Raw genomic sequence first — 57,671 nt, 5'->3', positions numbered from 1 at the left:
CACGCTGACCCCCGAGTGCGGCGATCTGCACGTGGCCATAAGCGGCGGTCACCACGATGATGTCAGGTTTCATGTTCTACTCCATGGCAGGGTTCTGCCCATAACGAATAGAAAAACCCTAAATGGAACCGGTTCCAAAGCAAAGGAGCAAACTGTGAAATTATGATCGTGCTCACGAAGCGAGCACGTAAACGGAAGGTTAAATCTGAAATTCAGCCCAGAGGCTGGCTTGAGCCGCGAACAATCAGTTCACCAGAGAAGACCTGCTCGCCAACCGGCACATCACTGCCCTCAATACGGGCAATCAGGCGTTCCAGTGCACTGAAGCCAATCTGCCAGGTGGGTTGTTTCAGCGTGGTGATACCGACACCGGCCAGCGCCGCCCACTCCAGTTCATCAAAACCGAGCAGGCCGATATCGCGACCCCAGTGCAGATTGAGTCGTTGTAACGATCGCGCCACCTGCAGCGTCAGCGCCCCGTTGGCGACCATCACCGCGCAGCGTTTGCCGGTATGACGCTGATGGAAGGCCAGCAACGCCTGGTCCAGAGCATCGGGCTGATGCAGCCCCACTTCAGTATTCTCATGCTCAACCTGAGGATGCGTTGCCAGCAGCTGGCGGAAAGCCTGCAGACGCTCGCGGCGAGTGTTGACGCTGCCCAGCGGCTCACTCAGAAACAGCAGTGCGTTATAGCCATTGTCGACCAGATGGCGCGTGGCTGTTTCAGCCGCTTCGGCGTTATTCAGTCCCACTACATCGCAGGGAAAATCGGGGATTTTTCGGTCAATCAGCACCATTGGCAGCAGGGATTGTTGCAGATGATTCAGCACCTCTTCACGCATACCGACCGCGTTAACCACGATGCCTTCTACCTGATAGCTGCTAAGCAGTTGCAGATAGTGCTGCTCCAGATCCACTTCATTATTGGTGTTACACATCAGCAGGGTAAAACCCTGCTCGCGGCAGGCGGCTTCAATACCGCTCATCACATCGACGGAATAGGGATTGGTGATATCGGCAATAATCAGCCCGATCAGGCGGGTACGTCCGCGCTTCAGGCCGCGCGCCATCTGGCTTGGACGATAGCTGAGATCGGCAATCGCCTGCTCAATCCGCGCTTTTAAACCGTCAGAAAGCAGATGCAGCTCGCCATTGAGATAGCGTGAAACGCTGGTTTTGCCCGTTCGTGCCGCGTGAGCAACATCGCTGATGGTGGCACGAGGCGGCCTGATTTTCATGAGATATCCTGCGAAATGAGAAACCAGGCAGAGACTAGCACAAGCAAAGCTCACCGCAAAAAGTGCTATACCGGTAATTGCAGCCAGGGTTGCCAAAGGGTCTGTAACGTTTCCGGTGGTGCGCCATTGATCAGCTGGATGACCATTTCAGCCACCTGCTCTCCGGCCTGGTGCGGTGTTGCCTGGCGAATAGCGACAATGGGATGATCGAGAATCGCATCACGCGGCAATCCCTCCCAGCCTGCCAGCAGAATGGCACGCTCACCTGCTGACCGTCCTGCCTGATGCAGTGCCAGAGCGGCGCCTTCAGCCAGCACAGCGCAGTCGGTGATAATCACTTCCGGTACCGCCGCCTCTGCCAGCCACTGCCTGGTTTGCTGATAGCCGGCACGGCGAGACGGCGACACAGCCGCCATCGCATAAGGTGCGACATCGCCCAGCGCGGTCAGATATCCCTGACGACGCTCACGCACCTGCGTGCTGTGTTCGTTGCTACCGAGCCAGGCTATCCGCTGCCGTCCCTGCGCCAGCGACCAGCTCACCGCCATCTGCGAACCCGCGAAGTGATCCACATCAAACCAGGCATAAGTGGGTGGCAGATCGCTGCGGCCCAGCGCCAGAAAGCGAAAATTAGCCTGAAGCAGCGCATGAAGTCGGCTGTCATCGGGCGTAGTGTGACCGACGATAAGGGCATCCACGGCCCCACTGCGCAACAGATGTGTCAGTGTCGACTGACTCTGCTGCTTATCCATCAGTAACAGCAGATTAATGTCATCACAGGCAAGGTGATGATCCAGCGACAGCAGCATGTCGCTAAAGTCGCTGCCACTCAGAGAAGATGCACTGATCGGGTAGATAAGACCCACCGCGTTAGCGCGACCGGTTTTCAGACGCCGCGCCGCTGCATTGGGTCGGTAGCCGCGCCGCTGCGCTTCCTCTTCGATACGCTTACGCGTTTCGTGAGCAACGTCCTGATAACCATTAAGGGCACGACTGACCGTCGTCACGGAAAGGCCTAAAACCGTAGCGATGGCTTTAAGAGACATGAGGAAATATTCTCTGATCAATTTTTGATCAGGCTACCATAAAGCGTCTGCTGGCTCTATTCGCCGAAACATTACTGGTTCTTTTAGCGGAAGGCTTTACAGAAAAAAGACGCCCCCAGGTCGGGGGCGCGCGCGATTATTACAGTGGGCTGAGCGTGATCTCAACACGACGGTTTTGTGCTTTGCCTGCTTCGGTGCTGTTGGTGGCAACCGGATTATCCGGGCCTGCACCCTGCGTACGCAGGCGATCGCTGGCAACACCCTGCACGATCAACGCGCTGGCAACACTTTCAGCACGCTGTTGAGACAGGCGCATGTTCAGTGCACGGCTGCCAGTGCTGTCGGTGTAACCTACGACGTTTACCGCTGTTTTCGGATACTCTTTCAGCACCATTGAAACACCGGTCAGGGTATTTGCACCGGCCGGTTTCAGATTGCTGCTATTAGAGTCGAAGGTGACATTATTTGGCATATTCAGAACGATGTTATCGCCATTACGGGTCACGCTGACACCCGTGCCGCGCATTTTGTCGCGCAGTTTCGCTTCCTGTACATCCATGTAGTAGCCCACGCCACCGCCCAGTGCAGCACCGCCAGCGGCACCAATCAGTGCGCCTTTACGACGATCTTTTTTCGACGAGGAGAGCACGCCGACACCGGCACCCACGAGTGCGCCCAGGCCCGCGCCCACGCCTGACTTACCCGCCTGAGATTCGCCGGTGTAAGGATTGGTCGTACACCCTGGCAGGGCCAGGCTGCCGCTTAATAACAAAGTGATGGCGATTAATTTTTTCTGCATTTTTGTTCCCTTACATTCGACACACAGGGGAAAACCTTTCCCATAAGTGGCACGATTATGCCGCCTGATGCCAGGGAATGTAGTGCGGAAAAATCCTGATTTAACGGGAATCACGTCTTTTGATTGTCAGGATGACAAAAACAGTTGCTCTGATGATCGTTTATCAGCCCACAGGCCTGCATAAAGGAGTAGCAAATTGTGGGGCCGATGAATTTAAAACCACGCTGTTTTAACGCCTTAGAGAGCGCAATGGCGTGCTCTGACGTCGTGGGTGCCTGGCTGTAATCAGGATAATCGTGAACGATTTGCACGTTATCGACAAATTGCCAGACGAAGTGGCTGAAATCCTCGCCTTTCGTCTCCATTTCAAGATAAGCACGCGCGTTAGCGATAATGGCCGCGATTTTACCCGCGTGGCGGATAATACCGCTGTTGAGCATCAGCGCGTCAATATCTGTGGAATCCATCAATGCTATGGCCTGCGGATCAAACTGGTGAAAGGCCGCCCGATAGTTTTCCCGCTTTTTCAGCACGGTGATCCAGGATAATCCCGCCTGCTGCCCTTCCAGACAAAGCATCTCAAACAGCGCGCGCTTGTCTCTTTGCACCACACCCCATTCACGGTCGTGATAGGCCAGATAGAGGGGATCCTGCGTTACCCAACCACATCGTTGCATCACTTTTTTCCTTTAATGACGTGAAAATTCTGGCGGTCCGCTTGATCTTAGAATTTATCGGTTGATAGTTAAACAACCACCGGTTAAATAACAGAGACGGGCCGAAAATTTAATTAAGACGCCGGATAATAACTTCAGTTTTGCCCGGAGAAGCGATGGTGCCGAGAAGCGGTTGGAAAGGTCTGCGGACCTGCTGTGCTGTATGCCTGTTACTCTTAACGCAACCGACTTTTGCCCGCGGTGGCACCTCTGCGCCTCAACATCCCGTCTTCTCTCCCGACTACGACACGATCCTGGCGGAGAAGATCGCCCTGAACCCACTCGCCTTCAGCGATGAAAGCCGCGCCCTGTTTGAAGCCGCCATTAACTCGCCTACCGCATCCCCCATTGCCCTGCACAGTGAAACCGGCAGCGTAGGCACTACGCCGCTGGGAAAACGCTATCGGGCGGGCGTTGACCTGCCTATTGCCCCGTCACTCACCACCGGACCCGTGGCGCAGTATGCGGTCGATCCGCAGCAGATGAACTGTCTGCAATGCGATTACAGCGATCAGCAGAGCCGTGAGCAGAGCGCCAGCGTCGGCTGGCGCATTGATTCGAAACAGGGATGGATATCGCCCTGGGCGCAGCTGAGTTATCACTATCTGATGGCCGATACATCGCAGAATCCCCGGCGCGAGGCAACCAACGGCTCTGATCAATCCGATGGCATTGATGTGAGCATCGGTGCACAAATGCCACTCAACGCGAATCTGGCGGCTTTTGCTGCGTTTTCACAAAGTGAGGCGCTGAATAATCAGGAGCAGCAACTTTATACCTTTGGATTCAGTGCCAGCTTCTAGCGGGGCATAAAATGAGAAAGGGAATCGGGCGTTTAAAATATAATGAGTCCGCTAATCATTATACCGGTAACCTTATGCGCAACGATTTGACAATTATTGGCCGCGAAATAGCGGTTTTCCTTCTGGCAGCTCTGGTTCTCGCGTTGACTATCGTCCCTGTCTACATTGATGTGGCCTGGATGAACGACGCGCTCCACGAAACCTCTTTTACTGAAACCACCCAGGAATGCATGCTGGCGATGATCGCCGCACTGTTCTTTATTGCGGCTCGCCGTCGTCCCGCTCAGCGCGGGGCGCTGACCTTAGTGGCGGGCTTTTACAGCTGCATGCTCATCCGCGAACTCGACTTTGTTTTTGATACTTTTCAGCACGGCAGCTGGGTCTGGTTTGCTCTGGCCGTTACGGCGGGTTCGCTGGCTGTCGCGCTGCGGACGCCAAAAAAAACCGTGCATGCGCTGGCGAATCTGCTGCTGCATCGCAGCTGGCCGGTGATGGCCTCTGGCTTCTTAGTGGTGCTGGTCTTCTCCCGCCTGTTTGGTGTGCATGCGCTGTGGCAGCATCTGATGCTGGGAGATTACAACCGCGTGGTGAAAAACATGGCCGAAGAGGGTACCGAGCTTCTGGGATACAGCCTCTGCTGGCTCGCCTCAGTGCGCTATTTGTGGCAGACCCGTCCGGCTGCTGCGGGTGTCCGGGTACAAATCACCGAATCTGCACCGGCCCGCCACGCGACCTCCACGGTCACCTCACACTGATCCGCAGCGTTGCTTTTTAAGCGATCCGCACCCTTAAAACAGGTACAATAAACACTTCTGCGTCGGTGATGGGTTCCCGACGCAAGGTGTTCGTTAACCTCAGGTCTTTTCATGTCAGCTAAAATCTTAACTTCAACGCTTATTGGCCTGGATGCCTTCCGACAGGATCCGCTGACTGCCCTGCAGCAGGCGGAAAAGGGCACGCTGGCGGTGTTAGATAACTATGCGCCGGTGATGTACGCCATCACACCGACGCGTCTGGCTGAGCTGCTGGCGCTGGAAACCGCCGCCCGGCAGCCAAATGATGTGGCGCTGGATGACAGCCTGTATGACGACGCGCCCGCCGCGATTCATACGCCGGCAGGCAAGTTCGCCATGTATCAGGGCTGGCAGCCGGACGCCGACTTTACCCGTCAGGCCGCCATCTGGGGCGTGGCGCTGAGTGAACCGGTGACGCCCAGCGAGCTGGCGGCCTTTGTGGCCTACTGGCAGGCCGAAGGCCGGATGTTCCATCATGTGCAGTGGCAACAAAAGCTGGCGCGCAGCATTCAGATGAACCGCGCCGCAAACGGCGGGCAACCGAAGCGTGATATTACGCAGTTGCCTGATCCTGACCGTACCATTCCCGATGGTTTCCGAGGTGAATGATGAAAACGCCCAACGATCTCTTTAACCGTCTGAAAAGAATGATGCCTGAGGGCACCCGGCCGAAATTTGCCAATGGTGAAGAGCTGCTGGCGTGGAATCAGGAGCAGGGTCGCCTGCGTTCAGAGGCGATTGTGCGTGAAAACCGCGCAATGAAAATGCAGCGCGTGATGGGCCGATCCGGTATTCGTGAGCTGCACATGAACTGCTCATTTGATAATTACCGGGTAGAGAACGAGGGACAGCGCAAAGCGCTGGAGCTGGCACGTCAGTACGCTGCCGAATTTGATGGCAGCATCGCCAGCTTTGTCTTTTCAGGACGTCCCGGCACCGGTAAGAACCATCTGGCTGCCGCGATTGGCAATGACCTGATTCTGCGCGGTAAAAGCGTGCTGATCGTGACGGTGGCCGATCTGATGTCGAGTATGAAGGGCACCTTCAGCGGCAGTAGCGGCATTACCGAAGAACGGCTGATTCAGGATCTCAGCAGCGTTGATCTGCTGGTGATTGATGAAATTGGTATGCAGAGCGAATCGCGCTACGAAAAAGTGATCATCAACCAGATAGTTGATCGCCGTTCTTCGTCGAAACGACCGACCGGCATGTTATCTAACCTCGACCATGCAGGTATGAATGCACTGCTGGGTGAACGCGTCATGGATCGTATGCGGCTCGGTAACAGCCTGTGGGTGCGTTTCGACTGGGAAAGCTATCGCAGTCGGGTGCGCGGCGACGAATATTAATCAGTGACCCGGCTGTGCCGGGTCACTGCGTTAATCGGGCCTGATGTTCCGCATCCTTGCCATTCACCACCCTTGCTTTGTCTTTCTCCCCTACCCGGCGCAGACAACGGTGCTGCACCCGCAGTCTCGCCCGCTCCGCCGGTACCACAGAACACCCGTGTTAATCCGGCAATCCGATCATCATCACGATCTCCGCCACCGTCGATTGGGTTGTGTGAAACAGCACGCAAAGTGTGGGATGAAGAATCCGCATGGGCTGATACACTCAATTGTTACTCCTCTGTTGAGTGAACCCGTGATGAAAACGAATGGCAAAGGCCCTGCACTACTGAGACTGAATAACCAGAAACGGGTGATGAGTCAGCTGCGTAAGCTGCGCGTGACGTCGCGTCAGGATCTGGCGGAGGTGCTGACACTCAGCAAAAATACCGTCTCATTAATCATTGATGACCTGCTTGAACAAGGCCTGATCGAAGAGCTGGGCCCGGTCAGCGTGGCGGCCGCCGGACGGCCTAAAATCGGGATTACCCTCAGGCCAGAAAAACTTAAGAGCGCAGGCATTATGGTGGAACGCAACGTGGTCCACTGGCGGGTCTGCGACTATTTTTCCCAGGTACTGGCTGAAGCGACACTACGTACTGATACCAGTAATCCGACCCGCCTGCTGGCTGAGCTGGCCATGCTGTGCCGTGAACTGACTGAGCACTATCCCGATTTGCTCGGCATTGGCCTGGGCTTTCCCGGCATCGTTGATCCGCGACGCGGCTGGATGCACATTTCATTGCCGCTTGAATGGCAGGATGTTGACCTGCTGAGCGCGCTACGCAAGCACGTTCGTCTGCCGATTCGCATTATGAACAATGTTAAAGCCGCCGCGCTGCTGGCTGTTGATCAGCGTGGATTATCGGTGGAGAGCAGCCATTTTTATCTGCGTATTTCAGAGGGGATTGGCGGCGCACTGGTACAGCATGGCGAAGTCTTTACCGGCCACAGCTGGACGGCGGGCGAGGCCGGCCATCTGGTTGTCCAGCCCGAAGGGCCGCGTTGCAGTTGTGGTCGTCGGGGTTGCCTTGAAGCGCTGGTCAGTCAGCCTGCGATTAAACAACAGCTGGCACAGCGTCAGCCCGGGCTGAGCTGGCAGAACCGCGACAGCGCGCCACGCGTGGTGGATGAGGTGATGGCGCTGGCGGGTGGCTATCTGGGTGCGGCACTGAGTCAGATTATGCTGCTGCTCAATCCCGCCACAATCATCATTGATTGTCCGTGGAACGCCAGTGAGCGCTTCTGTAAGGCGGTACGCGATACCGCACACGGTAACGCGCTGGCTTTTACCGCCGCGCATACTCAGCTGCACTTCCCGGAGAACCGGATTGACCCGGCTAACGGGCTGGCACTGGCGGTGCTGGAGGAGAGTGAGCAGCGGATGTTTTAGTGCCCCGGTCCGTGCTTTTTTACCCGATATCCATTCCCGCCAGACTCACCCTTTCCTGCTACAACACATTCTCCCCAAAATGCTGGCGATACTCTTTTGGAGTGGTGTCGTAGCTTTTGCGGAACACTGAATAGAAGTATTGCAGCGAAGGGTAACCGCACATCTGGGAGATCTCATTGATGTTAAGCGATGAAGAAGCCAGCAGTTCGCGCGCTTTTTCCAGTTTTTCGCGATGAATCATGGCATGAATGGTGTCGCCGGTCTCATCACGAAAGCGTTTTTCCAGATTAGATCGCGACAGCCCGACCGCATCCAGCACCTGTTCCACCTTAATGCCCTTACAGGCGTTAAAGCGGATGTAGTGCATTGCCTGAATCACCGCCGGATCGCGCAGTGAGCGGAAGTCGGTTGAGCGCCTTGCGATGACTTTCACCGGCGGCACCAGAATGCGCTGAAGGGGCAGAGGCTGATTATCCAGCAACCGGTGCAGCAGTTTGGCCGCCTGATAACCCATCTGCCGTGAACCCTGCGCCACGGACGAGAGCGCGACGCGTGACAGATAGCGGGTCAGCTCCTCATTATCAATCCCGATCACCGTTAACTTTTCCGGTACAGGTATTTTCAGGTGTTCACAGGCTTGCAGCAGATGTCGCGCCCGGGAGTCAGTCACGGCGATAATGCCGGTTTGCGGCGGCAGTGTCTGCAGCCAGTCGGCGAGCCGGTTCTGCGCGTGCTGCCAGTTTTCCGGCGCGGTCTCCATGCCCTGATAGACCACGCCCTGGTAACGCTCACGCCCAACCAGCTGACGAAATGCCTGTTCCCGCTCCTGCGCCCAGCGCTTGCCACTGGAGGCCGGTAAACCATAAAAGGCAAAGCGGTTGATGCCCTTCTCTTTCAGATGCAGAAAAGCTTTCTCCACCAGCGCGGCGTTGTCAGTGGCGATGTAATGCACCGGAGGATAATCTTCCTGGCGATGATAAGAGCCACCCACGCCGACAATGGGGACAGAGACATTCGACAGCAGAGCTTCGATAGAGCGATCGTCGTAATCGGCGATCACCCCATCACCCAGCCACTCACGGATGTTGTCGATGCGGCAGCGAAAATCTTCTTCGATGAAGATATCCCAGTCTGTCTGCGACGCCTGTAAATACTCACCGACGCCCTCAACCACCTGACGGTCATACACTTTATTGGCGTTAAACAACAGCGTAATGCGATAACGTTTATCATGCATGATGGCGCGTTCCCTTAAATCCTTAGCGCATTGCATAACACGGCTGAAAGGGGCAAAAAAATTGTTTGCGCCACAATGTGATCGCCCGCGCGATTACACCCGACGCCGCGTTGCGGTATCCATCCACACCGCCAGCAGCAGAATCGCGCCTTTGACGATGTACTGCCAGAAAGTCGGCACATCCATCATGCTCATGCCGTTATCCAGCGAGGCCATGATAAAGGCCCCCATGACCGCGCCCGCAACCGACCCCACGCCGCCCGCCAGGCTGGTGCCGCCAATGACGCAGGCGGCAATCGCGTCGAGTTCCGCAATATTACCCGCCGATGGTGAGCCTGCACCCAGCCGCGAGCTGAGGATCAGCCCGGCAATCGCCACCATCACACCGTTGATGGCAAACACCGCCAGCTTGGTGCGCGCCACGTTAATGCCAGAGAGGCGGGCTGCATCTATGTTGCCGCCGATAGCGTAGATACGACGGCCGAATGCGGTGCGGGTTGCCATAAACATGCCCGCCAGCAGCAGCACAGCCAGCAACAACACCGGCGTAGGTACGCCACGATAATCATTGAGTAACCAGATGGCACCCAGCACTAAGATAGCCGTGATCGCCTGACGCCCCACGGTGCCGCTTGCTGCGCCCTGTGGCAGGCCGAGTTGCTGACGACGCAGCCGCAGCCGCCATTGCCAGAGTGTAAACAGCGCCAGACCTGCAACACCAAAGCCGAAACCGACACCGCCCGGCAGATAACTCTGTCCAATCTGCGACATGCCCGGTGTAATCGGCGCAACGGTGGTGCCATCGGTAATGCCGACCAGAATACCGCGGAACGCCAGCATCCCCGCCAGTGTCACAATAAACGACGGCACTTTGCGATACGCCACCCACCAGCCATTCCAGGTGCCGAGCAGCAGTCCCATCACCAGTGTGACCACGATGGTCAGCGGCAGCGGCCAGCCGAGCCAGACGTCAAAGATTGCCGCCGCGCCGCCCAGCAGACCCATCATAGAACCCACTGACAGGTCGATCTCCGCCGAGATAATCACGAACACCATGCCGACCGCCAGAATGCCGGTGATAGCGGTCTGTCGCAGCAGGTTGGAGACGTTACGCGCACTGAGCCACGAGCCGTCGGTAGTCCAGGTAAAGAACAGCGCAATCAGCACAATCGCGCCCAGCATCACCAGAACCTGCAGGTTGGGCAGCGTGAACCTGCCCGGTGACGGTTTGCCCGGCGTACCTGAGAGGCGGCTTTGGGTACTTTCACTTTTAAGCATAATGTTCACTCCGCAGGGCAGCTTCCATCACCTGCTCCTGAGTCAGATTATCGTTAATCAAATCGGCTTTGATCTGCCCTTCATGCATCACCAGAACCCGATCGCTCAGGCCCAGTACTTCCGGCAGCTCAGAGGAAATCACAATCACCGCGATACCCTGCTGAACCAGCGCATTGATCAGCAGGTAGATCTCCTGACGGGCACCCACATCAATGCCGCGTGTCGGTTCATCCAGGATCAGGATTTTTGGATTGAGCAGCAGGCACTTCGCCAGAATCGCTTTCTGCTGGTTGCCGCCGCTTAAACGGCCAATCGGCAGTTCCGATGAGGAGGTTTTTACGCGCAGCCGACTGATCGCGTCGTTGATCGCTTGCTGCTCCTGCGCTTCATCCAGCGTCGAGAGTCGGTGACTGAACTGATCCAGTGCCGCCAGGGTAATATTTTTGCCCACCGCCATCAGCGGCACGATGCCATCCTTTTTGCGATCTTCCGGCACCATCGCAATGCCGTGCGCAATCGCGGCACGGCAATCAGTGATGTTGACCTGTTTGTCGTTGATCCAGATATCACCCTGCCAGCGCCCAGGCCAGACACCAAACAGGCACTGCACCGTTTCAGTCCTGCCTGCGCCGACCAGCCCCGCAATGCCAAGGATTTCACCGCGTCTGAGTGTGAACGAGACGTTGTTGACGCGGCGGATGTGGCGGTTAACCGGATGCCAGGCGGTGAGATTGTCCACTTTGAGTATCACATCGCCAATCTGATGCGGCGCATGGGGATAGAGCGCGGTCAGCTCGCGTCCGACCATCATGGTGATGATGTCATCTTCGCTCAGGCCTGCCGCAGGACGGGTGGCAATATGCTGGCCGTCACGGATTACGCAGATGGTGTCGGAGATCGCCTTGACCTCGTTCAGCTTGTGCGAGATATAGATGCAGGCGATACCGTGTTCACGCAGATTACGAATGATGCTCAGCAGCACATCCGTCTCCTGCTCCGTCAGAGAAGAGGTCGGCTCATCCAGAATCAGCAGCCGGACCTGTTTGTTAAGGGCGCGGGCAATCTCCACCAGCTGCTGCTGACCCAGGCCTAACTCGCCCACGCGGGTTGCAGGCGAGACGTTCAGCCCGACCCGCGCCAGCAGTTGCTGGCAGCGCAGGGTCATGGTTTCATCATCCACCATGCCGAAACGACTCAGTTCGGCGCCGAGGAAGATGTTCTCCATCACCGTCAGTTGCCGCACCAGCGCCAGCTCCTGATGGATAATCACAATGCCTTTACGTTCGGTATCGCGAATGGTCTGTGCCTGAATGTCGTCGCCAGAGAAGTGAATCTGTCCCTCAAAATCGCCGTGCGGATAGAGTCCGCACAGGATTTTCATCAGCGTCGATTTGCCCGATCCATTCTCACCGCACAACGACATCACTTCACCCGCCTCAAGTTGCAGGCTGACATCATTCAGCGCCTTAACAGCACCGAAACGTTTGGTGATGTTTTTCATTTCCAGCAGCATCGACTGTTCTCCCTCACGCTATGCGCGGTCAGAGTTCGCTCTGTTTGTGGAAACCGTCTTTCACCACGGTGCTTTCGATATTGTCTTTGTTAACCGGAATCGGCTTCAGCAGCCGTGACGGCACATCTTTCAGGCCATTGTTCAGCGTGCTGTTGCTGGCGGGTGTTTTGCCCTCACCCAGTTCGACGGCTATTTTCGCCGCTTCGGTGGCCAGCTCCGTGATCGGTTTGTAAACCGTCATGGTCTGCGTACCCGCTTTGATACGTTTAATCGCGGCCAGATCGGCATCCTGTCCGGAGATCGCCACTTTTCCGGCCAGCCCCTGCGCGCTAAGGGCCTGAATGGCACCGCCTGCGGTGGCATCATTTGAGGCAACGACCGCATCAATGTGGTTACTGTTGGCGGTCAGGGCATTTTCCATAATTTTCAGGGCGTTTTCCGGCAGCCAGGCATCGACCCACTGATCGCCGACAATTTTAATGCTGCCGTTATCAATATAAGGTTTTAACACTTTCATCTGTCCGGCACGGAACAGGCGGGCGTTATTATCCACTGGCGAACCGCCCATTAAAAAATAGTTGCCCTTAGGCACCTGTTTCACAATGCTTTCGGCCTGCAACTCGCCCACTTTTTCATTATCGAAAGAGATATAAAAATCGATATCGGCATTATTTATCATTCGGTCATAGGCCAGCACTTTAATGCCTTCCCGTTTCGCTTCAGCGACAACGTTACTCAATACCTGACCGTTGTAGGGAATAATCACCAGCACATCGACACCGCGATTGATCATATTTTCAATCTGCGACATCTGTGTCTCTTCGTTGCCGTTGGCTGACTGAACAAACACCTTAGCACCCAGCGTTTCCGCCTGTTTAACGAAAATATTGCGGTCTTTCTGCCAGCGCTCAAGGCGCAAATCGTCAATCGCCATGCCGATCTTCACTTCTTTTGCCACGCTGGTCTGGCTGAACAGCGCCAGCGCCGCGCAGGCGGCGAGCAGTGCATGTTTCATCTTCATTGTGATCATCCTGTAGGTTGAGGCTATTGTCGTTTCAGGCCTATAAACCAGGCGGATGAATTGTTGCCCTTCTTCTCCGGTTACAGCAATTACTGATTTTTATCCGGCTATTACGTTTTTTGGTTTATTTCATTTTTTATGAGCGCGATCGAGGTTTCATCTTTTTAAGACAAGAGAGTGAACAGGTTAAATCATCCCGTTAATAACATTATTTTGCGAGACAGCGCACAAATAATAATTATCTGATGCCCGTTATGAAATATCGTAATTGAGCTGAAGCCACAGCCCCTATTGAATATTGCTTCAACGCAGACCATTCGGGTACTGATGCTAAGGAGCACACCATGCACGCTTATTTCGATCAGATCGATCGGGTTCGTTATGAAGGCACCCAGTCGACGCATCCTCTTGCTTTCCGCCACTACAATCCCGATGAGGTCATCCTCGGCAAGACCATGGCGGAGCATCTGCGCTTTGCTGCCTGTTACTGGCACACCTTCTGCTGGAATGGTGCAGATATGTTTGGCGTGGGGGCTTTTGATCGCCCATGGCAGAAAAGCGGGGATGCGCTGCAGCAGGCAAAACTAAAGGCGGATGTGGCCTTTGAGTTTTTCCATAAACTGAATGTGCCGTGGTACTGCTTCCATGACGTTGATGTCTCACCTGAAGGTGATTCGCTGCACAGCTACAAAGAAAACTTTGCCGCTATGACCGATAAACTGCTGGAGAAACAGCAGGAGACTGGCGTGAAACTGTTGTGGGGCACGGCCAACTGCTTTACCCATCCGCGATACGGGGCTGGCGCTGCCACTAATCCCGATCCGGAAGTCTTTGCCTGGGCCGCGACGCAGGTCTGCAGTGCTATGCAGGCGACCAAAACCCTGGGCGGCGAAAACTATGTGTTGTGGGGCGGACGGGAAGGCTACGAAACGCTGCTGAATACCGATCTGCGCCAGGAGCGCGAGCAGATTGGCCGCTTTATGCAGATGGTGGTCGAACACAAACATAAAATTGGCTTCCAGGGCACGCTGCTGATTGAACCGAAACCGCAGGAGCCGACTAAGCATCAGTATGATTATGATGTCGCGACGGTGTATGGCTTCCTGAAACAGTTCGGCCTGGAGAAAGAGATCAAGGTTAACGTGGAGGCCAACCACGCCACGCTGGCGGGCCACTCTTTCCATCATGAAATCGCTACCGCTATTGCGCTGGGTATTTTTGGTTCAGTCGATGCCAACCGCGGCGATCCGCAGTGCGGCTGGGATACCGATCAGTTCCCGGTCAGCGTGGAAGAGAATGCACTGGTGATGTATGAGATCCTTAAAGCGGGCGGCTTTACCACTGGCGGCTTAAACTTTGATGCCAAAGTGCGTCGTCAGAGCACCGATAAATATGATCTCTTCTACGGTCATATTGGCGCGATGGATACCATGGCGCTGGCGCTGAAAGTGGCGGCTCGCATGATCAGCGATGGTGAACTTGATAAGCGTGTGGCACAGCGCTACAGCGGCTGGAATGGTGAGTTCGGTCAGCAAATTTTGAAAGGTGAGTTTTCACTGGAGGCACTGGCGGCGCATGCTCAGCAGCAGCAACTCAATCCGCAGCATCAGAGCGGACGTCAGGAGCAGCTGGAAAATCTGGTGAATCACTACCTGTTTGATTTCTAACCCTTCAGGAGCAGAGCATGTTTATCGGGATCGATTTAGGCACCTCTGGCGTCAAAGTGGTGCTGATGGATGCACAGGGCAACGTGGTGGCGACAGAAACGTCGCCCCTGCAGGTTTCGCGTCCACAGCCCTTGTGGAGTGAACAGGATCCCGAAAGCTGGTGGCAGGCGCTGGAGCTGGCTATGCAGGCGCTGAGCGCGAAGCAGGACCTGCGTGCAGTGCAGGCCATCGGGCTGAGCGGACAGATGCATGGTGCCACGCTGCTCGACAGCGCTAACCAGGTATTACGTCCGGCCATGCTCTGGAATGACGGACGCAGCGAGGCGCAGTGTCGTGAGCTGGAACGGAAGGTGCCGGATTCACGGGCTATCACCGGCAACCTGATGATGCCCGGCTTCACAGCTCCCAAGCTGCTGTGGGTGCAGCAGCATGAACCGGCCATCTTCAGTCAGATTGCTCACGTGCTGTTGCCCAAAGACTATTTGCGCTGGCGATTGAGTGGCGACTTCGCCACTGATATGTCCGATGCCGCAGGGACAATGTGGCTGGATGTGGCGCAACGTGACTGGAGCGATGTGATGCTGCACGCCTGCGATCTCCGCCGGGAGCAGATGCCGACGCTCTATGAAGGCAATGCCCTGACGGGCACACTGCATACTGAACTGGCGACACGGTGGAAGATGAACGCGGTGCCGCTGGCTGCGGGCGGTGGCGACAATGCTGCAGGTGCGATAGGTGTCGGCATGACCGAACCCGGTCAGGGAATGCTGTCGCTGGGGACATCGGGCGTCTACTTTGTGGTAAGCGACGGCTATCTCAGCAATCCGGCGCGCGCGGTACACAGCTTCTGCCATGCGTTACCGCAGCGCTGGCATCTGATGTCGGTGATGCTCAGCGCAGCCTCCTGTCTGGACTGGGCAGCAACGCTGACCGGATGCAAAGATGTTCCTGAGCTGCTGGCTGAAGCGGAGCGCGCACGCGATGACGTACCCGGGTTATGGTTTTTGCCCTATCTTTCCGGTGAGCGTACGCCGCATAACAACCCGAATGCACTGGGCGCCTTCTTTGGCTTTACCCACCAGCATGGCCGGCCTGAGCTGGCACGATCGGTGCTGGAAGGGGTGGGATTTGCTCTGGCGCAGGGCATGGATGTGCTGCATGAGTGTGGCGTGCAGCCAAAGAGTATTATGTTGATCGGCGGCGGCGCACGCAGCACCCTGTGGCGTCAGATGCTGGCGGATATCAGTGGCCAGACGCTGGACTATTGCCACGGAGGTGAAGTGGGTCCGGCTCTGGGCGCCGCAAGGCTGGCGCAGCAGGCGCTGAATCCGGAAGTCACCGTCCCGACGCCGACTCTGGTGCAGCGGCATCAACCGGATCCGGACAAAAGGGTACATTACCAGTCACGTCGGGAGACCTTTTCAATTCTGTATCAGCAACTTCTGCCGCTCATGAAGTAATCCGTCCAGGATGCCCGGTTTAGCAACCGTTTGGCCTGGCATCCTTCCTTATTGCTACTGCCTCTTACTGTTCAGCCGCTGCCGTATTAACGCGTCTCCTGGCGCAGTATCAATTAATGGCCCCCGTCGATAATAAGGTTTAATGCTGGCGTATGCCGATAAGCCAGGCTGGCGATGTTGTCTGCCGGTGTGCGAAGCAGGCGGATACTGTTTACCACCTGGCCCCACTATTCTTTGCACTGACGCTTAATCAGTCAACACCAGAAAAGTGTATCTCAGCTAACTGCCAGCTTATTTCGCTGCTACACTAAAATGCTTCTGTTTTACGTAACGTGAAATTCAGCGTTGATTCAGATTGCGCGGGTTAAACCGGTTAAATACCTTCACGCAAATTAAAACGATTTTTTGGGCGCGCGCATTTAGTTCCAGGCGAGTTATGCAATCATTATCTGCCCGACAATAGAAACTATAATAATAAGAATCAATATCATTATCTTTCACCTGATATATTCAGGTCCAGTAATGCTTAAGGAATTAGCATGTTAAAAGCAATGAAATACTACATCAGCAATCATTATGAGAGCGGAACGTTGTTACATCGGGAAGGGTGTAATTTAATTCCGAAGTCTCTCGACGATCGGACATTTATTGGCACCCTTTATACAGCGCTGCAGGCAATGACCGTAGCTTTACAGCATCACCACGAAGTTGGCCGATGTCTGGTATGCCTGAAACAACCCAATAATGGTCAGGCTGACGCAATAGAAGAAGGAAGTATCAAATCTTTTACGAAGCCAGCTACCACCCTGGTTCGAAGGCCTGCGACCAAAGCAAAGAAGAGGCCTGCGATAGCAGGCCATACGTGCCAGCTAGCTGAAAGATCTGGCATCACACATGCTACGGTGATGCTGAATAAAAACCCTGAGCCCCAGCAGATATTGGGTCCTCAACGGGTGGTGAAGATAAAGAATGGCCTGCAGGTTGTTGCGGTGCAACATTCCCCCTTTCACTGGCAAAGTGAGTAGCCCCTGACAACAGAATAAAGTACCTGAAGTAAGTCGCTGACTTATGCCGCAAGCGGATTACTCCGCCTGCGGCTTTTTTTTGGTATTACGCTGTGCGGTAACGGCGCATTACATCCACACCCTGCAAGACGATATTACCCACGCTCATTTGAGGATAAAAAAAGACCTGGATAAAATTGTTTAATGATTTACTGCCACACGCAATAATAACGCTCATCAATTATACCCTTAATGTAATATTTACAGGCTCAGCCAAAGTTATATTGATCAAATATTTTGATCTTATTGTCGATTTTAAAATCACAATTATTGAATCAAACCTCAGTGCGTATAAAATAAGAACTCTTTTAACTCAGGTTCTTATGGCTTTTTTTATATGTCTTTATTCTTACTCATCGTAATGATTTATGAAACGGACTAATGTTTGCGAAACAACAAATCAGTAACTTAGCAAAACTATCCTTCTTAGATTCTAAAGCAAAAAAGGATTTATCTGTACAAGGTATTTATTTAGCCCAAATAAAAATGTTTTTTAACTTTAAAATTAAATGCTAAATTTATTTAACGCAGACGAGCTAATGTGAAAACCGCAATCATATTAATTTCACATGGATTCAGACGCTGCTTTTACAGGTTATGGCTAACCTTAAAAAGCGCATTTTTAAATTTTCGTTTGTTACACACAGCAAAAGGATATGGCATGTATAAGGCCATGAAATTCTACGTCAGCGATCATTCAACCGGAGGATTGCTGCTGCATCGGATGGATTGTCCGCAGCTGCCTTCAGAGACAAGGCGGGCATTTATAGGAAGTTGCTATACTTTCAATCAGACACTTAGCGTAGCCAGGATAAGCTATACGGGTGTGATGGCATGTCCATTCTGTGCCAGTAAGCCTGATATAAAATCCGTTAAGTCATAAGCAAATTTGGTGTTAAAAAAAGCGACAAGACCCAGAAAGAAATTAATCTGATCAAAAATTGATCTCATCGGAATCTGATAATTTTATTGCCAGTGAGATTAATTGAGTGTGTAAGCTCTCTGAATAAATCCCTCTGTATCCGCTTGATATATGTTATCAACCGCACTCTATCCTGAAATAGAGTGCGGATTTTTTTCTCATCTTGCTGATCATCTACTGAGATGACGATTGTGAATCCTGTTGCTGAACCCGAATAGCTGAGATGACAGTCACAGCTCCTGCTTCAGGTGAGCATCAGCCAATGGCCCCCAGCGTATCTTCCTGACTCTGTTTCTTCGGCAGCAGGAACAGCGTTGCCACAATATCCAGCAGATAAATCAGCGCCAGCAGGGTAATCGCCGCTGTGAACGAGAACTGGCTCGCCAGCAGGCCAATCACGACCGGACCAAAACCGCCTACGCCACGCCCAAGGTTGAACAGGACGTTCTGCGCGGTGGCACGTACCTGTGGCGGGAAGGTATCGGAAATCAGCGCCCCATAGCCGCCAATCATGCCGTTAACAAACATTCCCATGATGGCGCCGGTAAAGAGCATGATGTTCGGGTCACGCAGCTGCGCATAGACCACCACCATCACGACAGCGCCAAACTGATAGAGCAGGAAAATTTTCCAGCGTGCAAAGCGATCAGCCAGCACGCCAAACAGCCAGATGCCAAAGGTCATGCCGACGACGGTCACGGCGGTCCAGAGGCCCGATTTTGTCAGGCTGAAACCAAAGCTGGAGGAGAGGTAGCTCGGCATCCAGATCATCAGCCCGTAGTAGCCAAAATTCTGGACGGAGCAGAGGATAAAAATGCCCAGGCTGGCTTTAGCGGTAGCGCGATCGCGGACCAGCAGCTTCAGGCGTGCCGGAAACGAGAGTGACGGCACATGTTTAACCTGTCGCTGATACGCCTCAGGTTCTCCCATCCCGCGACGAATGGCGAACGAGACCAGCGCAGGCAACAAACCAACCAGGAACATGCCACGCCAGCCGATAATATTCAGTAGCGGTGGCGTGATAAAGGCCGCCATCAGCACGCCCAGCTGCCAGCCGATACCGACCCAGGCTGAGGCACGATTACGCTTCTCCGCAGGCCAGGCTTCGGCAATCAGCGCCATACCGATCCCAAACTCGCCGCCCAGCCCCACACCTGCCAGCGTTCGCCAGGCGAGCAGATCCCAGTAGCCCTGCGCCACCGCGCACAGGCCGGTAAAGATAGAGAAGACCAGAATCGTGACGGTCAGCATGCGGATGCGACCATAACGGTCGCTGAGATGACCAAAGACGATGCCACCGATGACCGCGCCGATCAGCGTCCAGGTCACCAGCGATCCTGCCTGTGATGGATTGAGCGCCAGCGAAACACTGATAGCCGGCAGCATAAACCCGAGTATCAGCAGGTCAAATCCATCCATGGCATAACCGCTGACCGCAGCCAGCATCGCTTTGCCCGGCGTTACGCCCGGTTTAGATTGGGGAGAAGGAGACATCATTGCGCACCTCAGAGAGTAAAGTGCCGCAATTATAAAGAGAGTTCAGGAGGTGACCAATCAGAAAGGCTTATCCCTGCGCCTGTCTGGCACAGGGATAAGGTGTATCAGGAAGGTTTGTTGCTGCCATCGTCACCCGACAGTAATTCATCGAGCCGATCCCCGCCCACATGACGAAAATCCTGACCTTTGACGAAATAGAAGATGATTTCGCAGATGTTCTGGCAACGATCACCGATGCGCTCAATGGCGCGGGCGCAGAACAGTGCCGTCAGCACGCTGGGAATCGTGCGCGGATCTTCCATCATGTAGGTCATCAGCTGACGAACAATGCCTTCATACTCTTTATCCACCTTCTTATCTTCGCGGTAGATGGTAATCGCTTCATTGAGATCCATACGTGCAAAGGCGTCGAGCACATCATGCAGCATCTGCACGGTGTGACGTCCCAGCGACTCAAGGCTCACCAGCAGCGGAAGATGCTGTTGACCAAACTTCTCCAGCGCCGTGCGGCTGATCTTCTCCGCCACATCGCCAATGCGCTCCAGCTCGGAGATCGTTTTGATGATCGCCATCACCAGACGCAAATCGATCGCGGTTGGCTGACGTTTGGCGATGATGCGCACGCAGGCTTCATCAATCTCCACTTCCATCATGTTGACCTTCTGGTCGCCGTCGATCACCCGCTGCGCCAGTTCGCCATCCAGATTATGCATCGCGGTAATAGCATCAGTCAGCTGCTGCTCGACCATGCCGCCCATGATCATCACCTGGGTACGGATATGCTCCAGTTCGGCATTGAACTGACCGGAGATGTGCTTATTCAGATTCAGATTATCCATGTCGTTCTCCTGTCAGATCAGCCGTAGCGGCCAGTAATATAGTCTTCGGTTTGCTTCTGCGCGGGCTTGGTGAACAGCGTGTCAGTATCGCTGAACTCAATCAGTTCGCCCAGGTACATGAAAGCGGTATGGTCAGAGCAGCGTGCTGCCTGCTGCATGTTGTGCGTCACGATCACCACAGTGTAATCCTGCTTCAGCTCGGTGATCAGCTCCTCGATACGGCCGGTGGAGATGGGGTCCAGCGCGGAGCAGGGTTCATCCAGTAGCAGGACTTCCGGACGAATCGCGATGCCGCGGGCAATACACAGACGCTGCTGCTGGCCGCCGGAAAGACTGTAACCGCTCTGATGCAGCTTGTCTTTGGTTTCATTCCACAGCGCCGCTTTGGTCAGCGCCCACTGTACGCGCTCATCCATATCGGCACGTGACAGCTTTTCAAACAGACGCACGCCGAAAGCGATGTTGTCATAGATCGACATCGGGAACGGTGTCGGCTTCTGAAACACCATGCCGACGCGGGCGCGCAGCAGCGCGATATCCTGCTGTGTCGCCAGAATATTTTCGCCATCCAGCAGAATGTCCCCTTCGGCCCGCTGCTCCGGATAGAGTGAGTACATCTTATTGAAGGTACGCAGCAGGGTAGACTTACCACAGCCCGAGGGCCCGATAAACGCGGTCACCTCATTCTTAGCGATATCCAGATTGATGTTCTTCAGCGCATGAAACTTGCCGTAATAGAAGTTCAGATTACGGACCTGAATTTTATCGGCTGATGCTGTCGCGATACTCATAATTCATCTCTCTTATACGGCGCCGCTCAGGGCCGCGCCGGAAGTTAACCGTGTTTACCTTTGGCGAAAATGACCCGCGCGACAATGTTCAGCAACAGCACGCAAAGGGTAATGATCAGCACACCCGCCCAGGCCAGGCTCTGCCATTCGGCAAACGGGCTCATGGCGAATTTAAAGATGGTGACCGGCAGGTTCGCCAGCGGCTGCATCATGTCGGTGCTCCAGAACTGGTTCGACAGTGCCGTAAACAGCAGCGGGGCTGTTTCACCTGCGATGCGGGCAATCGCCAGCAGCACGCCAGTAATGATGCCGGAGACCGAGGCTTTCAGGGTGATGGCCGAGATCATCTTCCACTTGGGCGTGCCGAGCGCATAAGCGGCTTCACGCATGCTGTCTGGCACCAGACGCAGCATGTTTTCAGTGGTACGAATCACAATGGGCACCTGCAGCAGAGCCAGTGCAATCACCCCGGCCCAGCCGGAGAAGTGCTGCATCTTCGCCACCACCAGGGTGTAGACGAACAGGCCGACCACAATGGAGGGTGCTGAAAGCAGAATGTCGTTAATAAAGCGAATCACTTCTGACAGCGCCGATTTGCGACCATATTCAGCCAGGTAAATACCCGCCATGATGCCCAGCGGCGTACCAAAAAATGTAGACCAGAAAATCAGCAATCCACTGCCCGCCAGGGCGTTCGCCAGACCGCCGCCCGCGGTATTCGGCGGTGGCGTTGATTCAGTGAAAAGGGACCAGGAAAGCCCATCTACGCCGCGCGTGACGGTGGTAAACAGGATCCACACCAGCCAGAACAGACCAAATGCCATGGTCAGCAGCGACAGCGTCAGCGCAATTTTATTTTTAGTACTGCGCCAGGACTGCATTTTACGGCGCGATGCGTCCAGTTCGGCACGCGCCTGAATTTCAATCGTGGTCATGAGCGCGCTCCTTCACTTTTCTGCAGTCGCATAATCATCAGCTTTGAAATCGCCAGCACGATAAAGGTAATCACAAACAGGATCAGTCCCAGCTCCATCAGCGCGGCAACATGCACGCCCGACTCCGCTTCTGCAAACTCGTTAGCCAGTGCTGAGGTAATGCTGTTACCCGGCATAAACAGCGACGGGCTGTCGAGCTGGTAGGTGTTGCCGATAATAAAGGTGACCGCCATGGTCTCGCCCAGCGCACGACCCAGTCCCAGCATCACACCACCAATCACGCCATTTTTGGTAAAGGGCAGTACGACGCGCCAGATCACTTCCCAGGTGGTGCAGCCGATACCGTAAGCAGACTCTTTCATCATCACCGGGGTCTGTTCAAACACGTCGCGCATCACCGAAGCGATGTAAGGGATGATCATGATTGCCAGAATCACCCCTGCCGCAAGAATACCGATACCAAAAGCGGGGCCGGAGAAGAGTTCGCCGACAATCGGAATGCCCGACATCACGTCATTAACCGGCGTCTGAAAATATTCGGCGAACAGCGGCGCGAAAACAAACAGGCCCCACATGCCGTAAACGATACTCGGGATAGCCGCCAGCAGCTCAATAGCCGTGCCCAGCGGGCGACGCAGCCAGGCGGGTGAGAGTTCAGTCAGGAACAGCGCGATACCGAAACTCACCGGCACGGCAATAATCAGGGCAATGATGGAGGTTACAAGGGTGCCGTAGATCGGTACCAGTGCACCAAATTGTTCGTTGGGTGCATCCCAGGTTTTGGTCCACAAAAAGGCGAAACCAAACTTCTGGATGCTGGGCCACGAGGAGATGATCAGGGAAACAATAATGCCGCCCATCAGTAACAGTACAATCAGCGCAGCCAGTCTGACCAGCGCGCCAAAAATCTTATCACCTTGTTTACCCGGGGCTTTGAATGCCGGCTTCGTTGCAGCCATAGAAGTCTCAGTCTTCAGAAGTTATCAGGGCGGCATGAGCCGCCCGTTGGGTCTGACCGGACCGCTGCCCGGTCAGGGTCGGTCAATTACTGATAAAGCGCTTTACCAGAACTGTCTTTGATGTTGGCTTTCCAGGCGGCGCGAATCTGCTCGGTCACGCTCTCTGGCAGCGCAGCATAATCCAGCGCAGTGGCGGTTTTGCTGCCTTTCTTGTAAGCCCAGTCGAAGAACTTCAGTACTTCAGCGCCTTTGGCCGCATTCGCCTGGTCTTTGTAGATCAGAATGAAGGTGGTTGAGGAGATTGGCCAGGCATCAGCGCCCTTCTGGAAGGTCAGATCCTGTGCGAACGATTTGCTCCAGTCTGCGCCTTTCGCGGCATTGCTGAAGCTGGTTTCGCTTGGTGCCACCGCTTTACCATCAGCATCCATCAGTTTGGTGTAGGTCAGGTTGTTCTGTTTAGCGTAGGCATATTCAACATAACCGATTGAACCCGGCAGACGCTGAACAAACGCGGCGACGCCGTCGTTGCCTTTACCGCCCAGACCCACTGGCCAGTTAACGGTGTTGCCTTTACCAATTTTGCTGTTCCAGTCCTGGTTCACTTTCGCCAGATAGCTGGTGAAGACGAATGAGGTGCCTGAACCATCAGCGCGACGCACCACGTTGATGTTGGTTTCCGGCAGTTTCACGCCCGGGTTAAGTTTGGCGATCGCCGGGTCGTTCCACTTTTTGATGGTGCCGAGATAGATATCGCCAACGGTCTTGCCATCCAGCGTCAGCTGGCCTGACTTGATACCGGGCAGGTTAACTGCCAGTACCACACCACCGATCACGGTAGGGAACTGGAACAGGCCATTTTTCTGCAGATCTTCATCTTTCATTGGCGCATCGGACGCACCGAAATCAACGGTTTTGGCGATGATCTGTTTAACGCCGCCAGATGAACCGATGCCCTGGTAGTTAATTTTGCTACCGGTGGCTTGCTGATATTCTGCTGCCCACTTGGCATAAACCGGCGCCGGGAACGTCCCGCCTGCGCCAGTGAGATCGGTGGCCGCAAAAGCAGATACCGCGCTTACGGCGAAGGTGGTGGCGAGGATTCGGGCTACGGTGCTACGCATCAGTGTCATGTTCCCTCCAGGGGAGAAAAGTCAGGCTTGGGGCCGTTTTAGTAAGAGTCTGTGATTGCTGCAGGAGGGAAAATAGGACAGTTTGATGACAGTGAAATGTACGAAATATGACAGTTATATGACAGAGAGCCGGAATGAAGTGGGCCCGCGACGGGGCCCACCAGGTTATTCCACGGTAACCGATTTTGCCAGGTTACGTGGCTGATCGACGTCGGTCCCTTTGATCAGGGCAACGTGATAGGAAAGTAACTGCAACGGCACGGTGTAGAAGATGGGGGCAATCACCTCTTCAACGTGCGGTAACGGAATAATCTTCATGCCGTCACTGTCGCTGAAGCCCGCATCCTGATCCGCAAACACATAGAGCAGGCCGCCGCGAGCGCGTACCTCTTCGATGTTGGATTTGAGCTTCTCCAGCAGTTCATTGTTAGGTGCCACCACGATCACCGGCATGTCCGCATCAATCAGCGCCAGCGGGCCATGTTTCAGCTCGCCTGCCGCGTAGGCTTCCGCATGAATGTAGGAGATCTCCTTGAGCTTCAGCGCCCCTTCCATGGCAATCGGGTATTGATCGCCACGCCCCAGGAACAGCGCGTGATGCTTGTCAGAGAAGCCTTCTGCCAGATTCTCAATCAGCTTATCCTGCGCCAGCATCTGCTCAATCCGGTTCGGCAATGCCTGCAGTGCATGAACGATCTCATGCTCAGTCTCGGCAGACATGCCTTTCAGACGGCCCAGTTTCGCCACCAGCATCAGCAGCACCGCTAACTGGGTAGTGAATGCTTTGGTGGAGGCGACGCCAATTTCGGTGCCCGCTTTGGTCATCAGCGCCAGGTCAGATTCCCGCACCAGTGACGAACCGGCTACGTTACAGACCGCCAGTGACCCCAGGTAGCCCAGCTCTTTAGAGAGACGCAGTGCTGCCAGGGTATCTGCCGTTTCACCCGACTGCGACAGGGTGATCAGCAGGCTGTTTTTGCGCACCGCTGACTTGCGATAGCGGAACTCAGAAGCGATCTCCACATCACAGGGCAGGTTAGCCAGCGACTCAAACCAGTAGCGTGACACCATGCCAGAGTTGTAGGAGGTGCCACAGGCGATAATCTGGATATGCTCTACCTGGCTCAGCAGCGCTTCTGCGCCCGCGCCCAGTTCGCTGAGATCAACCTGACCCTGGCTGAACCGACCGCTCAGGGTGCTTTTCAGCGCCATCGGCTGTTCGTAGATCTCTTTCTGCATGTAGTGACGGTAAATACCTTTGTCACCGGCATCATATTGCAGATTAGATTCGATCTCGGCACGCGTCACGGTGTTGCCTTCGCGGTCAATAATCGTGACATCACGACGACTGATCTCGGCGATATCACCCTCTTCCAGATAGATAAAGCGGCGGGTCACTGGCAGCAGGGCCAGCTGATCCGAAGCGATAAAGTTTTCACCCATCCCACGACCAATAACCAGCGGGCTGCCGGAACGGGCCGCCACCAGCAGTGAGGGATCGCGGCTGTCCATGATCACCATGCCATAGGCACCGCGCAGCTGTGGAATCACACGCAACACCACTTCGCGCAGTGAACCGCCCTGCTTCTGCTCCCAGTGAACCAGATGCGCCACCACTTCGGTGTCGGTTTCAGAGGCAAAGACGTAGCCGCGCGCGATCAGCTCAGCGCGCAGCGGCTCATGGTTTTCAATGATGCCGTTGTGCACAATGATAATGTGCTCTGAGATGTGCGGATGCGCATTCGCTTCCGACGGCTCGCCATGGGTTGCCCAGCGCGTGTGCGCGATGCCGGTGCCACCAATCAGCGGCTGCTGTTCAGCGGCTTCTGCCAGCTTCTGCACTTTCCCTAAACGTCTCAGGCGCGTGACGTGCCCCTGACGATCGACCACGGCCAGACCGGCCGAATCATATCCGCGATACTCAAGACGACGCAGACCTTCCAGCAGAATTTCTGCGATATCGCGTTGTGCTACTGCACCAACAATTCCACACATAATGATGTTTTCCTGACTACATGGCTTTTCGCCACTTCTGTTGTCATGCGACCTGATATCCGGCTTTGCCGGTTCCCCGAGCCTTGTAGAGAGTGGGGATTATAGTTTTGGCACTGCACTGCATCGGCCCGCATAAAGCGGGCCGTTAAAAAATTTATTTTTTCTTCACCGGACGCTGCCAGTCCGCTTTGTGATTCTGCTCTTTGCGGTTGTAAACCAGACCAGCCTGAGGCACATCCCTCATAACGGTAGTACCTGCCGCGATGGTGGTGCCTGGCGCGACATTGACTGGTGCCACCAGCTGCGTATCCGAGCCGACAAACACGTCATCGCCAATCACAGTTTTAAATTTATTCGCGCCATCGTAGTTACAGGTGATCGTGCCTGCACCAATATTCACGTTGTCGCCAATCTCTGCATCACCCAGGTAGGAGAGGTGACCCGCTTTCGAACCCTTACCCAGACGCGCTTTCTTCATTTCGACGAAGTTACCCACGTGGGCGGCCTGCGCCAGCTCGCTGCCAGGACGCAGACGGGCAAAAGGCCCAACGGTACAGGCGGTGGCGAGATTAGCATCCTCGATCACCGTATAGGGGCTGATTTCACAGTCATCGCCAATCACGCTGTTTTTGATAATGCAGCCCGCGCCAATTTTGACGCGCGAGCCCAGCGTGACCTGGCCTTCAATAATGACGTTGGTGTCGATTTCAACATCCCGTCCATGGGTCAGCGTTCCACGCAGATCAAAACGGGCCGGATCGCGCAGCATTACGCCGGCCAGCAGCAGTTTTTCCGCCTGTTCAGCCTGGTAAGTGCGTTCTAATGTCGCCAGCTGCAGCCGGTTATTGACACCATCCGTTTCACTGATGCGTGCCGGATGGACCGCGTTGATCACCCGGCCTTCCTGATGCGCCAGCGCGATAATATCGGTGATGTAATACTCACCCTGCGCATTATTGTTAGTGAGCTGCGCCAGCCAGCGTTTTAAGTCGCCCCCGTTGGCGATCAGAATGCCGGTGTTGATCTCTTTAATAGTGAGCTGCGCCGGGCTGGCATCTTTCTGTTCGATAATGCCGGTAATGGTGTCGTTTTCACGCACAATGCGGCCATAGCCGGTAGGGTCATCCAGTACCACGGTGAGTAAGCCGATGCCGCCCTGCGGTTTTGCTTCGCGAAGACGCTGCAATGTCGCCTGCGTGATCAGCGGCACGTCGCCATAGAGCATCATGATATCTTCATCATCTGCAAAAGCAGGGGCAGCCTGCTGCATAGCATGGCCGGTGCCGAGCTGCTCGGCCTGCAGCACCCAGTTAAGCGTGCTGTCAGTGAGGGTCGCTTTCAGGCGATCGCCGCCATGACCATAAACCAGATGCACATGCTGTGCGCCCAGCCCTTTGGCGGCATCAATGACGTGCTGAACCATCGGTTTGCCTGCCAGCGTATGCAGAACTTTAGGCAGATCGGAATACATACGGGTGCCCTTGCCAGCTGCAAGGATCACCACACTCATCGCACTGTTAGACATAACTATCCTGAGTGAATTTTTACGGGTGAAAGTAAAACGGTTTGAGGTTGAGATTACTACATTTTTCTCAGGCCGAAATTAGGCGGACAGGCAGATCGGGCGCCGCAGGCAAAAAAAATGCCAGCCCGAGGGCTGGCATTTCGTGACGCATAAAGCTGGATTACATCGCTTTTTTGGTCAGTTCGATCACGCGCAGTTTAGCAATGGCTTTCGCCAGCTCGGCAGAGGCCTGAGCATAGTCCACGTCACCATGGCTGCTGTTCATGTGCTCTTCTGCTTTGCGTTTTGCTTCCAGCGCGCGCGCTTCGTCCAGATCGGTACCGCGAATCGCGGTATCGGCCAGAACGGTGCTGCTGCCTGGTTGCACTTCCAGCACGCCGCCAGAGAGGTAGATATACTCCTCTTCGCCGTGCTGTTTCACGATACGGATCATTCCAGGCTTAATGGCAGTCAGCAGCGGCGCATGGCCAGGGAAAATCCCCAGTTCACCTTCGCTACCTGACACCTGAATCTTCTGTACCAGACCAGAGAACAACTGCTCCTCTGCGCTGACCACATCCAGGTGATAAGTCATAGCCATAATCTTCCTCCCGGGAAACCGTTATTACAGTTTCTTCGCTTTTTCCACGGCTTCTTCGATGGCGCCAACCATGTAGAAGGCCTGCTCTGGCAGGTGGTCAAACTCACCTTCCATGATGCCTTTAAAGCCACGGATAGTGTCTTTCAGCGTAACGTATTTACCCGGTGAACCGGTGAATACTTCCGCAACGAAGAACGGCTGAGACAGGAAGCGCTGAATCTTACGCGCACGTGCCACCAGCAGTTTGTCTTCTTCAGACAGCTCATCCATACCGAGGATGGCGATGATGTCTTTCAGTTCCTGATAACGCTGCAGCAGTGACTGAACGCCACGCGCAACATCATAGTGTTCCTGACCAACAACCAGCGGATCCAGCTGACGGCTGGTAGAGTCCAGTGGGTCAACGGCCGGGTAGATACCCAGAGATGCGATCTGACGGCTCAGCGTTACCGTTGAGTCTAAGTGCGCAAAGGTGGTTGCTGGTGACGGGTCAGTCAGGTCATCCGCAGGGACGTAAACGGCCTGTACGGAAGTGATTGAACCGGTCTTGGTGGAGGTAATACGCTCCTGCAACACACCCATCTCTTCTGCCAGCGTTGGCTGGTAACCTACCGCAGATGGCATACGACCCAGCAGTGCAGAGACTTCTGTACCGGCCAGGGTATAACGGTAGATGTTATCGATGAACAGCAGAACGTCGCGGCCTTCATCACGGAATTTTTCCGCCATGGTCAGACCGGTCAGGGCTACGCGCAGACGGTTACCCGGCGGCTCGTTCATCTGGCCATAGACCAGAGCAACTTTGTCGATAACGTTTGAGTCAGTCATTTCGTGGTAGAAGTCGTTACCCTCACGAGTACGCTCACCCACACCAGCAAACACTGAGTAACCTGAGTGTTCAGCTGCGATGTTACGGATCAGTTCCATCATGTTGACGGTTTTACCTACACCCGCACCACCGAACAGACCCACTTTACCGCCTTTGGCAAACGGACACATCAGGTCGATAACCTTGATGCCGGTTTCCAGCAGTTCCTGCGAGTTAGACTGATCTTCATAAGAAGGCGCTGCGCGGTGAATAGAGGCGATCTCTACTGCGCTGCCATCTTCTTCTTTCAGCTCGCCTTTCATATCGATTGGCTCGCCGAGAACGTTCATGATACGGCCCAGAGTCGCTTTACCGACCGGTACCTGAATCGGTTTCTGCAGGTCGTTGACGTTCAGACCACGCTTCAGGCCGTCAGACGTACCCATTGCGATGGTACGTACTACGCCGCCGCCCAGCTGCTGCTGTACTTCCAGCACCAGACGCGCATCACCATTCATAACCTCGAGGGCGCTGTACACTTGCGGTACCGCGTCCTGAGGGAATTCGACGTCAACAACGGCGCCGATAATCTGGACAATCTTTCCAGTTGCCATCTTGAATCCTCTACCTAATTCCAAACCTGGTTAAACCGCGGAGGCCCCCGAGACGATCTCGGTAAGTTCCTGGGTGATGCTGGCCTGACGAGCTTTGTTGTAAACCAACTGCAGCTCTTTGATCAGATTTCCGCCGTTATCGGTTGCGGCTTTCATCGCTACCATACGTGCGGCCTGCTCACTGGCCAGATTTTCCACCACACCCTGATAAACCTGCGATTCGACATAACGACGCAGCAGGGTATCCAGCAGCGCTTTCGGATCGGGTTCGTACAGGTAATCCCAGGTCTTCGCCTTCATCTCTTCTTCACCTTCCGCTGGCGCTAACGGCAGCAGTTGGGTGATGGTCGGAGTCTGAGACATGGTGTTATTGAACTTGTTACTGACGATCATCAGTTTGTCGATGCGGCCTTCATCATACGCCTGCAACATCACTTTTACCGGGCCAATCAGATCAGACAGGGCAGGTTTATCGCCCATGCCGCTGACTTGCGCCACGATGTTGCCACCTACTGCACTGAAGAATGACGCCCCTTTTGAACCGATAATCGACAGATCGCTCTGCACGCCTTTATCGGACCAGGACTTCATATCCGCCAGTAATTTTTTGAACAGGTTAATGTTCAAACCACCACAAAGCCCGCGGTCTGTAGAAACGACCAGGTAGCCGACGCGCTTCACGTCGCGCTGTTCCAGGTAAGGGTGCTTGTATTCCAGATTACCCAACGCAAGGTGACCAATCACTTTGCGCATGGTGTCTGCATACGGACGGCTGGCCGCCATGCGTTCCTGCGTTTTACGCATCTTGGAGGCGGCGACCATTTCCATCGCTTTGGTGATCTTCTGCGTGTTTTTCACGCTTCCAATCTTGCTTCGTATCTCTTTTGCGCCGGCCATTAGCTTCTCCTCAAAGCCTTGCGGCCTGCCTTTTCAGACAAGCCGCCAGACATTACCAGGACTGGGTTGCTTTAAACGTATCGATCAGGCCTTTCAGCTTCGCTTCGATATCGTTGTTAAAGTTACCCGACTGGTTGATTTCAGCCATCAGCTCAGCGTGGTCGCGATCGGCGAAGGCCAGCAGCGCAGCTTCGAAGCTGCCAATTTTTGCCAGTTCAACGTCGTTCAGGTAGCCACGCTCTGCAGCGAACAGAACCAGACCCTGCTGCGCGACAGACATCGGCGCATACTGTTTCTGCTTCAGCAGCTCGGTCACTTTCTGACCATGGCTCAGCTGTTTGCGGGTTGCATCGTCCAGATCAGAGGCGAACTGCGAGAACGCCGCCAGTTCACGATACTGTGCCAGCGCGGTACGGATACCACCGGACAGTTTCTTGATGATCTTGGTCTGTGCAGCACCACCTACGCGGGATACCGAAATACCTGGGTTAACAGCCGGACGAATACCGGAGTTGAACAGGTTCGATTCCAGGAAGATCTGACCATCAGTAATCGAGATTACGTTGGTCGGAACGAACGCAGAAACGTCGCCCGCCTGGGTTTCGATGATCGGCAGCGCGGTCAGTGAACCGGTTTTACCTGTCACTGCGCCATTAGTGAAACGCTCAACATAATCAGCGCTTACGCGTGATGCACGTTCCAGCAGACGAGAGTGGAGATAGAACACGTCGCCAGGGAATGCTTCACGGCCTGGTGGACGGCGCAGCAGCAGAGAGATTTGACGGTAAGCGATAGCCTGCTTGGAGAGGTCATCGTATACGATCAGCGCATCTTCACCGCGGTCACGGAAGTATTCGCCCATCGCACAACCTGCGTACGGAGAGAGATACTGCAGTGCAGCGGATTCAGAAGCAGACGCCACAACAACGATGGTGTTCTGCAGTGCGCCATGCTCTTCCAGCTTACGAACCACGTTAGAGATGGTTGAGGCTTTCTGACCAATCGCAACATAGACACACTTGATGCCTGAGTCACGCTGGTTGATGATCGCATCGATCGCCATCGCGGTTTTACCGGTCTGACGGTCACCGATGATCAGCTCACGCTGGCCACGGCCGATTGGAATCATCGCATCGACCGACTTATAACCGGTCTGAACCGGCTGGTCGACTGACTGACGATCGATAACGCCAGGTGCAATCACTTCGACCGGTGAGAAACCGTCGTTGTCGATTGCGCCTTTACCGTCGATAGGTGCACCCAGGGTGTTCACGACGCGGCCCAGCAGGCCACGGCCTACCGGTACTTCAAGAATACGGCCAGTACACTTAACCTTCATGCCTTCGGCGAGGTCAGCGTACGGACCCATCACCACTGCACCAACCGAGTCACGCTCGAGGTTCAGGGCGATAGCGTAACGGTTACCCGGCAGGGCAATCATCTCACCCTGCATGACATCGGCCAGGCCGTGTACGCGGATGATACCGTCACTTACAGAAACAATCGTACCTTCGTTGTGAGCTTCACTCACGACATTGAACTGAGCAATGCGCTGCTTGATCAGTTCGCTGATTTCGGTGGAATTCAGTTGCATATGCTCCAGTCCCCTTAAGACTGCAAGACGTCAGCCAGACGGTCAAGACGGCCGCGTACGCTGCCATCAATAACCAGATCACCCGAACGGATGATCACGCCTGCCATCACAGACTTATCAATTTTGCAATTCAGCTTAACTTTGCGTGACAGACGTTTTTCCATCGCGGCGCTGATTTTATTCAGCTGGTCGTCACTCAGCGTACTGGCGGAAATAACATCGACTTCAGCGGTGGCTTCATGAGCGTCACGCAGTTCGATATACTGAGCCAGTACAGCCGGAAGCGCTGTCAAACGTCCGTTTTCCGCCATCACCTTAATCAGGTTCTGTGCGGGTTCATCCAGTTGATCACCACAGACTGCGTTAAACGACGCTGCCAGCGCTTCAGGGGCTAATGCACCTGAGAGAAGATCAGCCATCTGTTCATTGCGAGCCACTTCTGCGGCAAACGCCAGCATCTGTTGCCAGCGTTCTATACTTTGATGCTCAACAGCAAAGTCAAAAGCTGCTTTGGCGTAGGGGCGAGCTACAGTAATCAGATCAGACATCAGCCCCTCCCTCCTTACAGTTCAGCGACCAGTTTATCAACGATGTCGCTGTTAGCAGCTTCATCCACGGAGCGTTCGATGATCTTCTCGGCGCCAGCCATAGCCAGCAACGCAACCTGCTTACGCAGTTCTTCACGTGCACGTTTACGCTCGGCGTCAATTTCAGCCTGCGCTTGTGTCACGATGCGATTACGTTCGTTTTCAGCTTCGGTTTTGGCTTCATCCAGAATCTGCGCGCGACGCTTGTTCGCTTGCTCGATAATGACCTGAGCGTCTTCTTTGGCTTTTTTCAGCTGGTCGGTCGCATTAGCCTGCGCGAGATCCAAATCTTTCTTGGCACGTTCAGCAGAAGCAAGGCCTTCAGCAATTTCTTTCTGGCGCTTTTCGATAGCAGCCATCAGCGGCGGCCATACGTACTTCATGCAGAACGCGACAAACAGGATGAACGCGATAGCCTGGCCGAGGATTGTTGCATTAATGTTCACAGCACAATGCCTCTAGATTGAGTATTTAACTTTTCTGCCGTTATCAACGTGATAAGCGGCAGAATCCGTTCACCCTTGCACATTGTGCGCTGAGTGAACACAGGGCTTTAGGCGACAGCAAACATCACGTACAGACCCAGACCAACAGCGATCATCGGGATTGCATCCACCAGACCCATTACAACAAAGAACTGCGTACGCAGCAGAGGAATCAGGTCAGGCTGACGAGCAGCGCCTTCCAGGAATTTTCCTCCGAGGATGCCGATACCGATCGCAGCACCGATTGCCGCCAGGCCCATCATCACAGCGGCAGCCATGTACAGCAGATCCATATTCAGGTTTTCCATGACAGTCTCCAGTTTGTTTCAGTTAAATGCTCCCTTAATCTTCCGGGCCTCAGCGTGGTGCGCTGCCACCCGGAATCAAGCGGGAAAGTAGTGTTGAGAAAAAAATCAATGCTCTTCAGATGCCATCGACAGATAGACGATCGTGAGGACCATGAAAATGAAAGCCTGTAGCGAAATGATCAGGATGTGGAAAATGGCCCACGGCACATTCAGCACCCACTGCGACCACCACGGCAACAGACCGGCAATAAGGATAAAGATCAGTTCACCCGCATACATGTTACCGAACAGTCGTAAACCCAGTGATACAGGCTTAGACAGAAGGCTCACACCTTCCAGAATCAGGTTGATCGGGATGAAGATCGGGTGGTTAAAAGGCTGCAGCGTCAGCTCTTTCGTGAAGCCGCCAATGCCTTTCATTTTGATGCTGTAGAACAGAATCAAAATAAATACGCCCAACGCCATAGATAGCGTGATGTTCACGTCTGCAGACGGTACGACGCGCAGCGCCGGTAACCCCAACACATGCTCACCAATATATGGCAGCAGGTCGATTGGCAGCAGATCCATGAAGTTCATCAGGAAGACCCAGACAAAAATTGTCAGAGCCAGCGGGGCGATAAGTTTGCTCTTACCGTGATACATGTCGCGCACGTTACTATCAACGAAACCGACAACCAGTTCGATAGCCGCCTGCATTTTCCCTGGCACACCGCTGGTGGCAGACTTCGCCACGCTACGGAACAACACCAGGAAGATGATTCCCAGCACCATAGAGAAAAACATGGAATCGATATTTAATACCCAGAACGTCGCGGGAGCGTCGTGCGGATTCACTAACTCGAAGGTACGCAGGTCCAACTGAAGATGTGTCAGGTGGTGACCAATGTACTCTTGCGGAGTAGAGATTTCTCCTGCAGCCATGATGCCTCTTACCCTTTGTTGTTAATTACCGCCGGTGCCAGAATATGTACCACCAGCACCGATAACCAGGTTATTCCGACCGGCCAGAAGACCGCGCCGAACAGACCCAACGCCACAATGAGCAAAATGATGGTCGCAAACACTTTAGCTATTTCACCTAAAGCGAAGCTCCACGCGACTCGCCCCGAAGTGGGGGATTGCCCCTGCAGGCGCCAGGCTAAAAACAAAAACATTACGTTTGGCAGCCAGGCTGCCGCTCCACCCGCAAGAGCAGAGACACCCCAGGTGACATCTTTAACAGTAAAGAGTGCGCCGATGATGACTATCGTCACCAGCTGAATCATCAGCACCGTTCGGGCGAATTTTAAACTGTAAAGAGACACTGACATGACGCTGATACTCTCCTGCCCCGTTAGGGGTATGTCGCGTGTCGTATAAGACTGCCTTTGCGCAGTTGAGTCAAGCAGCAAAAGCCGTGCAAATTATACGGGCCGCACCTGCGATTTCAATCGGTAAGTAGCGAAAAGGTGAACAATTATTTAAATTTCTTTCCGGAGGGCTATTTTTCCAAAGATTACCCTGCGGAGATTCGCACTAATCTGACTGAAATTTCACGCGCAACTTGCTTTTAAAGCGTGCTTTAGATCACATAATAAGCACTCACACTACACTGAGTTTTATCTTCAACCTATTTAAGAACAATCTGTAAAACAGATTAATCCTTAAAAATCATTGTCTTGAAATTATAAAATTGCGTGTGCAAGTCTATTTTCATCAAAAACACGCTATTGACATCGAAGTATGCTTAAGAAACGTGAAATTGATATTACGCACGCAAAGTTATTACCGCGATATATTTTCTGGCGTGACTACTTTTATTCCGCGGCCCACCTATACAAGTGATATTTCTGATAATTAAATGTGAACCAATCGTTAAATGTAACAGAGCTTTTCGGATAATTTCCGTCGCTGTTTTTAACCTTCATTCCGCCAGGGCTTAAACAAAATCTTTTATCGATAGCGCATTATCTGCACTTTTTTCATCAGAACCCTGATAAAAGCCCCTGCTAACTGAAGGGCTACTGATGACGAATGATGACCAGATGACGGTCACCTTCCAGCTGCGGCACCTGCAGCTTAATGACGTCATCAGAAACATAGCCAGCCGGTAATTCCGCAATTTCATCGTCCGGACGCACGCCTTTAAGCGCGAAGAAGCGCCCTTCCCTTCCTGGCAGGTGATGACACCAGTTCACCATATCGGTCAGTGACGCAAATGCACGGCTGATAACGCCATCAAAAGGCGGCTCAGCCGGGAACGCTTCAACCCGACTCTGGACCGGAGTAATGTTAGTGAGTCCTAACTCATGCTGAACCTGACGCAGAAAGCGCACCCGTTTGCCCAGACTGTCGAGCAGCGTAAAGTGCGCATCAGGCATTACGATAGCCAGCGGAATACCCGGCAGTCCGGGACCGGTTCCCACATCAATAAAACGTGAGCCTTTCAGATGCGGTGCCACCACGATGCTATCGAGGATATGACGGACCAGCATCTGCTCAGGATCGCGCACAGATGTCAGATTGTAGGCTTTGTTCCACTTATCCAGCAGGCCGACATAGGCAACCAGCTGCTGTTTTTGTTGATCGGAGAGGGAAATACTGGCTGCCTTTAGCAGCGATGTGAGTGTGTTGATCACAACATAATTCCATTCAGCGGGGGCGTGTCGCCACGCCCCGTTTCAGATCAGGCGCTTTTACGCAGCAGACCCTGTTTTTTCAGATAAATAAGCAGAATTGAGATCGCCGCCGGTGTTATGCCGGAGATACGTGTCGCCTGACCAATTGACACGGGTTTGTGATCGTTCAGTTTGGCGATCACCTCATTCGACAGCCCGTTCACATGGCGGTAGTCGAGCTCCACTGGCAACAGTGTGTTCTCATTACGCAGCTGGCGATCAATCTCTTCCTGCTGACGCGCAATATAACCTTCATATTTGACCTGAATCTCAACCTGCTCAGCGGCCTGCTCATCAGCCAGAGCCGGACCAAAGGCATCCAGTGTCATCAGCTTCAGATAGGTCAGCTCAGGACGGCGCAGCAGATCTTCACCGCTGGCTTCTTTGGTCAGCGGCGCGCTGAGAACCGTGTTCACTTCGGTCACGTGCTCAGACTTTGGATGAACCCAGATATCCCGCAGACGCTGACGCTCCTGTTCAATCGCTTCCAGCTTCTCGTTGAAACGCGCCCAGCGCGCATCATCCACCAGACCCAGTTCACGGCCGGTTTCGGTCAGACGCAGATCGGCGTTGTCTTCGCGCAGCATCAGACGGTATTCAGCACGGGAGGTAAACATCCGGTACGGCTCTTTAGTGCCAAGCGTGCAGAGATCGTCAACCAGTACGCCCAGATAAGCCTGATCGCGACGCGGTGCCCAGCCCTCTTTGTCAGCAGACTGACGAGCCGCGTTCAGACCCGCCAGCATCCCCTGCGCTGCCGCTTCTTCGTAACCGGTCGTGCCGTTGATCTGTCCGGCAAAGAACAGGCCATGAATAAACTTGCTCTCCAGCGTCGGTTTTAGATCGCGCGGATCGAAGAAGTCATACTCAATGGCATACCCCGGACGCACGATCTTTGCATTCTCCATGCCCTGCATCGATCGGACGATCTGAATTTGTACATCAAACGGCAGACTGGTTGAGATACCGTTCGGGTAGATCTCATTACTGGTCAGCCCTTCCGGCTCCAGGAAGATCTGATGCGAGTTACGATCGGCAAAACGCATAACTTTGTCTTCGATCGACGGGCAGTAGCGTGGGCCGATTCCCTCGATGATCCCGGCATACATCGGGCTGCGATCCAGGTTATTGCGGATCACTTCATGGGTTTTCTCATTGGTGTGCGTGATCCAGCAAGGCACCTGCTGTGGATGCTGAGACGCATTGCCCATGAACGAGAACACCGGCATGGGGTCATCGCCATGCTGCGGGCTAAGCACTGAAAAATCGATGGTGCGCGCATCGATACGCGGTGGCGTACCGGTCTTGAGGCGGTTTACCCGCAGCGGCAGCGCACGCAGTCGTTTTGCCAGCGGAATGGACGGGGGATCGCCAGCGCGACCGCCACTGTAATTGTCCAGACCGATATGAATTTTGCCATCAAGGAAAGTACCGACGGTGAGGACCACCGTTTTGGCACGGAACTTCAGTCCCATTTGCGTGACGGCACCGACCACACGATCGTTTTCCACGATGAGATCGTCAACCGCCTGCTGGAAGATCATCAGATTAGGCTGGTTCTCCAGTGCCGTTCGCACCGCCTGCCGATAGAGCACGCGGTCAGCCTGAGCACGGGTCGCCCGTACCGCCGGGCCTTTGCTGGCGTTTAGTATCCTAAACTGGATACCGGCCTGGTCAATTGCGCTGGCCATCAGACCACCCAGGGCATCCACTTCCTTCACCAGATGTCCTTTGCCAATACCACCAATCGCCGGGTTACAGGACATTTGTCCAAGCGTATCAATGTTATGGGTGAGTAACAGGGTTTGCTGACCCATTCGGGCTGCCGCCATTGCGGCTTCGGTGCCCGCATGACCACCACCAATTACGATGACGTCAAAAGGATCCTGATAAAACATGAAGTGGTACCTCGGTTGATGAACTTGCAGGATCGTCGTCCTGGGGCGTGGATTCTACTCAAATTCCGTCTGGGGTGAAAGCCGCGGGATCGTCCGGTTTTAAAAGAAAGGATCTTAGATCTGTATATGATCTTTCTGTTAGATCTCTTATTAGGATCCCGCTTTTCTGTGGATATGTGTCAGAAGCACCTCAGAAACAACAGGATAGAGAGGATCACTACCTGTGAGTGATCGGTGATCCTGATCCGTATAAGCTGGGATCAAAATGGACTGTTATCCACAGCTCAAAAATCGTTCTCCCGTTGTTATCTGGATAACTACCGGTTATACGCAACAAAACAGGGTAGTTATCCACAAAATAAAAGGAGGGAAAAGGATAAAATCAGCATCTTCCACTGGGGATCGTGACTATTTCGCGATCCCCAGCCCCCTTCAGATCGCGTTTTTCCAGCTTTCCAGCCAGGCTTCTGCGGGATCTTCAGGAATCTCATGCTCCAGCACGTCGATCTCAAGGCGATCGCCGATCTGACGGGCACCCTGAGCAATTAACAGCGCTGTAATCTGGCGGATCGCGCCACAAAAGAGATCATATTCATGATTGCCGAGTCCGACAGCACCAAACCGCACCTGCGAGAGATCGGGTTTGCTTTCCGTGATGGCCTCGAACAGGGGCAGAAGGTTGTCAGGAATATCGCCAGCACCGTGGGTTGAGCAGACCACCAGCCAGATACCCTCGTGCGGCACCTCATCCAGCGCCGGACCATGCAGCATCTGGGTTGAGAAGCCCGCTTCCTGTAATTTTTCTTCGAGATGTTCAGCCACATACTCTGCGCTACCCAGAGTACTGCCACTGATTAAGGTAATATCGGCCATCTTGCTCTCCCGGACATTAAGGCGAGCATTGTACGCTGTGATCAAGCGGTGATCCACCTGTGGACAACAGGGTTAATAGATCAGAAGAAGCGAATGCAGCTGTTGTCAGCCGCCACATTCGTCAGGGATAAGATTATGCACAAGGAAAAGAGGATCAGGGCTTGATGGTGCGCATGATCGGGTTTTGCAGGGAGATCAGCGTTTCTGTGGACTGAATTTCATCGATGGTCTGGATCTTATTGATCAGGACCTGCTGCAGGGCGTCAATTGAGCGGCACATCACTTTAATAAAAATGCTGTAGTGGCCGGTGGTGTACCAGGCTTCAACCACTTCATCCAGCGCATCCAGTTTGCTCAGCGCCGCCGGATAGTCACGCGCACTCTTAAGGATAATGCCAATAAAGCAGCAGACATCAAACCCCAGCTGGCGCGGATCGATATCAACCCGTGTTCCCAGGATGATGCCCGCCTGCTTCATTTTTTCCACACGCACATGAATGGTGCCCGGGCTGACATTAAACTGTTTTGCCAGCTCGGCGTAAGCGGTGCGCGCATTATCCAGCAGGGCATTCAGAATGCCGCGATCCAGGTTATCGAGCTGCAGATGTTCGGCCATGGCCATCCTCGTTATGGGTCTGCTTGAGTAAACAACGGTGAATGTGCAGCAAAATAACGGTTCAGGCAACTCCCGGCAGCGACGGGCGCCGCTGCCGGTTCACTTAGCGTTTGCGCCAGACGGTGACCTGCGCCAGCGTATGCTGGAACTTGCGGGCCGTTTCGCGGATCACAAACGGTTTATCCTGCGGTTCATCGACCAGGTCGAAGTCGGCCGCCAGCAGACGTTGCAGTGCCTGCAGCGTCGTCAGTGCCTCACCGTTCTCACGTACACCGCCCAGCCAGTTCTCTTTCGGTGTGAAATCTTCCAGCCAGGTATAAGGGGATGAGAGCAGCAGAATACCGCCCTGACGCAGCATCGGCGTGACATCACGCAGGAAGCGCGCAGGCTGGCGCAGACGATCAATCAGGTTGGAGGCAAGTACCAGGTCGTAACGGCCAGGCTGAGGTTTGAGGTTACAGGCATCCCCCTGAACAAACTGAATCCGCTGCGCCAGTTCGCTCTCCAGTGCGAAATCTTTCAGGCGAACCTGACGATACTCCACCAGGTCGCCTTCCTGTGGCAGCAGATAACGGAAGTCTTCGCCGCTGGCCAGCTGCAGCGCCACATCAATGAAGCGCGCCGAGTAGTCCATCCCGGTGACGCGTTCAAAGTGGCGAGCCAGCTCAAAACTGGCGCGTCCGGTGGCACAGCCGATATCAAGGGCTTCGCCACGTGCCGTTGTGTAGTCCAGCGCCAGCTTCACCAGGCTTTCGGCATAATTGTCCACACCGAAATAGCGCGGGCCATACTGGAAGTCGAGGTACTGCGACACCATCGCGTCAGATTCATACGGGTTTGGCGCCATCGTCTCCTGATGGCTGGAAACTACGTAGCGGAAACCGGCATGCTGGAAGAAGTGGCGGCGGAACGCATAGCGGGCTGATTTCAGCGCTTCGTTGCCGGTTGAGATCCAGCTGCCGCCTTTGATCAGCGAATGTTTGCCATCAAAGGTCGGAGTGGAGAAATCATCGTACAGCGGGTGAACGTTGAAGCCTTCAAAGCCATTGGTCGGCGTAGTCGTCCACTGCCAGACGTTACCGACGATATCGAAGAATTCGCCCTGCGCGAAGAGGTCGACCGGCGAGGAGGAAGCCCAGTACGCCAGGTTGATGTTGCCCGGCACCCGATCCCAGTCTGGCTGATCGCCCGCGATCTGTTCGCGTAGCTGAGCCCATTCTGCTTCACAGGGGAGCTGAACACTCATGCCGGTCTGATTCGCTTTCCAGCGGCAGAAGGCCGCCGCTTCCAGCTGATTGACCTCGGCAGGCCAGTCCCATGGCATTGCGACCTCTTCACACATCAGACGCAGTTTAAGCTGATCGGGCATCGCAGGCGTGCCGACCCAGAAGGTGGGCATTTCTGCTTTGGCAAATTGACACCAGCCCCAGCCTTCGTCATCCCACCAGCGGGCATCCTGATAACCGCCAGCCTCAACGAACGCCAGAAATTCCGCGTTGCTGACCAGCATTTTGCTCGCCTGGAACGGCTGCAGCGTAACCTGCTGGCGGCCATATTCGACATCCCAGCCGTAGGTGTCGTCGGTTTTCCCCAGCGTAAGGGTGCCACCGGGCATCGGCAGCAGGGTATTGGCCGGAACAGCCTCGCGCTGGTGGCGTGCCATCGGGCATGCCGGCCACGCGGCCTGTGGTCTGACCCACTCAACGGGTAGCTGGCGGATAAGCACGCTGGAGGTTTCCAGATGAATACGCTCATGCTCAATCCCCATCAGGATCACCCATGCCGGGCTCTCCCAGCTGAGTGGCAGCGTGATCGGCATGGTCTGGATCAGATCGCTGACCAGCGCTTTAACGCGCCCGCGGTATGCACGGACTTCCTCAATGGTCGGCCAGTCATAGTGGCTGTCGTTGAGATCATCCCAGCTCATCTCATCAACACCAATCGCCATCATCGCTTCGATGCGATCGTCCAGACGCGCATCAATAAGACGTCCGGCCATCAGCTTATTAATGTAAAAGGTAGCGGTGTGGCCAAAATAGAAGATCAATGGATGGCGCAGCGGAATGGCTTTCGTAAACCAGGCCTTTGAATCGGCCAGACAGGTGAACAGACTTTCATACTGTTCCCAGGTCTGATGAAAATAGGCCAGCAACTCGGCACGTTTTTGTTCTATGTTCTGGCCGGAGAGCAATAACGTCCGCGTCGGGGCAGGCAAATCGCGGTGAGGTTGAGCAAGCGTCACAGGAAGCTCCAGATTGCTGAGTAAGTGAAACGGTAATTTACTATAGCAAAGAAGCTTTTCTGTCAGATGACTTAACGGCGCCAGTGGCGTAGCAGGCGGCTTTTCATGCCGGTATCGAAGCGCCAGATATGGTCAAAGATGCGCAGAATACCTGGTTTCCCGTGGGTCGACATCGCCACGGCATGAAAACGTTGCTGATTGTGTCGCTGACGCTTTTTAATCGCCCCGATCACCTCTTCCGGCAGACGCTGGGCAATAAAATCGGAGACGATCACCGCATCGGCTTCCTGCCACAGTGCGCCTTCCATTCGGGTGACAACAGAGGATAGACAGGCAGCCAGATCGGTGCCGCCGCGAAAACGTTGACTGAGAAAACGAATCGCCTGTTCCAGCCCGTCATCACCGGTCAGCTCATAGCCAATCACCTCATGGGCAAAGAGCATGAGGTAGCAGCGACGACGGTCGGCCAGCGCGACCTTCAGTAGCGCCAGACAAAACGCTTTGGCACAGCGCTCATTGAAGCCACCCATCGAACCGGAGGTATCAACGCAGACGATAAATGGCCCGCGTGGCTGCTCTTCATGTTGCTGGTGGCTGGCCGGACGCATCGTCACCTTTTCATGCCAGGCATCGCCCTGCAGCTTGTAGGTCAGTAGCCGTTTCTCGACCAGCCGCCGGTAAAATTCCAGCTCCAGTTCGCTGATGCTCAGCGCGGCTAACTCCGGCGGCAGCAGACGCAGCACGTCATCGCTCTGATGAATGCCGCTGACCTCTTCCGGCACGGACGCAGGCTCCTGCACCAGATGGTGAAAAGCTTCCATTGGCGCATCCTGCGACGGCACCGATTTTGCCTCGCGGCTGCGACCCAGCTGCTGGGCCAGTTTCAGCAGCTCCGGCTGCTGAGCCAGAAAGTCACCATATTGCAGCATCAACTGATAGTCGCCAGGCTGCAGTGACGCTTTACTCATGTCCCACAACCGACCCGCGGCAGCTTCATCATCGTCGCCCAGAATCGGTGCCAGCTGGCCGCTCAGTGCCATGCGCTGCTGCAGTTCCGCCAGCAGACGTTCGCGCTGCTGTTCCAGCAACTGCTGATTCAGCGTCAGCGTCTGTAAGGTCAGGCTCAGCCGCCAGCGCTGCAGAAAAAGTTGGTGCTGCGCGCTGCTGAGATGAGCGATATCGGTATGTTGCAGCAGCCGGTTAGCTTCATCCAGAAAGGGGGACGGCAGGCTTTCAAGTGCCTGAAGTGTGGCATTCAGCTGGTGGCTGAAGTCACGATCGCTGAGAAGTTGTACCCGCTGGAACAGCTGAAACTCTTCGGCCAGCGTGGCCGGAACCGGTGTGGCTTTGAGATCGGCTGTGATTTCGGCTCGCCAGCGCGGTATATCGCGCAGCAGCGCTTTCTTCAGCCCGGGAAACTTTTCAAAAAACAGCGCAAGCTGGGGCGACGCCAGCAGAGCAATGATCAGCTCTTCAATCAGTTCGGTTTCCCCCACTGAGAGCAGTGTGCTGAGCGTCTCCACTGAGATCATTTACGCGCCTGTTTCAGCTGTTCCGCCACATCCTGCAGACTGGTTTCAACCCGCGCCAGCCAGTCATCACTGATAAACAGGCAGCGCTGATGCTGACTGAACTGATGTCGCTGCGACCGCAGTTCACTCTCCAGTGCATCCAGCGCGTCGGTGATTTCACCGGGCAGCGGCTCGCTGCTGCTGACGCCTGGCAGTGTCAGGCGCGACGATTGCAGGCTGACATCACGGATAGCCAGACAATGCTGTGCATCCACGTGTAAATCCAGGCTCTGCGCAAAGCCAATCCCATTGAGCCTGCCGCGAACCTCGCCGCCTTTTTGCAGCCACTGATTCAGGGCATCACGCGCGATCACCAGATGACTTACCTGCATATCATGCAGCATCAGCGGTTTTTGCAGCATCAGCGTCAGTTGCTCATCGGTAAAGCTTTCTGGCAGATCGTAATGGGGTTTGCGGCTGAACATGCCGCTGTGTTTTTCCAGGGTGATTGCCTGCGCGATGCTCTGCTGTTGCTGGAGGGCCATGCGGCGAGCTTTGATCTGCTGCAGTTTCATCAGCATCGGTTGCTGCTGCCAGGCGTGCTGCGTCATTAACAGGTCGATTTCGCGCTCCAGCAGTTGCATGGACGCAACGTCATGCCAGAGACAATCTTTCAGCAGGATCAGGTCTATCGGTGCAATGGTGTTGCGACCGCTATAGAAGGCGCTGGCCTGCAACAGATGAATCGCTTTTTTCCAGCGACGATCGGAAATGTAAGGCGCGGCGGGCTGGCTCTCCAGCTGCTGACGCAGCTGATAAATCAGCTCAAACACCGCATCGGGCAGACTGACCTGGCTGATGCCGAGCTGCCACTGTGCATACTCTTCATCACTGATGCGCAGGGACTCCGCGACCGGATTGGTGTGCTCATCCTGCTGGTGCGTCAGCATGCTGCGGAAGTTCTGTTTCTCATGCACATTATCCAGCCACAGGCGGATCAGCATCCGATCATAGAGCGCTTCAAGACCGCTATCCGCTTCCGGCAGTTCATTGGAGGCGGTGACCAGCAGCCGCATCGGGATGGTCTCTTCGCTGTCGCCATTGCGGAAGCGGCGCTCATTAATAGCTGTCAGCAGCGTATTGAGAATCGCCGGCCCCGCTTTCCAGATCTCATCCAGAAAAACAATCTCGGCGTCGGGCAGATACCCTTTGGTCAGACGCTGATAGCGCCCTTCATCTTTCAGCGCCTGAATGGAGAGCGGACCAAACACCTCTTCCGGTGTGGAGAAACGGGTCATCAGATATTCAAAAGCGCGGGCGTGCTGAAAGGCATATTTGAGGCGACGGGCAATCAGGCTCTTGGCGATGCCTGGCGGTCCCAGCAGGAACACACTTTCACCACTCAGCGCCGCGAGCAGGCAAAGGCGTATGGCATGATGCCGCTCATACAATCCTTTTTCTAACGCATTGCTGAGGCGAGAAATTCTTTCTGCCAAAAGATGGGGTTGAGCCATAATCACTTCACTGTCCTTACGATCGTCGGGCCGCCGCGCTTAAGCAAGCGCTTTACTCTATAGATCATCATGCGTGAAAGCGTTGATAGCTGTCAGCTTTTTTGTTTCAGAAGGTTTGCCTGGATTAAAAGCAACGCTAATTAACGCTTTATCGCCAGAAGTGACCCCGTTACCCTGCCAGCGAGGCGAAGCGGGTATAGGAATTTTCGCTAAACCGTGCATACTGTGCGCTTTTTGATGGCCTGAGCGAGGGGTTTTCGCGCCTCTTAGACTCCAACAAAAGATAACTCTATGAGCTCGGATAATAAGCAGTCACTTCGCGGATTAACGCTGGCCGCCATTGGTGTTGTTTACGGGGATATCGGCACCAGTCCGCTGTATACCTTGCGTGAATGTCTCTCCGGACAGTTTGGCTTCGGCGTTGAGCGGGAAGCGGTGTTTGGCTTTCTGTCGCTGATTTTCTGGCTGCTGGTGCTGGTGGTCTCACTGAAATACATCAGCTATGTGATGCGTGCCGACAACGCCGGTGAAGGCGGGATACTGACACTGATGTCGCTGGCTGGACGCCATACCGGTGCGCGGGCCACGGCAGTACTGGTGATCATGGGCCTGATTGGGGGCAGCTTCTTCTATGGGGAAGTGGTGATCACGCCAGCCATTTCGGTGATGTCCGCTATTGAAGGCCTGGAGATTGCCGCGCCGTCGCTGGATCCTTTTATCGTGCCGATGTCGATTGCGGTGCTGACGCTGCTGTTTGCGATTCAGAAACATGGCACCGGCATGGTGGGCAAACTCTTCGCGCCGGTGATGCTGGTCTGGTTCCTTGTGCTGGCGATCCTTGGGGTCAGCGGCATCATGAAAAATCCGGAAGTGCTGCATGCGCTGAATCCCGCTTATGCGGTCGAATTCTTCGTGCACTATAAATCTGTCTCATTCTTCGCGCTTGGCGCGGTGGTGCTGGCGATTACCGGGGTTGAAGCGCTCTATGCCGATATGGGGCACTTCGGTAAAGTGCCGATTCGACTGGCCTGGTTCTCGGTGGTACTGCCGTCGCTGGCACTGAACTATTTTGGTCAGGGTGCGCTGTTACTCAGCGACCCTAAAGCGATTAAAAACCCCTTCTTCCTGCTGGCGCCGGAATGGGCGCTGATCCCAATGCTGATTCTGGCGACCCTGGCCACCGTTATCGCCTCGCAGGCGGTGATCTCTGGTGTCTTCTCGCTGACGCGTCAGGCGGTGCGACTGGGCTATCTACCAGGTATGCGCATCATCCACACCTCTGAGCGTGAATCGGGTCAGATTTATATTCCGGTAATCAACTGGGTGCTCTATTTCGCGGTGCTGATTGTGATTATCAGCTTTGAGCATTCAAGTAATCTGGCTGCCGCCTACGGTATTGCGGTGACTGGCACCATGGTGCTGACGGCGATGCTCTCCTGCACCGTGGCGGTTAAAAACTGGCACTGGAACAAGCTGGCGGTTGCCGTCATCCTGGTATTAATGCTCTGCATTGACGTGCCGCTGTTTACCGCCAACCTGGTGAAAATCTTCTCCGGTGGCTGGTTGCCGCTCTGTCTCGGCCTGGTGATGTTTATCATTATGACGACGTGGAAAAGCGAGCGTTTCCGCCTGCTGCGCCGTATGCACGAACATGGCAACTCCCTGGAGGCAATGATCGCGTCACTGGAGAAATCGCCGCCGGTTCGCGTACCGGGCACGGCGGTCTATATGTCACGTGCACTGAATGTGATTCCATTTGCCATGCTGCATAACCTCAAGCATAACAAAGTGTTGCATGAGCGGGTGGTGCTGCTGACGTTGCGAACTGAAGATGCGCCTTACGTGCACAACGTGCGTCGCGTCACTATTGAGCAGCTGTCGCCGACTTTCTGGCGCGTGGTGGCGAGCTACGGCTGGCGCGAAACGCCAAACGTCGAGGAGATTTTCCACCGCTGCGGTCTGGAAGGTCTTAACTGCCGCATGATGGAGACGTCGTTCTTCATGTCACATGAATCGCTGATTATCGGCAAACGTCCGTGGTATCTGCGCCTGCGCGGCAAACTCTTCCTGGCGCTGCAGCGCAATGCGCTCCGTGCGCCAGACCAGTTTGAGATCCCCCCAAACCGGGTGATCGAGCTGGGCACTCAGGTCGAGATTTGATCTGCAGCGTCCGCCTTACGGGGCGGGCGCTGACCAGCGCAGCGTGACGCATAATCCGCCGCCGGATCGCTGGCTGAAGGTGACCTGCATTCCGTGCAACTGGGCAATGTTGCGGACTATCGACAATCCCAGCCCGCTACCACTCTTCTCCTGGCCCGGCGGTCGCCAGAAACGTTCTCCGAGCCGTTGCAGATCCGCTGCACTCAGACCCTCGCCATTATCCTCCACCGACAGGCTGTTTGCCTGCAACCGCACATCAACCTCACTGCCCGCAGGCGTGTAGCGAATGGCGTTATCCAGCAGATTCCGCACCAGCAGTGACAGTAACAGCGGATGCCCCTGAATCAGCGGATCGGCCTCTGCGAGAAGGCGCAGCGTCACACCGTTTTTGTCCGCCAGAGGCAGCTGTGCGGCGAGCGTCTCCTGCACCGTGCGTTTCAGCGACACAGGTTCGAAGGCGCTGCGCACATCATCGGCTTCAACCCGCGAGAGCGTCAGCAGCTGATCCACCAGCCGCGTTGCGCGGACAATCCCGGCATCCAGCTGCTGCAGCGCATGGGTTCGCATGACTTCGTCATCTGCAGTCAGCTGGATCACTTCGCTTTGCACCTGCAGCGCGGCCAGCGGACTGCGCAGTTCATGCGCGGCATCGGAGGTAAAGCGGCGTTCACGCTGCATCATGGCGCTAATGCGGCTGAACAGACCATTGAGCGCGACCATCAGCGGTTGCACCTCTTTTGGCACGCGGTCTGCCTGTAGCGGCGTATCATCATCGGCCGAACGCTGCGCCAGTTGTTTTGCCAGCGTCTTCAGCGGCCGCAGTTCAGACCAGACCAGACCGATAAGCAGAAGCAACATTAAAGGCAGCGCGATTAGCCAGGGCAACATGCTGGCCTTCATCAGATCCCGCGTCATGTCATCGCGGTATTCCGACTCCTGGCCCACCACCACCCGGAACTGCTTATCAGGCGTGGTCAGCCAGACAAATCGCCAGCTATCGTCGTCATTGGTGAGCTGCCCTTCATGAAATCCCTGATGCTCCGCCTCAAACGGCAGATAACGGCCGTTGTCGCCATCATTCATCACCTGCCTGCCGTCACGCGTGAAGACAGCAAAGGCCAGTGCATCATCATCCTGTTCGCCACGATGGTGGCGCAGCATCTCTTTGGTTCTGGGCAGTGTGGTATTGTCCAGCGAGGAGAAATCCAGCGTCAGCAGACGCTTAGCCAGCAGCATCTGCTGGGTATCAAAGAGCTCATCCAGGGTTTCACGCGTCTGATGCCAGGCACTCAGGCTGGCACTGGCCCAGCAGAGGCCGAGCAGCAGCACAAAACCGATGCCCAGCCGCAGAAACAGACTCATTGATCGCATTCGGCGGCCCCCAGCGTATAACCGACGCCATGCAGCGTGCGGATAAATGTGCTGCCCAGCTTTTTACGCAGATGATGGATATGCACTTCCACCGCATTGCTGGAGACGTCGGCGTCCCAGCTGTAGAGCTTCTCTTCCAGCTGGCTACGCGTCAGCACCCGGCCTGGATTGCGCATAAAGAGTTCCAGCAGCGCCAGTTCACGACTTTTCAACGCAATCGTCTCACCCTCGCGCATCACACTGTGGCTGCCGGGGATCAGCACCACGTTACCGTGACGGAGTTCGGGCTGCAGCTGGCCGTGACGGCGGCGGATCAGCGCCTGTAAGCGAGCGGCCACTTCGGTTAAGGCAAAAGGCTTGCATAGATAGTCATCAGCGCCCAGCTGCAGGCCTTTGACCCGCTGATCGAGCGCATCGCGGGCGGTCAGTATCAGTACCGGCACATCGTTGCCCTGCTGTCGCCACTCCCGCAGGATATCGAGTCCATCCCGCTCGGGCAGTGAAAGATCCAGAATCACCGCATCCCAGGGTGCGGCCTCCAGCGCGTTAAAGCCGGACTCACCAGACATAAACCAGTCAACGCTAAAGCCCAGCTTACTTAGCCCCGCTTTGATACCGTCGCCAATTAAGCGATCGTCTTCAATCAGTAAAATACGCATCACGTCTCCCTGTTCCGATAGCGCTTTATACGAAGCAACTTCCCTGGTGTACAGCTGATTTCGGCGAAAATCGCTTATTTTTAACGCTTAAGAAGCTGTTAAGAACTCTGTGGTCAACTGGGCGTATTCAAACCGAAAACACCACTGAAAAGAGGTACACCATGAAAAAGCATGCTGCAATTCTGGCCGTCGTTATGCTGGCTTCCGCCCCGGTTTTCGCTGCGCAGCAGGGCGGATTTGTTGATCCCAGCGCGCCAGCCACACAGACACAGTCAGCAGCCGGACAGGGTGGCTTTAGTGCAGACCACACCAGTGTGGTGACCGTGAAGCAGGCTGAAGAGATGAAAGATGACAGCTGGATCACCGTGCGCGGCAAGCTGGAGAAACAGACCGGCAAAGAAGATTATCTGTTCCGCGACCAGACCGGCACAATGAAAGTCGAAATCGACCACAAGCACTGGAACGGCCAGACAATCACGCCCAAAGATAACGTAGAGCTCACGGGTGAACTGGATAAAGATTTCAACAGCATTGAGATGGACGTTAAGCAGGTTAAAAAGCTGCCTTAATCTTTTGCTTCAGGGTCGCATTTGCGGCCCTTTTTTCTGCCCGTTCCCCGCCTTAATGCAAATTTCCCCTCGCGTGAGCGAAACGTTTCGATGGCGATCACAGATTTCTTCTTTGCCCGTTGAGTTGATGGCGGCTTTTCATACACTCCCATCAGCGAAACGTTTCGCTGTGGAGTGAAAAGATGAAAAAAGGTCGCTTGTTAAACGCTGAACTCTCTCATGTGATTGCCCGCCTGGGACACACGGATACGCTGACGATTGCCGATGCAGGCTTGCCGATTCCGGCAGGACCGCAGCGTATCGACTTAGCGCTCACGCCGGGTACGCCCGATTTTATGCAGGTGGTGAATGCTGTCGCACTGGAGATGCAGGTAGAGAGCGCCCTGATCGCGGAAGAGATTAAGCAGCATAATCCGCAACTTCATAGTGCGCTTGTCGCTGTGCTCGAAGCCTTGCAACAGCACCAGGGGAATATCATCACCATCAGCTACACCAGTCATGAACAATTCAAACAACAAACGCAGCGTAGTCAGGCGGTCATTCGCAGCGGAGAGTGTTCTCCGTTTGCGAATGTCATCCTCAGCGCCGGTGTGACCTTCTGAGGCCGCTATGCAACCTTTACTGCAACTCGACGGCATTGAAAAATCCTTTCCGGGTGTGAAAGCCCTCAAGGGTGCATCGCTGAATGTTCGGGCAGGACGCGTGATGGCGCTGGTGGGCGAGAATGGCGCAGGCAAGTCCACCATGATGAAAGTGCTGACCGGGATCTATCAATATGATGCCGGTACGCTGCGCTGGCTCGGCAAAGAGACCCGTTTCAGTGGACCGAAAGCGTCTCAGGAAGCGGGCATTGGCATCATCCATCAGGAACTGAACCTGATCCCTCAGTTAACCGTGGCGGAGAATATCTTTCTCGGTCGCGAATATGTAGGTCGTTTTGGCCGTATTCAGTGGCCGCGTATGTATGCCGAAGCGGATGCGCTGCTTAAACGTCTTAATCTGCGCTTCAACAGCCACAAGCTGGTCGGGGATCTGTCGATTGGCGATCAGCAAATGGTCGAAATCGCCAAAGTCCTGAGCTTCGAATCACAGGTCATCATTATGGATGAACCGACCGATGCGCTGACCGATACCGAGACGCTGTCTCTATTCCGCGTGATCAACGAACTGAAAGCGCAGGGCTGCGGCATCGTCTATATCTCGCATCGCATGAAAGAGATCTTTGAGATCTGCGATGACGTCACGGTGTTCCGCGACGGCCAGTTTATTGCTGAACGTCCGGTCAGCGAGCTGACCGAAGAGAGCCTCATCGAGATGATGGTCGGACGTAAGCTGGAAGATCAATATCCTCATATCGATCAGGCGCCAGGCGATGTGCGACTGAAAGTGGAGAACGTGAGCGGACCAGGTGTAGAGAACGTCAGCTTCAGCCTGCGCAAAGGTGAAATCCTCGGCGTTTCTGGCCTGATGGGTGCGGGGCGTACCGAACTGATGAAGGTGCTGTACGGCGCATTGCCGCGTCGCGAAGGCAATCTGTGGCTCAATGGCCGGGAAGTCGTGACGCGTTCTCCGCAGGATGGACTGGCGAATGGCATCGTCTATATCTCCGAAGATCGTAAGCGTGATGGCCTGGTGTTGGGCATGTCAGTAAAAGAGAACATGTCTCTGACGGCCTTGCGCTATTTCAGTCACGGCAGCGGCACGCTGAAACATGCAGCAGAGCAGCTGGCGGTGGGCGATTTTATCCGTCTGTTCAATGTTAAAACGCCGTCTATGGAGCAGCCGATTGGCCTGCTTTCGGGCGGCAACCAGCAGAAAGTGGCGATTGCCCGCGGTCTGATGACCCGGCCCAACGTGCTGATTCTGGATGAACCGACACGCGGTGTGGATGTCGGTGCGAAGAAAGAGATCTACCAACTGATTAACCAGTTTAAAGCCGAAGGGCTGAGCATCATCCTGGTCTCCTCGGAAATGCCGGAAGTGCTGGGCATGAGCGATCGGATTCTGGTGATGCATGAAGGCCGTATCAGCGGCGAATTTACCCGAGAAGAGGCCACTCAGGAAAGCCTGATGGCAGCCGCCGTAGGCAAGCAACACAGCGAGGATTTAGTGGTATGACGACCCAAACTTTACCGGCCAGCCGTCGCTGGTTTAGCAAAAGCTGGCTGCTGGAACAGAAGTCACTGATTGCGCTGATGGTGCTGATCGCCGTGGTGGCCAGCCAGAGTCCGAACTTCTTTACCGTGGCGAACCTGTTCAACATTCTGCAGCAGACCTCGGTTAACGCCATTATGGCCGTCGGGATGACGCTGGTGATCCTGACCTCAGGCATTGACCTCTCTGTGGGTTCTTTGCTGGCCCTGACGGGCGCAGTGGGTGCATCGCTGGTGGGCATGGAAGTCAATGCGCTGGTCGCGGTGGCGGCTTCGCTGGCACTGGGCGCGGCAATCGGTGGCCTGACCGGCACCATTGTGGCACGCGGCAAGGTACAGGCCTTTATCGCCACGCTGGTCATGATGTTATTGCTGCGCGGTGTGACCATGGTCTACACCGACGGCAGCCCGATTAACACCGGCTTCAGTGCCAATGCCGATCTGCTGGGCTGGTTTGGTATTGGTCGCCCACTGGGTATTCCTGCGCCGGTCTGGCTGATGGCGCTGGTCTTTATTGCCGCATGGTACATGCTGCAACACACCCGCCTGGGCCGCTATATCTATGCACTGGGTGGTAATGAAGCGGCAACGCGTCTCTCTGGCATCAATGTGAATCGCGTCAAAATTATCGTCTATTCACTGAGTGGCATGCTGGCTGCGCTGGCGGGCACCATTGAAGTGGCGCGTCTCTCTTCGGCACAGCCGACAGCGGGCACCGGCTATGAACTGGATGCAATTGCTGCGGTCGTGCTGGGTGGAACCAGCCTGGCCGGCGGTAAAGGCCGTATTTTCGGCACCCTGATTGGCGCGCTGATCCTTGGCTTCCTGAACAATGGCCTGAACCTGATGGGCGTCTCTTCCTACTACCAGATGATCGTTAAAGCGGTAGTCATCCTGCTGGCGGTGCTGGTGGATAATAAAAGCAGTAAATAACTCTGACCTTACACAGGATAACAAGATGAAAAAGTTAACCGCACTGGCCATGATTCTCGGCGCCACGCTCAGTACCAGCGCCATGGCAAAAGATACCATCGCGCTGGTGGTCTCAACCCTGAACAACCCGTTCTTTGTTTCGCTGAAAGAGGGTGCACAGAAAGAAGCCGATAAACTGGGCTACAACCTGGTGGTGCTGGATTCACAGAATAACCCGGCGAAAGAGCTGGCGAATGTGCAGGATCTGACCGTTCGCGGCACGAAGCTGCTGCTGATCAACCCGACCGACTCTGATGCCGTGGGTAACGCCGTGAAGATGGCTAACCAGGCGAAGATTCCGGTTATCACCCTGGATCGTGTTGCAGCTCAGGGCACCGTTGTCAGCCATGTCGCTTCTGACAACCGCTTCGGCGGCAAAATGGCCGGTGACTTCATCGCCAAAAAAGTGGGCGAAAACGCCAAAATTATCGAACTGCAGGGCATTGCCGGCACATCTGCTGCCCGTGAACGTGGCGAAGGCTTCAAACAGGCCGCTGATGCGCATAAATTCCAGATCCTCGCCAGCCAGCCTGCTGACTTTGACCGTACTAAAGGTCTGAACGTGATGCAGAACCTGCTGCAGGCACACCCGGATGTTCAGGCGGTATTCGCGCAGAACGACGAAATGGCACTGGGTGCACTGCGTGCACTGCAGACCGCCGGAAAAACTGGTGTGATCGTGGTGGGTTTTGACGGCACGGCTGATGGCGTTAAAGCCGTAGAAGCTGGCAAACTGTCTGCGACTGTGGCACAGATGCCAGAAAAAATTGGCATGATCGGCGTGGATACCGCTGATAAAGTGCTGAAGGGTGAAAAAGTGCAGGCGGTCAATCCGGTCGACCTGAAGCTGGTCACTCAATAACTCAAAGAAATGCAGGGCACCGCGCCACCCTCCCGGTGGCGCACTTATTCCGGACTCCCCTAATGAGCAAAAACGCAAAACTGGCCGTTCTTGGCAGCATCAACGCTGACCACATCCTTAATCTGGCGCATTTTCCTCGTCCCGGTGAAACGGTGATCGGGCAGAATTATCAGATTGCGTTTGGCGGTAAAGGTGCAAATCAGGCGGTAGCCGCTGGTCGTGCCGGTGCCGATATCGCATTTATCGCCTGTGTGGGCGCTGACGACATGGGTAAACGTATTCGTGATCAGCTTACGCAGGACAATATTGATACCACGCCAGTCGAGGTGGTCGAGGGCGAGTCGACCGGTGTGGCAATGATTTTCGTCAACGGTGACGGTGAGAACAACATTGGCATTTACTCTGGTGCAAATGCGGCGTTAACACCCGATTGTGTGGCGCGTCATCAGCAGGTTATCGCCGATGCTGATGCACTATTAATGCAGCTGGAATCACCACTGGAAAGCGTACTGGCCGCTGCGACGCTTGCCCGGCAGCATCATACGCAGGTTATCCTCAATCCGGCTCCCGCTACCTCTCTTTCAGATGAACTGCTGGCATTAGTCGATATTATTACGCCGAATGAGACCGAAGCCGAGAGCCTGACCGGCATTGCAGTCAACAGCGATGAAGATGCGGCACGCGCTGCGGAAGTGCTGCATGCCAAAGGCATCGGCACGGTACTGATTACGCTTGGTCGCCGCGGCGTCTGGCTGAGCGAGCGGGGAGAAGGTCAGCGTATTGCAGGCTTCAGTGTTAAAGCTATCGACACCATCGCGGCGGGTGACACCTTTAACGGTGCCTTTATTACCGCGCGACTGGAGCAGAAGCCAATGTACGACGCGGTGCGATTTGCCCATGCCGCCGCCGCTATTGCCGTTACTCGACCGGGTGCACAGCCCTCCGTGCCGTGGCGCACGGAGATCGATGATTTTTTGCAGCAGCAGGGCTAAGCATTTGAGCACCATGAAAGATGTTGCTCGCCTGGCGGGCGTCTCTACCTCAACTGTCTCGCACGTGATCAATAACAATCGCTTTGTCAGTGATGGCGTGCGCGAAAAAGTTGAGCAGGCGATACGTCATCTCAACTATGCCCCTTCTGCGCTGGCACGCAGTCTGAAAATTAATCAGACCCACACCATCGGTATGCTGCTGACCACCAGTAGTAACCCCTTTTATGCCGAAGTGGTGCGCGGTGTGGAGGAGAGCTGCTATCAGCGTGGCTATAGCCTGATTCTCTGTAACACGGCGGGTGACGAGGAGCGAATGAATCGCAGCCTGGAAACGTTGATGCAGAAGCGTGTCGATGGTTTGCTGATGATGTGCACTGAAAGTCACCTGCCTTCGGCAGATATTCTGAACCGTTATCCTTCTATACCTACGGTGATGATGGACTGGGCACCCTTTGAAGGCCGCGGTGACATTATTCAGGATAACGCGCTGCTGGGCGGCGAACTGGCTACTCAGCATCTCATCGACTGCGGTTATACCCGTATAGCCTGTATCGCCGGTCCACAGGATAAAACCCCTGCGCGTATGCGCCTGGAAGGTTATCGCAACGCCATGACAAAGAGTGGCCTGGAGATTCTGCCCGGCTATGTGGTGAATGGTGATTTTGAATTTCAGGGGGGCTACAACGGGATGGTCGAACTGCTGGCGCTGGAAACGCCGCCAGAAGCCGTCTTTACCAGCAACGATGCAATGGCGGTTGGCGTTTATCACGCGCTCTATCAGGCCGGGATGCGGATTCCGCAGCAGATGGCGGTGATGGGATATGACGATATTGAACTGGCGCGTTATCTCACTCCACCACTGAGTACCATCCATCAGCCGAAAGATGCGCTGGGTGAACTGGCGATAGACACCTTAATTCATCGTCTCAGCGATCCCGACGCCAGTCAGCAAACGCTGGTGCTGACGCCGGAACTGGTGGTGCGGGGGTCGGTTTAGCGCTTTTTCTTCTTGTCACGATTGCTGATCAGATTACGTCCATCCCCGTTTTTCAGCAGCATAAAGGTCAGCGCCGAAAGTACGGTAACGATACCCATAGTCAGAAACGTGGCATGGAACTGTGAAATGGTGCTGGTTTCAAACTCCTGATAAAAGCGCAGCACCGCAGCGCTGACGGCCACACCAAAACTGATCGCTAATTGCTGCGTTACTGCCAGCACGCTATTTCCGCCGCTGGCGTTATCATCATTCAGGTCGGCCAGCGTAATGGTGTTCATGGCGGTGAATTGCGTAGACATCGCCATGCCGAGAATAAACAGTGGAAGCAATAGTACGAAGATACTTTCAGCGGGTGACTGCAGGGAGAAGCTGGCGATCAGGATGCCAATAATGGCGGTAATGCCGACCAGCAGACGGCGGTAGCCCAGCCAGCGCAGGAGTTGTGTCACCGTCGACTTCGCCAGAATCGAACCCAGGGCGGTTGGCGCCATCATGCAGCCTGCAATGATCGCGGAAAAGCCAAATCCAACCTGTAACATAAGCGGCATCAGAAAGGGCACACAGCCGGTGCCGAGACGAGAGGCAATGTTGCCGACGATGCCGACTGAGAAGGTCCGGGTTTTAAACATCGGCAGGTTGATCAGCGGTGAAGGGTGATTTCGGGCATGCACTATATAGAGGAGTAAAAGCACGATCCCGCTGAGTAATATCCCGCCGGCCAGCCAGGCAGAAACAATCCGCTCACCGAACAGCTCAATCCCAATCGAGATCATCACGAGTCCAGCCCCGAATAATATGAAGCCGAAAAAGTCGAAGCGGCGCTTAGGTGTGGTGAAGTCCGGCATATATTTGCGTGCGTAGATAATGCCGAGAATGCCAATCGGGATATTAATCAGGAAGATCCAGTGCCAGGTTGCGTAAGTGACGAGTACGCCACCCAGCATCGGGCCCAGTATCGGCCCGACTAAACCTGGCATGGTCACAAAGTTGAGTACCGGCAGCAGTTCACTGCGTGGATAGGCACGTAACAGTGCCAGTCGCGCGACCGGCATCATCATTGCGCCACCGACGCCCTGTACGATGCGCGACATGACCAGCACCGAAAGCGTCGGTGAGAGTGCACAAGCCAGTGAGCCAAGGGTGAACAGCGATACCGCCACAATAAACACTTTGCGCGTGCCGAAGCGATCGGCGAGCCAGCCGCTGACCGGAATCAGCATAGCGACAGTCAGGGTGTAACTGATGACGGCGGATTGCATGGCAAGGGGAGAACGGTCGAGGCTGGTGGCGATAGCGGGCAGGGCAGTGTTCAGTATGGTGGCGTCGAGTGACTGCATGAAAAAGGCCATAGCAGCTATCCATGGCAAACCAGCCATGCTGCGCGCGGATTTTATCATTGAGTGTCCTTCCTGGGGTTATCCTGCGAGAAGAAGCAAAATAATAGCACCCGCAATCGGCAACGGCAGGTCTCTTTACAACGTTTCGTTGCCACTTTTGTGCGTTATTCGGCCATGAAACGTCTCTTTTTAAGCCGTTCGTTTAAAAAAGAGGCGCTCAGTAAATTAATTCGAAGAAACACTTGTCAGCCTGAGGAAACTCCCTATAATGCGCCTCCATCGACACGGAACACCGGCAACGGGAAGCGGGTTGAGAGGCACAGGGGACTGCGCCGCCGGAGAAAAACTTCTGAAATAGAGGTTGACTCTGCAGGAGGAAAGCGTAATATACGCCACCTCGCG

Annotated in this window: 52 protein-coding genes (1 of these 52 running past the window's edge); 16 read left to right on the top strand and 36 right to left on the bottom strand. The window is 54.8% G+C overall.

What is annotated here, in order from left to right; translation table 11 throughout:
• From Q7C21_RS11300 to Q7C21_RS11280, 5 genes are all read right to left on the bottom strand, one after another.
• Window positions 1-73: the beginning of a sugar phosphate isomerase/epimerase family protein gene (locus Q7C21_RS11300; protein ID WP_375150726.1), read on the bottom strand. It extends 677 nt beyond the left edge of the window; only the first 73 of its 750 coding nucleotides appear in the window; its start codon is at window positions 71-73; the stop codon falls past the left edge of the window.
• Between the two features lie 139 nt (window positions 74-212).
• Window positions 213-1,238: a LacI family DNA-binding transcriptional regulator gene (locus tag Q7C21_RS11295; RefSeq protein ID WP_003849597.1), complete on the bottom strand. Its 1,026-nt coding sequence runs from the start codon at window positions 1,236-1,238 to the stop codon at window positions 213-215.
• 65 nt (window positions 1,239-1,303) lie between these two features.
• Window positions 1,304-2,284: a LacI family DNA-binding transcriptional regulator gene (locus Q7C21_RS11290; RefSeq protein WP_375150725.1), complete on the bottom strand. Its 981-nt coding sequence runs from the start codon at window positions 2,282-2,284 to the stop codon at window positions 1,304-1,306.
• 139 nt (window positions 2,285-2,423) lie between these two features.
• Window positions 2,424-3,083 carry an OmpA family lipoprotein gene (locus tag Q7C21_RS11285; protein WP_078805075.1) on the bottom strand — a complete coding sequence of 220 codons (660 nt, stop codon included), beginning with the start codon at window positions 3,081-3,083 and terminating at the stop codon, window positions 2,424-2,426.
• A gap of 110 nt (window positions 3,084-3,193) precedes the next feature.
• A complete protein-coding gene (locus tag Q7C21_RS11280) occupies window positions 3,194-3,760 on the bottom strand; it encodes a DNA-3-methyladenine glycosylase I (RefSeq protein ID WP_003849593.1) in 567 nt (188 codons plus the stop codon).
• A 155-nt stretch (window positions 3,761-3,915) separates the two neighbouring features.
• Here Q7C21_RS11280 and Q7C21_RS11275 point away from each other — a divergent pair, with 155 nt between their 5' ends.
• The 5 genes from Q7C21_RS11275 (at window position 3,916) to Q7C21_RS11255 (ending at window position 8,177) form a co-directional block, all read left to right on the top strand.
• A complete protein-coding gene (locus Q7C21_RS11275; RefSeq protein ID WP_003849591.1) occupies window positions 3,916-4,602 on the top strand; it encodes a hypothetical protein in 687 nt (228 codons plus the stop codon).
• A 74-nt stretch (window positions 4,603-4,676) separates the two neighbouring features.
• On the top strand, window positions 4,677-5,357 hold the full coding sequence (locus Q7C21_RS11270; RefSeq protein ID WP_033743345.1) for a hypothetical protein: 681 nt from the start codon (window positions 4,677-4,679) through the stop codon (window positions 5,355-5,357).
• A 111-nt stretch (window positions 5,358-5,468) separates the two neighbouring features.
• Complete coding sequence (gene dnaT / locus Q7C21_RS11265) at window positions 5,469-6,005, top strand: primosomal protein DnaT (RefSeq protein ID WP_008926380.1); 537 nt, start codon at window positions 5,469-5,471, stop codon at window positions 6,003-6,005.
• Complete coding sequence (gene dnaC / locus Q7C21_RS11260) at window positions 6,005-6,745, top strand: DNA replication protein DnaC (RefSeq protein ID WP_003849584.1); 741 nt, start codon at window positions 6,005-6,007, stop codon at window positions 6,743-6,745. Before dnaT ends, dnaC begins: the two co-directional genes overlap by 1 nt.
• A 298-nt stretch (window positions 6,746-7,043) precedes the next feature.
• Window positions 7,044-8,177: an ROK family protein gene (locus Q7C21_RS11255; protein WP_105099989.1), complete on the top strand. Its 1,134-nt coding sequence runs from the start codon at window positions 7,044-7,046 to the stop codon at window positions 8,175-8,177.
• Window positions 8,178-8,235: 58 nt separating this feature from the next.
• On the opposite strand, the gene xylR is transcribed toward Q7C21_RS11255, so the two are convergent.
• From xylR to xylF, 4 genes are all read right to left on the bottom strand, one after another.
• Complete coding sequence (gene xylR, locus Q7C21_RS11250; RefSeq protein ID WP_003849577.1) at window positions 8,236-9,414, bottom strand: D-xylose utilization transcriptional activator XylR; 1,179 nt, start codon at window positions 9,412-9,414, stop codon at window positions 8,236-8,238.
• A 93-nt stretch (window positions 9,415-9,507) separates the two neighbouring features.
• Window positions 9,508-10,692, bottom strand: a complete 1,185-nt coding sequence (gene xylH, locus Q7C21_RS11245; RefSeq protein ID WP_003849574.1) for a xylose ABC transporter permease XylH — start codon at window positions 10,690-10,692, stop codon at window positions 9,508-9,510.
• Window positions 10,685-12,205, bottom strand: coding sequence for a xylose ABC transporter ATP-binding protein (locus Q7C21_RS11240; protein ID WP_003849573.1), 1,521 nt, complete (start codon window positions 12,203-12,205; stop codon window positions 10,685-10,687). Before Q7C21_RS11240 ends, xylH begins: the two co-directional genes overlap by 8 nt.
• A gap of 28 nt (window positions 12,206-12,233) precedes the next feature.
• On the bottom strand, window positions 12,234-13,226 hold the full coding sequence (xylF, locus tag Q7C21_RS11235; protein ID WP_003849571.1) for a D-xylose ABC transporter substrate-binding protein: 993 nt from the start codon (window positions 13,224-13,226) through the stop codon (window positions 12,234-12,236).
• Between the two features lie 344 nt (window positions 13,227-13,570).
• Here xylF and xylA point away from each other — a divergent pair, with 344 nt between their 5' ends.
• The 3 genes from xylA to Q7C21_RS11220 all read left to right on the top strand — a co-directional run bounded on the left by xylA (window position 13,571) and on the right by Q7C21_RS11220 (window position 17,378).
• The gene (xylA, locus tag Q7C21_RS11230) at window positions 13,571-14,893 is read left to right on the top strand and encodes a xylose isomerase (RefSeq protein ID WP_003849568.1); all 1,323 of its coding nucleotides are present in this window, start codon (window positions 13,571-13,573) and stop codon (window positions 14,891-14,893) included.
• 17 nt (window positions 14,894-14,910) lie between these two features.
• Window positions 14,911-16,353, top strand: coding sequence for a xylulokinase (xylB, locus tag Q7C21_RS11225; RefSeq protein ID WP_078805078.1), 1,443 nt, complete (start codon window positions 14,911-14,913; stop codon window positions 16,351-16,353).
• A gap of 539 nt (window positions 16,354-16,892) precedes the next feature.
• On the top strand, window positions 16,893-17,378 hold the full coding sequence (locus Q7C21_RS11220; protein ID WP_039658673.1) for a hypothetical protein: 486 nt from the start codon (window positions 16,893-16,895) through the stop codon (window positions 17,376-17,378).
• A 1,216-nt stretch (window positions 17,379-18,594) separates the two neighbouring features.
• Here Q7C21_RS11220 and Q7C21_RS11215 read toward each other — a convergent pair.
• The 24 genes from Q7C21_RS11215 to ravA form a co-directional block, all read right to left on the bottom strand.
• Window positions 18,595-19,836 (bottom strand): MFS transporter, encoded by a 1,242-nt coding sequence (locus Q7C21_RS11215; protein ID WP_003849555.1) that lies wholly within the window; start codon window positions 19,834-19,836, stop codon window positions 18,595-18,597.
• 104 nt (window positions 19,837-19,940) lie between these two features.
• On the bottom strand, window positions 19,941-20,675 hold the full coding sequence (gene phoU, locus Q7C21_RS11210) for a phosphate signaling complex protein PhoU (protein WP_003849553.1): 735 nt from the start codon (window positions 20,673-20,675) through the stop codon (window positions 19,941-19,943).
• 17 nt (window positions 20,676-20,692) lie between these two features.
• Entirely contained in the window at window positions 20,693-21,466 is a 774-nt protein-coding gene (gene pstB / locus Q7C21_RS11205) for a phosphate ABC transporter ATP-binding protein PstB (protein ID WP_003849550.1), read from the bottom strand.
• Window positions 21,467-21,510: 44 nt separating this feature from the next.
• Window positions 21,511-22,401: a phosphate ABC transporter permease PstA gene (gene pstA / locus Q7C21_RS11200; protein WP_003849548.1), complete on the bottom strand. Its 891-nt coding sequence runs from the start codon at window positions 22,399-22,401 to the stop codon at window positions 21,511-21,513.
• Complete coding sequence (gene pstC / locus Q7C21_RS11195; RefSeq protein WP_003849546.1) at window positions 22,398-23,360, bottom strand: phosphate ABC transporter permease PstC; 963 nt, start codon at window positions 23,358-23,360, stop codon at window positions 22,398-22,400. Before pstC ends, pstA begins: the two co-directional genes overlap by 4 nt.
• An 86-nt stretch (window positions 23,361-23,446) precedes the next feature.
• Window positions 23,447-24,490, bottom strand: coding sequence for a phosphate ABC transporter substrate-binding protein PstS (gene pstS / locus Q7C21_RS11190; protein ID WP_003849544.1), 1,044 nt, complete (start codon window positions 24,488-24,490; stop codon window positions 23,447-23,449).
• A 165-nt stretch (window positions 24,491-24,655) separates the two neighbouring features.
• On the bottom strand, window positions 24,656-26,485 hold the full coding sequence (gene glmS, locus Q7C21_RS11185) for a glutamine--fructose-6-phosphate transaminase (isomerizing) (RefSeq protein WP_039658675.1): 1,830 nt from the start codon (window positions 26,483-26,485) through the stop codon (window positions 24,656-24,658).
• Between the two features lie 154 nt (window positions 26,486-26,639).
• Complete coding sequence (gene glmU / locus Q7C21_RS11180) at window positions 26,640-28,010, bottom strand: bifunctional UDP-N-acetylglucosamine diphosphorylase/glucosamine-1-phosphate N-acetyltransferase GlmU (protein WP_039658676.1); 1,371 nt, start codon at window positions 28,008-28,010, stop codon at window positions 26,640-26,642.
• 160 nt (window positions 28,011-28,170) lie between these two features.
• Window positions 28,171-28,590 (bottom strand): F0F1 ATP synthase subunit epsilon, encoded by a 420-nt coding sequence (locus tag Q7C21_RS11175; protein WP_008926374.1) that lies wholly within the window; start codon window positions 28,588-28,590, stop codon window positions 28,171-28,173.
• A gap of 24 nt (window positions 28,591-28,614) precedes the next feature.
• Complete coding sequence (gene atpD / locus Q7C21_RS11170; protein ID WP_008926373.1) at window positions 28,615-30,012, bottom strand: F0F1 ATP synthase subunit beta; 1,398 nt, start codon at window positions 30,010-30,012, stop codon at window positions 28,615-28,617.
• A 30-nt stretch (window positions 30,013-30,042) separates the two neighbouring features.
• On the bottom strand, window positions 30,043-30,909 hold the full coding sequence (gene atpG, locus Q7C21_RS11165; RefSeq protein WP_003849534.1) for a F0F1 ATP synthase subunit gamma: 867 nt from the start codon (window positions 30,907-30,909) through the stop codon (window positions 30,043-30,045).
• 52 nt (window positions 30,910-30,961) lie between these two features.
• Window positions 30,962-32,503: a F0F1 ATP synthase subunit alpha gene (gene atpA, locus Q7C21_RS11160; RefSeq protein WP_003849532.1), complete on the bottom strand. Its 1,542-nt coding sequence runs from the start codon at window positions 32,501-32,503 to the stop codon at window positions 30,962-30,964.
• A gap of 14 nt (window positions 32,504-32,517) precedes the next feature.
• A complete protein-coding gene (gene atpH / locus Q7C21_RS11155; protein ID WP_003849530.1) occupies window positions 32,518-33,051 on the bottom strand; it encodes a F0F1 ATP synthase subunit delta in 534 nt (177 codons plus the stop codon).
• A 14-nt stretch (window positions 33,052-33,065) separates the two neighbouring features.
• Entirely contained in the window at window positions 33,066-33,536 is a 471-nt protein-coding gene (gene atpF / locus Q7C21_RS11150; RefSeq protein WP_003849528.1) for a F0F1 ATP synthase subunit B, read from the bottom strand.
• 107 nt (window positions 33,537-33,643) lie between these two features.
• A complete protein-coding gene (atpE, locus tag Q7C21_RS11145) occupies window positions 33,644-33,883 on the bottom strand; it encodes a F0F1 ATP synthase subunit C (RefSeq protein ID WP_003849523.1) in 240 nt (79 codons plus the stop codon).
• Between the two features lie 105 nt (window positions 33,884-33,988).
• The gene (atpB, locus tag Q7C21_RS11140; protein ID WP_003849506.1) at window positions 33,989-34,807 is read right to left on the bottom strand and encodes a F0F1 ATP synthase subunit A; all 819 of its coding nucleotides are present in this window, start codon (window positions 34,805-34,807) and stop codon (window positions 33,989-33,991) included.
• A gap of 8 nt (window positions 34,808-34,815) precedes the next feature.
• Window positions 34,816-35,196, bottom strand: a complete 381-nt coding sequence (atpI, locus tag Q7C21_RS11135; RefSeq protein WP_003849503.1) for a F0F1 ATP synthase subunit I — start codon at window positions 35,194-35,196, stop codon at window positions 34,816-34,818.
• A 690-nt stretch (window positions 35,197-35,886) separates the two neighbouring features.
• Window positions 35,887-36,504 carry a 16S rRNA (guanine(527)-N(7))-methyltransferase RsmG gene (gene rsmG / locus Q7C21_RS11130; RefSeq protein WP_003849501.1) on the bottom strand — a complete coding sequence of 206 codons (618 nt, stop codon included), beginning with the start codon at window positions 36,502-36,504 and terminating at the stop codon, window positions 35,887-35,889.
• 47 nt (window positions 36,505-36,551) lie between these two features.
• On the bottom strand, window positions 36,552-38,441 hold the full coding sequence (gene mnmG / locus Q7C21_RS11125) for a tRNA uridine-5-carboxymethylaminomethyl(34) synthesis enzyme MnmG (protein ID WP_003849500.1): 1,890 nt from the start codon (window positions 38,439-38,441) through the stop codon (window positions 36,552-36,554).
• A 432-nt stretch (window positions 38,442-38,873) separates the two neighbouring features.
• Window positions 38,874-39,314 (bottom strand): FMN-binding protein MioC, encoded by a 441-nt coding sequence (mioC, locus tag Q7C21_RS11120; protein ID WP_003849498.1) that lies wholly within the window; start codon window positions 39,312-39,314, stop codon window positions 38,874-38,876.
• A 154-nt stretch (window positions 39,315-39,468) separates the two neighbouring features.
• Window positions 39,469-39,930, bottom strand: coding sequence for a transcriptional regulator AsnC (gene asnC / locus Q7C21_RS11115; RefSeq protein ID WP_003849496.1), 462 nt, complete (start codon window positions 39,928-39,930; stop codon window positions 39,469-39,471).
• A 103-nt stretch (window positions 39,931-40,033) separates the two neighbouring features.
• Window positions 40,034-42,172 carry a 5-histidylcysteine sulfoxide synthase gene (gene ovoA, locus Q7C21_RS11110; RefSeq protein ID WP_375150724.1) on the bottom strand — a complete coding sequence of 713 codons (2,139 nt, stop codon included), beginning with the start codon at window positions 42,170-42,172 and terminating at the stop codon, window positions 40,034-40,036.
• Window positions 42,173-42,243: 71 nt separating this feature from the next.
• Window positions 42,244-43,704: an ATPase RavA stimulator ViaA gene (gene viaA / locus Q7C21_RS11105; RefSeq protein WP_375150723.1), complete on the bottom strand. Its 1,461-nt coding sequence runs from the start codon at window positions 43,702-43,704 to the stop codon at window positions 42,244-42,246.
• Window positions 43,701-45,197, bottom strand: a complete 1,497-nt coding sequence (ravA, locus tag Q7C21_RS11100; protein WP_033743354.1) for an ATPase RavA — start codon at window positions 45,195-45,197, stop codon at window positions 43,701-43,703. Before ravA ends, viaA begins: the two co-directional genes overlap by 4 nt.
• A 291-nt stretch (window positions 45,198-45,488) precedes the next feature.
• Here ravA and kup point away from each other — a divergent pair, with 291 nt between their 5' ends.
• Window positions 45,489-47,357, top strand: coding sequence for a low affinity potassium transporter Kup (gene kup / locus Q7C21_RS11095; protein WP_003849489.1), 1,869 nt, complete (start codon window positions 45,489-45,491; stop codon window positions 47,355-47,357).
• Window positions 47,358-47,372: 15 nt separating this feature from the next.
• Here the strand turns inward: kup and qseC are convergent, their stop codons facing one another.
• Window positions 47,373-48,728, bottom strand: coding sequence for a quorum sensing histidine kinase QseC (gene qseC / locus Q7C21_RS11090; RefSeq protein ID WP_078805084.1), 1,356 nt, complete (start codon window positions 48,726-48,728; stop codon window positions 47,373-47,375).
• Entirely contained in the window at window positions 48,716-49,387 is a 672-nt protein-coding gene (qseB, locus tag Q7C21_RS11085; RefSeq protein ID WP_003849485.1) for a quorum sensing response regulator transcription factor QseB, read from the bottom strand. Before qseB ends, qseC begins: the two co-directional genes overlap by 13 nt.
• 161 nt (window positions 49,388-49,548) lie before the next feature.
• Between qseB and Q7C21_RS11080 the strand changes: the two genes are divergently transcribed.
• The 7 genes from Q7C21_RS11080 (at window position 49,549) to rbsR (ending at window position 55,932) form a co-directional block, all read left to right on the top strand.
• On the top strand, window positions 49,549-49,956 hold the full coding sequence (locus Q7C21_RS11080; RefSeq protein ID WP_003849484.1) for a YgiW/YdeI family stress tolerance OB fold protein: 408 nt from the start codon (window positions 49,549-49,551) through the stop codon (window positions 49,954-49,956).
• 182 nt (window positions 49,957-50,138) lie between these two features.
• Window positions 50,139-50,558 carry a D-ribose pyranase gene (rbsD, locus tag Q7C21_RS11075; protein WP_003849483.1) on the top strand — a complete coding sequence of 140 codons (420 nt, stop codon included), beginning with the start codon at window positions 50,139-50,141 and terminating at the stop codon, window positions 50,556-50,558.
• 7 nt (window positions 50,559-50,565) lie between these two features.
• Entirely contained in the window at window positions 50,566-52,074 is a 1,509-nt protein-coding gene (gene rbsA, locus Q7C21_RS11070) for a ribose ABC transporter ATP-binding protein RbsA (protein ID WP_003849481.1), read from the top strand.
• Entirely contained in the window at window positions 52,071-53,042 is a 972-nt protein-coding gene (gene rbsC, locus Q7C21_RS11065; protein ID WP_003849479.1) for a ribose ABC transporter permease, read from the top strand. Before rbsA ends, rbsC begins: the two co-directional genes overlap by 4 nt.
• Window positions 53,043-53,067: 25 nt before the next feature.
• Window positions 53,068-53,943 carry a ribose ABC transporter substrate-binding protein RbsB gene (rbsB, locus tag Q7C21_RS11060; RefSeq protein WP_003849477.1) on the top strand — a complete coding sequence of 292 codons (876 nt, stop codon included), beginning with the start codon at window positions 53,068-53,070 and terminating at the stop codon, window positions 53,941-53,943.
• A 62-nt stretch (window positions 53,944-54,005) separates the two neighbouring features.
• On the top strand, window positions 54,006-54,935 hold the full coding sequence (gene rbsK / locus Q7C21_RS11055; RefSeq protein ID WP_039658689.1) for a ribokinase: 930 nt from the start codon (window positions 54,006-54,008) through the stop codon (window positions 54,933-54,935).
• Between the two features lie 13 nt (window positions 54,936-54,948).
• Complete coding sequence (rbsR, locus tag Q7C21_RS11050; RefSeq protein WP_003849474.1) at window positions 54,949-55,932, top strand: ribose operon transcriptional repressor RbsR; 984 nt, start codon at window positions 54,949-54,951, stop codon at window positions 55,930-55,932.
• On the opposite strand, the gene mdtD is transcribed toward rbsR, so the two are convergent.
• Window positions 55,929-57,329: a multidrug transporter subunit MdtD gene (gene mdtD, locus Q7C21_RS11045; RefSeq protein WP_003849472.1), complete on the bottom strand. Its 1,401-nt coding sequence runs from the start codon at window positions 57,327-57,329 to the stop codon at window positions 55,929-55,931. The two genes, rbsR and mdtD, sit on opposite strands and share 4 nt — an antisense overlap.
• Window positions 57,330-57,671: the final 342 nt, after the last annotated feature.

This window comes from Pantoea sp. ANP04, from assembly GCF_041982285.1.
Lineage (GTDB): Bacteria > Pseudomonadota > Gammaproteobacteria > Enterobacterales > Enterobacteriaceae > Pantoea > Pantoea eucalypti.
This window is presented reverse-complemented; position numbering and strand designations above follow the sequence as displayed.

Bases quoted from the DNA above. Each gene is read 5' to 3' on its own strand.
- Q7C21_RS11295 (WP_003849597.1), bottom strand. From the start codon at position 1,238: ATGAAAATCAGGCCGCCTCGTGCCACCATCAGCGATGTTGCTCACGCG.
- Q7C21_RS11290 (WP_375150725.1), bottom strand. From the start codon at position 2,284: ATGTCTCTTAAAGCCATCGCTACGGTTTTAGGCCTTTCCGTGACGACG.
- Q7C21_RS11285 (WP_078805075.1), bottom strand. From the start codon at position 3,083: ATGCAGAAAAAATTAATCGCCATCACTTTGTTATTAAGCGGCAGCCTG.
- Q7C21_RS11280 (WP_003849593.1), bottom strand. From the start codon at position 3,760: ATGCAACGATGTGGTTGGGTAACGCAGGATCCCCTCTATCTGGCCTAT.
- Q7C21_RS11275 (WP_003849591.1), top strand. From the start codon at position 3,916: ATGGTGCCGAGAAGCGGTTGGAAAGGTCTGCGGACCTGCTGTGCTGTA.
- Q7C21_RS11270 (WP_033743345.1), top strand. From the start codon at position 4,677: ATGCGCAACGATTTGACAATTATTGGCCGCGAAATAGCGGTTTTCCTT.
- dnaT (WP_008926380.1), top strand. From the start codon at position 5,469: ATGTCAGCTAAAATCTTAACTTCAACGCTTATTGGCCTGGATGCCTTC.
- dnaC (WP_003849584.1), top strand. From the start codon at position 6,005: ATGAAAACGCCCAACGATCTCTTTAACCGTCTGAAAAGAATGATGCCT.
- Q7C21_RS11255 (WP_105099989.1), top strand. From the start codon at position 7,044: ATGAAAACGAATGGCAAAGGCCCTGCACTACTGAGACTGAATAACCAG.
- xylR (WP_003849577.1), bottom strand. From the start codon at position 9,414: ATGCATGATAAACGTTATCGCATTACGCTGTTGTTTAACGCCAATAAA.
- xylH (WP_003849574.1), bottom strand. From the start codon at position 10,692: ATGCTTAAAAGTGAAAGTACCCAAAGCCGCCTCTCAGGTACGCCGGGC.
- Q7C21_RS11240 (WP_003849573.1), bottom strand. From the start codon at position 12,205: ATGCTGCTGGAAATGAAAAACATCACCAAACGTTTCGGTGCTGTTAAG.
- xylF (WP_003849571.1), bottom strand. From the start codon at position 13,226: ATGAAGATGAAACATGCACTGCTCGCCGCCTGCGCGGCGCTGGCGCTG.
- xylA (WP_003849568.1), top strand. From the start codon at position 13,571: ATGCACGCTTATTTCGATCAGATCGATCGGGTTCGTTATGAAGGCACC.
- xylB (WP_078805078.1), top strand. From the start codon at position 14,911: ATGTTTATCGGGATCGATTTAGGCACCTCTGGCGTCAAAGTGGTGCTG.
- Q7C21_RS11220 (WP_039658673.1), top strand. From the start codon at position 16,893: ATGTTAAAAGCAATGAAATACTACATCAGCAATCATTATGAGAGCGGA.
- Q7C21_RS11215 (WP_003849555.1), bottom strand. From the start codon at position 19,836: ATGATGTCTCCTTCTCCCCAATCTAAACCGGGCGTAACGCCGGGCAAA.
- phoU (WP_003849553.1), bottom strand. From the start codon at position 20,675: ATGGATAATCTGAATCTGAATAAGCACATCTCCGGTCAGTTCAATGCC.
- pstB (WP_003849550.1), bottom strand. From the start codon at position 21,466: ATGAGTATCGCGACAGCATCAGCCGATAAAATTCAGGTCCGTAATCTG.
- pstA (WP_003849548.1), bottom strand. From the start codon at position 22,401: ATGACCACGATTGAAATTCAGGCGCGTGCCGAACTGGACGCATCGCGC.
- pstC (WP_003849546.1), bottom strand. From the start codon at position 23,360: ATGGCTGCAACGAAGCCGGCATTCAAAGCCCCGGGTAAACAAGGTGAT.
- pstS (WP_003849544.1), bottom strand. From the start codon at position 24,490: ATGACACTGATGCGTAGCACCGTAGCCCGAATCCTCGCCACCACCTTC.
- glmS (WP_039658675.1), bottom strand. From the start codon at position 26,485: ATGTGTGGAATTGTTGGTGCAGTAGCACAACGCGATATCGCAGAAATT.
- glmU (WP_039658676.1), bottom strand. From the start codon at position 28,010: ATGTCTAACAGTGCGATGAGTGTGGTGATCCTTGCAGCTGGCAAGGGC.
- Q7C21_RS11175 (WP_008926374.1), bottom strand. From the start codon at position 28,590: ATGGCTATGACTTATCACCTGGATGTGGTCAGCGCAGAGGAGCAGTTG.
- atpD (WP_008926373.1), bottom strand. From the start codon at position 30,012: ATGGCAACTGGAAAGATTGTCCAGATTATCGGCGCCGTTGTTGACGTC.
- atpG (WP_003849534.1), bottom strand. From the start codon at position 30,909: ATGGCCGGCGCAAAAGAGATACGAAGCAAGATTGGAAGCGTGAAAAAC.
- atpA (WP_003849532.1), bottom strand. From the start codon at position 32,503: ATGCAACTGAATTCCACCGAAATCAGCGAACTGATCAAGCAGCGCATT.
- atpH (WP_003849530.1), bottom strand. From the start codon at position 33,051: ATGTCTGATCTGATTACTGTAGCTCGCCCCTACGCCAAAGCAGCTTTT.
- atpE (WP_003849523.1), bottom strand. From the start codon at position 33,883: ATGGAAAACCTGAATATGGATCTGCTGTACATGGCTGCCGCTGTGATG.
- atpB (WP_003849506.1), bottom strand. From the start codon at position 34,807: ATGGCTGCAGGAGAAATCTCTACTCCGCAAGAGTACATTGGTCACCAC.
- atpI (WP_003849503.1), bottom strand. From the start codon at position 35,196: ATGTCAGTGTCTCTTTACAGTTTAAAATTCGCCCGAACGGTGCTGATG.
- mnmG (WP_003849500.1), bottom strand. From the start codon at position 38,441: ATGTTTTATCAGGATCCTTTTGACGTCATCGTAATTGGTGGTGGTCAT.
- mioC (WP_003849498.1), bottom strand. From the start codon at position 39,314: ATGGCCGATATTACCTTAATCAGTGGCAGTACTCTGGGTAGCGCAGAG.
- asnC (WP_003849496.1), bottom strand. From the start codon at position 39,930: ATGGCCGAACATCTGCAGCTCGATAACCTGGATCGCGGCATTCTGAAT.
- viaA (WP_375150723.1), bottom strand. From the start codon at position 43,704: ATGATCTCAGTGGAGACGCTCAGCACACTGCTCTCAGTGGGGGAAACC.
- ravA (WP_033743354.1), bottom strand. From the start codon at position 45,197: ATGGCTCAACCCCATCTTTTGGCAGAAAGAATTTCTCGCCTCAGCAAT.
- kup (WP_003849489.1), top strand. From the start codon at position 45,489: ATGAGCTCGGATAATAAGCAGTCACTTCGCGGATTAACGCTGGCCGCC.
- qseC (WP_078805084.1), bottom strand. From the start codon at position 48,728: ATGCGATCAATGAGTCTGTTTCTGCGGCTGGGCATCGGTTTTGTGCTG.
- qseB (WP_003849485.1), bottom strand. From the start codon at position 49,387: ATGCGTATTTTACTGATTGAAGACGATCGCTTAATTGGCGACGGTATC.
- Q7C21_RS11080 (WP_003849484.1), top strand. From the start codon at position 49,549: ATGAAAAAGCATGCTGCAATTCTGGCCGTCGTTATGCTGGCTTCCGCC.
- rbsD (WP_003849483.1), top strand. From the start codon at position 50,139: ATGAAAAAAGGTCGCTTGTTAAACGCTGAACTCTCTCATGTGATTGCC.
- rbsA (WP_003849481.1), top strand. From the start codon at position 50,566: ATGCAACCTTTACTGCAACTCGACGGCATTGAAAAATCCTTTCCGGGT.
- rbsC (WP_003849479.1), top strand. From the start codon at position 52,071: ATGACGACCCAAACTTTACCGGCCAGCCGTCGCTGGTTTAGCAAAAGC.
- rbsB (WP_003849477.1), top strand. From the start codon at position 53,068: ATGAAAAAGTTAACCGCACTGGCCATGATTCTCGGCGCCACGCTCAGT.
- rbsK (WP_039658689.1), top strand. From the start codon at position 54,006: ATGAGCAAAAACGCAAAACTGGCCGTTCTTGGCAGCATCAACGCTGAC.
- rbsR (WP_003849474.1), top strand. From the start codon at position 54,949: ATGAAAGATGTTGCTCGCCTGGCGGGCGTCTCTACCTCAACTGTCTCG.
- mdtD (WP_003849472.1), bottom strand. From the start codon at position 57,329: ATGATAAAATCCGCGCGCAGCATGGCTGGTTTGCCATGGATAGCTGCT.